Genomic DNA, 56,836 nt, shown 5'->3' with positions numbered 1-56,836 from the left:
CAGACCGTTGTCATCATAATCATCAATCTCTGTCATCCCAGGACTACAAAATCACCACAAACCCTCGCCACCCGCACCAGGCAAGGTGCCAGCGATCAATGGGAAAAACAAACAACCCCGACATCCATTATTTTTGTATTGATATAAACGCCTGTTTTATGTCAGCCTTTATAGAGAAAACAAAACCGAGAGAAAATAATGGCGACCCTGTTGATAATAGACGACCATCCCATGGCGCGGCTGGCTATTCGCATGCTGCTTGAAAAAGATGGTCATCACGTCCTGGCAGAATCCGGCGACGGCTCCGAGGCTTTTAAATTAATTCAAAAACTAACCCCGGAAATTGTCGTGGTGGATTTAGACATCCCGGGACTGAGCGGTGTGGAATTAATAGAGAAATTAAGAATTCATGATTTCTCTGGCCGTTTATTAGTGCTGACCGGGCGCGACGACGAGCATTATTTAAGCCGCTGCATGAACAGCGGTGCGGACGGCTTTGTCGGTAAAGGAAATAATCTGGATGAATTACAGGATGCGGTCCGCGCGGTCGAGCGTGGTTATGGCTATTTTCCGCTACGGCGCCAGACCAGCACCAAAAACGCCAGACCCGCCGGTGAGGTTGAGGCCGTCAAGCGGCTGTCAAACCGCGAGTTACAGGTGCTGCGCTATCTGAGCCGGGGCGTCAAGGTCATGGATATCTCCGAAAAAATGCACATCAGCAACAAGACGGTCAGCACCTATAAAACTCGCCTCATGACCAAGCTGCAGGTCAGTAACACCATGGAGTTGATTGACTTTGCCCGCCGCCACAGCCTGGACTAAGCCGATGTACAACCTGTTGATTCTGCTTCTGGGCCTGATTATTTTTTCCCCGGCGTATGCTGACCGCGCTACAAAGCCGGAACGGCTGCATATTCTAAGCCGTGAAAGCTATCAGCCTAAAGCCTTCACCCTTGATGACAAAGACTGGCGCTGGTTAGGCAATAAACGCGAGCTGCATGTTGCCGTCTGGCAGCCCGAAATCCCCCCGCTTTATCTCTACACCGGCAACAGCCGCTACGAAGGGATGATCGCCGACTACATCCACCTGATAGCGCAATATCTGGGGCTACGCGTCAACGTACAGATGTTTGCGGACCGCGACGCTGCGCTAAGCGCGCTGGCTCAGCATAAAGTGGATATGGTCGCCGATCCTTCTGGCAAAGTGCTGCCGCAGCACGCCAGGCTCGTCCCCTCCAACAATTTTATTAGCGACCATCCGGTGCTGGTACATCGAAAAAGCAGCAACGGCGCCCCCTTTCGCTACCAGCCAGGCATGCGGCTGGCCATCGCCCGCTGGTACGTGGATGACAGCTGGATAGAGCAGAATTTTCCCGGCGTGACCCTCCGCCATTTCGCTACCGACGAACAGGCCATGGCCTCGGTTGCCTTCGAAGAAAATGACTTTTATATCGGCAACCTGGTGACCACGTCTTACCTGCTGGAGCGTAACTACTCGCATTTTCTCGCCTTTCAGCGGGTCTATCCTGAGCGGGAAACCGGCAGCCATTTTGTGCTGCGCAGCGAAGATTTACCGCTGATGCGGGCGGTTAATCGCGCGCTCGACGCCATCCCCCGCATTCAGCATCAGGTTATTCTCCAGCAGTGGAGCGAGCGGGCTAACCTCTGGCGCGTCAGCAAGCAGGTTGAGTTCTCCGGGGCTGAAAAAAAATGGCTGGCGCGGCACCCCTCGGTGAAAGTGTCGGTCAACGCTTTTTACGCGCCCTTCACCATGATCGATGCCAACGGCAATTTTTATGGCGTCACCGACGATATTTTGCGGCTGATTCGGCTGCGTACCGGCCTGCATTTCGAACCGGCCCCGGCGGATTCGGTCAGCGCAATGGAGCAGCAAATTGACGACAAAAAAGCCATGTTCATCGGCGCGGTCAGCCATAGCGAGGAGCGGAATCAGAACCTGTTATTTTCCCGGGCTTACTTCACCTCACCCTTTGTGATGGTTCAGGCCAAAGGTAAAAACTACGCCTCCCCGCTCCCTGCCGGCACGCGCGTTGCCATCGTCAGCAAAAACAGCCTGATCCCGGAGCTGCGACAGCTTAATCCCGACGTGCGCATTATTGAAACCGCCAACGCCAGCATTGCGATGCAGATGGTCGACGACGGCAAAGCCGATATCGCCATTCACTCCCTGTTTGGCGCCAGCTATATGATTGACCGCTATTTTCGCGACCGCCTGAAGATTGGCGGCCACGTGGGCGGCCAGACCGCCGGGATCGCCTTTGCCGTCTCGCGCGATCAGCCTGAACTGCTCAGCATCCTGAATAAGTCGCTGGAGAACATTTCCCCGGCGGATATCAACAGCATCATCAATAAATGGCAAACCCGGCCCGACGTTCGGCTGGATACCTGGGAGCTGTATAAAACCCAGTTTTGGCTGGTATTCAGCGTGGCCGGAGTGTTGATCCTCACCTCGCTGATTTGGGTCTATTACCTGCACAGGGAAGTCAGAGCCCGCCTGCTGGCGCAACAAAAGCTCCAGGCGCAGCTGGAATACAATGAAACCCTGACCCACGCGCTGTCGGAGGAGCGAGAGCGCGCCGAACAGGCTAACCGGGCTAAAAGCACTTTTCTGGCGACGATGAGCCATGAAATTCGTACCCCGGTAAGCGCCATCATTGGGCTGCTTGAGCTGTCCGTAAAAGCCAATGAAAGCTTGCCGGAAGAAGAAGATCCGATCCGCGTCGCCTGGGAATCTGCCCGTACCCTGATGGGGCTTATCGGCGACATCCTGGATATGGCGAGAATTGAGTCCGGCCGTCTTGAGCTTGCGCCTGAATGGGTAAAAACCACCGATCTGCTGCCGCCCGTAGTCCGCGTATTTGAAGGTCTGGCCCGGCAAAAAAGCCTGCGCCTGCGCTGCATTCTTTCCCCGCCGCTGCCTTATCAGGTCTATATCGACCCGCTGCGTTTTCGCCAGGTACTCTCAAACCTGGTGAGCAACGCCATCAAGTTCACCGAGCGGGGCTGTGTCAACGTGGATATCACCGCGCTGGAGAGCCCCCCTGCCGATAGCGTGCTGCTGAGGATAAGCGTCGTGGATACCGGCAAAGGGATTAGTCCCGAGGAGCAGGAAGATATTTTCTCCCCGTGGGTGCAGGCAAAAAATGGCCGAGGGCAAAGCGGCTCAGGGCTTGGGCTGGCTATTTGTGCCCAGCTTGTAGAGATGATGGGGGGCAACATTATGATGAAAAGCCTGCCGGGCCACGGCACCGAAGTCAGCTTTACCGTACCGGTGGCACAAAGCCAGCGTCGGCCGGAACAGGTGGTTCAGAAAAACCAGCCGCAGGCGGTACAGCATTATCCCCTGAGTATTCTGGCGGTGGATGACCACCCGGCCAACCGGCTGCTGCTGCGTAGCCAGCTGGTTCACCTGGGCCACAAAGTTACGGAAGCCCGTGACGGCGAAGAGGCCTGGGCGCTATGGCACGATAACGCCTTCGATGTGGTGATAACCGACTGCAGCATGCCGGGGATGGACGGACCGGCACTGACGCGGCTCATCCGCCAGCATCAATCCGAGCCGGTGATTATCCTTGGGCTGACCGCCAATGCCTGGCCAGAAGAGCGCACCCGCTGCAAGATGGCGGGCATGGACGATTGCCTGTTTAAGCCGTTACAGCTGCCCCAGCTGGAAGCGATTTTAACCAGCGTGATGAAAAGCAAACAGGCAGCCCTGGCGGAGCCCGCAGGCCTTGATAAGCTGGTGAACATCGAGAAGCTTAAGGCGATGAGCAGCCATGACGGCAGCATGCTCGGTGAACTGCTCAGGCTGACGCTGCAAAGCAACGAGGAGGACTTACGCCTGGCAGAAGATCTGTTTAGCCTGCAGGATTGGCCTGAACTCGCCTCCTGCGTGCACCGCATCTCCGGGGCAGTACAAATATGCGGGGCAGAGCGGGCGGAAAGCGCCTGCCGTAACCTGGAGGCCGCCTGCCGTGAAGCCGTCGCCGATGAGGTCGAAATCGAGGATTTGTGGCTGAAGTGTTCCAGCGCTGTGGAAGAGTTTAACCAGGCGATTCATGCCTGGCTAAACGACGAGGAATTTAGTCCATAACCTTCTCTAAATCGATCAGCTCTTCCAGCGTCAGCATATTGCCCTGTGTCACCGCCAGAGCATCGTCCAGCCCTTTATTGTAGAGGGCTGGCGCCATTCTTTTGACCAGCTCATCGAGGAAAAACTCGGATTCGAACTGGCCAATTTGCAGGTCGTGTTTGTCGGCCAGCCAGTCGGTGATGAAGTCGCTCAGCTTGCGGTAATCCTCGGCGGGTAATTCAATCTTTTTCATTACGCCTCCACGTCCGGCACCACCAGCGACTCGCCGATGGCGTAGAACTGACCGCCGGCAATGTAATGCAGGCTGCGCAATTCAGGGGCCGAAGTTTCAAACGACCAGTGGCCGTTCTGGAAAACGCGGTTGTCCGCCCATGCGCCAATAATCTCGCCGATAAACAGATCGTGCGCCTGGTGGTTGTGGGGTTCAGGAATGAGCTTGCAGACCATCCAGGCCGTGCAACCTGCGACAAGCGGCACGCTGTGCCCCGGCGCGCGGAACAGCTCCACGCCGGACTGCTCGAGCTTGTCGGGCATCTCTTTCAGGCTGTGGGTACCCAGAAAATGGGTCATTTTGAGCTGGGCGGCGCAGGGCACCTGGATAACAAAGGTGCCGCTCTCTTCGATAAGCGCGCGGGTGGCGGTGATTTTATCCAGCACCACCATCAGTTTTGAGGGGGTAAAATCCAGCGCACAGGCCCAGGCGGCGGTCATCACGTCGTCTACGCCATTGTGATGGGCAGACACCAGCACCGTTGGGCCGTGATTGATCAGGCGGTATGACTTTTCTAACGGAACTTCAATGATATGTGGGTCCATACTTCGCATCCAGTTTTCATCAGGTTGCCGTCAGTTTGCCTGAACAATTAGCGCATTACTTTTCCTTTTTGTGGCTTAGCTTATGGGGCAGGCAAATCAGCACCAGGCCGACAAAAATAGCCGCCACGCCGATAAGCTTTTCCGGACTAAACTCTTCGTTGAGCCACGGCAGATTAATGGCTGCAAACCACACCAGCACGTAGCTCAGGCTTAAAAGCGGATAAGCCTTGCTGAGCGGAATACGCTTCAGCGCCATATACCAGCAGCCCATGGAGAACGCATAGGCGGCCAGGCCGCAAATCAGCGCCAGCAGTCCGTAGCCGCCAAACAGCACCGACATAGCAAACGCCAGGCTCAGCGAAGCGGGCGGGAACTGAATCATCGCCCATTTCATGCTGAGCTGTGCCCCGCTCACCAGTAATACGCTCATTAACGCCCAGATATACCCCATCAGGCGTGCCCTCCCAGCGCGATGATGCCCAGGATAATCAAAATCACCCCCAGCCAGTGGTGAGCGGAAATTCTCTCTTTCCAGATCCACCGCGCGGCAAGGGTGATAAAGATAAAGTTCAGGCTGAGCATCGGGTAAGCAATGCTCACTTCGACGTGCTGGAGCACCAGCAGCCAGACGAGCATGCCCAGCCCCAGCAGCAAGATGCTAAGCCCGAGCCACAGCATCAGGTGGCGGCGCCCCGCCCCCTGTGCCGCTTGCTTCTGGCACAGCTGCCCGCCGCAGCTAAGCAGGCTGGCCAGAATAATCAGCGCAATATTCATGGCTGAGCGTCGTACTCAAACAGAACAAAGCGTCCGCTGTTTGCCCGATGATCTGGCGTCGGAAGTTTCAGGTCATTAAGATCGCTGTTATTGGATACCAACAGCAGCAGCGAGACTTTGCCCTGCTTGCGGTGTTCCGCCAGCCAGGACTCGAACTGCTCAGAGCCGACGTAGCGATCTTTTACATCCGGATAGTCGAGACCGTAACGCAGTTCGCCCGCCTGACTATAGAGGTTGATATCGCTGCGCTTCATCTCCCACGCAACCCCGGCGGCGATGCCTACGTTGTTGGTGAAGATGTAGCGGCTGTCTTCCAGCTGCGGACGCATTGCGTGAATAAACGCCTGCGGCTGCTTGGAGTTCTCCACCTTCGATGGGATCACCACGCCGACCAGCAGCGCCAGACCCAGCGGGCACAGTGCCGCCCAGTACCAGCGCTTCGCCGTCTGGCTCAGGGTCAGAAGGCCAAACAGCCCCCAGACCGCAAACGCCAGGCACGCCAGAACGACTTTGAGGCTTTCATTGGCGGCATAAACCGGATGTCTTGCCAGCCCCCACGGCGCGAGGAAGAAGGCCACGGTAATCACACAGGCCGAACCGAACGCCAGGTTTATCCAGCCGTTGACGCGCAAAACGGCAGACCCGCTTTTCGCCAGCTCAACCGCATGACGCGCCATCAGGATAGCCAGCGGCGCAAAGCACGGCAGAATATAGGTGGGCAGCTTGCCCTTCGCGATGCTGAAGAACAAGAATGGCATCACTATCCAGCCCAGCAGGTAAAAGGCTCCGCCCTGCTCAGCACGGCCTTTCCAGCCGCTTTTCAGCGCGCCGGGCAACAGCGCCAGCCACGGCAGGCTGCCGGCAATCAGGAACGGAATGTAATACCAGAATGGGGCTTTATGCTGCGCGTCTTTCTCGGCGAAGCGCTGAATATGCTCTACCCAGAAGAAATAGTGCCAGAAGTCAGGTTCCGCTTTAGCGATCGCCACGGCCCAGGGCAGCGTGATCAGCACCGCGCTCAGCACCGCAATCGGCCCGAACAGCAGAACTTCTTTCCAGCGTTTCTGGGCAATCACCCACGGCAGGACTCCAATCACCGGCACCGCCAGCGCCAGGAAGCCTTTGGTCATCACGCCCATGCCGCAGGCCAGGCCCAGCAGAACATAGCCGCCAATCCTGCCGCCGGTGGTTTTGGCCGTACTGGCTAACCAGAAGCTGCACATCGCCGCCGTCATCCACAGGGTGATCATCGGATCGAGAACGGAATAAGTCCCGATGCCGTAGACCAGCAGGCAGGTGAGGAAGATAACCCCCGACAGCACCGCGACCGTTTTGTCACGCCACAGGCGGAACGCCAGCCAGCCGGTCAACAGCGCGCTCAGGGTCACCGAGAAAACGGAGCCAAAACGCACGGCAAAGTTGTTCTGCCCGAAGATAAACTGGCTGATGTTGTTGATCCAATACCCCGCGACAGGCTTTTCGAAATAACGCAGATCGAGGAAATGGGGAACAACCCAGTTGCCGGACTGCAGCATTTCACGGCTGATTTCCGCATAACGCGTTTCATCCGGCTGCCACAGGTGGCGGAACTCCAGCGGTACAAGGTAAAGCAAGGCAAAACAGACCAGAAGGGCCATTCCATATTTTGCTGTTTTCATCGGTTTACGACTCTATAAGTTGTTGGCAACCCAGCCAGCCTTCCCGGCCTGGAATTGTCCCGCGCACAATTTTGCCTTTCGGCAGCGTGGATAAATCGTCCGGCAGAAGCTCGCTGAGCGGGCAGAACTGAATTCCCTCCGCCGCGGCCATTGCCAGCAATTCACTAAAGGAATCTCGCATCACCATCCCTTCGACTTCCGCATGGATGGTGTAAACCGGTGTGCCGCTGTCCTGGTGAATTTTATCCAGGATAAAGCGGTTAAAGCTCTCTTTACTGACCTCAGTCCCAATCACTTCGTCCCAGGTGGGCAACGTCACGGGGATTTGCACCGCCGCCTCCCTGCCGTCAGACAGGACAGGGATAAACGGCGTGGTGCCGCGACAGTCGCTGTTGTACCGGAACGGGAAAGCAGACTTCGCTTTCACCACGCGCTGGTCAGCACGCCAGCCGGCCACCGCCGAACAGCTTACCGGCTGGCCGACAATTTTCTGCAGCGCGTCCAGCCCAAGGCGAATCTGGTGTTCGAGCTTGTCCTGCTCCCAGACGCCCGCCCAGGCCTGCCAGGCATGGTGATCCCAGGCGTGGAGTCCCACTTCATGGTGGTCCGCCGTCGCCGCAATAACCTCAGCGTTGCCCGCGCCAATCTGGCGGCCCGGCCACGCGGTGCCTGCGAGCAGAATATCCCAGCCGTACAGCGATGCCGCGTTAGAACGCAGCATCTTCCACAGGAATTTGGGCTTGATCAGGCGCCACAGGTGGCGCCCCATATTGTCTGGCCCAACGCTGAAGAAAAAGGTTGCCTGAGTCGAGTGTAAACTCAGCGTCTCCAGAAGGTTTGGCACCCCTTCACGGGTGCCTCGCCAGGTGTCGACATCAATACGCAGGCCGACTTTTCTCATGAAGCGGGATCCGTCAGCTCAACGGTTTTCAGGAAGAAGTCCAGCGTTTCGTCGATGGTTTTCTCCATGTGCACTTCAGGCGTCCAGTCCAGCAGGCGCTGCGCGTTGCGGATGCTTGGCTTACGGTGCTCAACGTCCTGGTAGCCTTTGCCGTAGTAGGCGCTGCTTTCCACTTCACGGAAGCCGGCAAACGGCGGGAACTGGCTGCGCAGCGGGTGACGCTCGAAGCTTTCCAGCAGCATTTCTGCCAGCTGTTTGATGCTCGCTTCGTTGTCCGGGCTACCGATGTTGATTATCTGTCCGTCGCAGTTATTGTTTTTGTTTTCAATAATGCGGAACAGCGCTTCGATGCCGTCGCCGATGTCGGTGAAGCAGCGTTTCTGCTTGCCGCCGTCGATAAGCTTGATCGGCGAACCTTCTACCAGGTTAAGGATCAGCTGGGTGATGGCACGGGAGCTACCGATACGCGCGGCGTTCAGGTTGTCCAGACGCGGGCCCATCCAGTTAAACGGACGGAACAGCGTGAAGCGCAACCCTTCTTTTTCGCCGTATGCCCAGATAACGCGGTCAAGCAGCTGCTTGGACACGGAGTAGATCCAGCGCTGTTTGTTGATTGGGCCAACGATCAGCGGGGAGTTATCTTCGTCAAACGAGGCGTCGGTACACATGCCGTACACTTCGGAGGTGGACGGGAAGATAATGCGTTTTTTGTACTTCACGCAGTCGCGGATGATTTTCAGGTTCTCTTCGAAGTCGAGTTCGAAAACGCGCAGCGGGTTACGGGTGTATTCGATTGGGGTAGCAATCGCCACCAGCGGCAGCACCACGTCACATTTCTTAATGTGGTACTCGATCCACTCGGAGTGAATGCTGATGTCGCCTTCAACGAAGTGGAAACGCTCGTTACCGATGAAGCGAGAGATAGCGTCGGAACCGATATCCAGGCCGAAGATCTCGAAGTTGTCATCACGCAGCAGGCGTTCGGTCAGGTGGTTACCGATAAAGCCGTTCACGCCGAGGATAAGCACGCGGGTACGACGCTTAATGGCGGAAACAGGTTTGCTGTTCAGGATTGCACCGCTGACCAGACCCAGGGACTGTGCAAGCTGGGAGCCCTGCATGTACACGCCGTTTTCAGCCTGGCCGGTGACCACTTCCAGAGCGCCGGTGCCGCAGGCAATAACCAGCGGGTTCACGGAGAGAATGGTGCCCGCTTTCGCGCCGTTGTTGCTTTCCAGCACGCGGCTTTTCCAGATAATAAATTTGCTGCCGCCCACGTAGCTGAACGCGCCCGGCCACGGTTCGGTTACCGCACGCACCAGGTTGTTGGCTTCTGCTGCGGTGCCTTCCCAGCTGATTGCGCCATCTTTTGGTGAACGGCCGCCGAAATAGGTGGCTTTAGCTTCGTCCTGCGCGGCCTGCGGGAAGTGACCGGTTTTGATCACCGGCAGGCTTTTCGCCAGCAGGGATTTCGCGGTTTCACACAGTTTGTGATGCAGGGTCAGCGCGGTATCTTCTGCGGCGATTGCCACGCGTTCCTGGGCAACGATGTCGCCGGCGTCTGCGCGTTTCACCATGCGGTGCAGGGTTACGCCGGTTTCGGTTTCACCTTTCACCAGCACCCAGTTCAGCGGTGCGCGGCCGCGGAATTTCGGCAGCAGAGATCCGTGCAGGTTAAACGCGCCTACGGAAGCGCAGTTCAGGACTTCTTCGCTCAGCAGATTGCGGTAGTAGAAGGAGAAAATCACGTCAGGCTGAGCGTCTTTAATGCGGTCAACCCACAGCGGGTGGTTCACATCTTCAGGAGCAAAGACCGGAATACCGAATTCTGCCGCCGTGCGGGCCACAGAACCAAAGAAGTTATTCTCAGCCGCGTTATCCGGGTGAGTATAAATTGCTGCAATGTCATAGCCTGCTTCAACCAGGGCACGAACACCCACACAGCCCATATCGTGATAGGCGAAAACAACTGCTTTCATTATTGATTTTCCTCTGAAGATAAAGCGGTTTCACTGCTAACTACGCGTTGAATAAAGTAACGAGGGCGAGCCCGCACGTCGTTATAGATACGGCCAATGTACTCACCCAGCAGCCCCATACCGATAAACTGGGCGCCAATAAAGGTGAAGAGCACGGCGAAGAGCATGAACACCCCATCCGCCGCCCACTGTGGGCCAAGAGCCAGACGTAACACCACCAGCAGCACGGCCAGCGCGAAGCCAGACAGCGCGATAATGCTGCCCACAACGCTCAGCAAACGCAGCGGCGTGGTGGTCAGGCAGGTGATCAGGTCATACATCAGGTTGATGAGGCGCATAAAGCTGTACTTCGAGTCGCCAAACTGGCGCTCGTCGTGGTGCACCGGGATCTCCACCGCGCGACGGGCAAAGGTGTTTGCCAGGATCGGGATAAAGGTGCTGCGTTCGTGACAGTGCAGCATCGCGTCGATGATGTGGCGGCGGTAGGCGCGCAGCATACAGCCGTAGTCACCCATCGCTTTGCCGGTGGTACGCTGGATCAGGTGGTTGATCATCTTCGAGGCGCGTTTGCGGAACCAGCTGTCCTGGCGGTTCTGGCGCACGGTGCCTACCACGTCATAGCCTTCGTCGGCTTTCTCAACCAGCCGCGGAATTTCTTCCGGCGGGTTTTGCAGGTCGGCATCCAGGGTGACAATCAGGTCGCCGGTGACGTGGCTAAAGCCGGCCATAATCGCCGAGTGCTGGCCATAGTTACGGTTCAATAGCACCGCGACGATGTGGCTACCGGGCTCTTCTGCCGCGCGGGTCAGCATAGCGGCGGAGTCGTCGCTGCTGCCGTCATCGATAAGGAGGATTTCGTAATCGCGGTTCAGCTTTTGGCAAGCTTCCGTGGTACGACGAAGCAGCTCAGGCAGGCTGTCCTGTTCGTTGTACACCGGGATCACAACGGATACTTTTTTGATGGTTTCCGGGGTCGTCATCTTAGAGTCCTGCTATTTCACGTAAGGCGGTAATGACTCGGGAAGTGTCATCGTCGGTCATGGTAGGGAACAGCGGGATCGAGCAAATGCGCTCGCTGTTCCAGTCGCTGTTCGGCAGCTGAAGCTGCGGATAGCGTTCACGGTAATATTTCTGAGTGTGGGCCGCGCGGAAATGCAGGCCGGTGCCGATGCCGCGCTCTTTCAGGGCTTCCATCAGGCCGCTGCGGGAAATGCCGCAGGTGGCTTCGTCTACGCGGATGATAAACAGGTGCCAGGCGTGGCGGTGCTGCCATTCTGGAACGGAAAGCGGCAGGAATGGCGTATCGGCCAGCTCTTTGAGATAGCGTTCGGCAATTTCCTGGCGACGGATATTGATCTGTTCAAGTTTGCCCAGCTGCACCAGCGCGATAGCCGCGTTGATGTCCGCGAGGTTGTATTTGAACCCCGGAGAAATCACCTCCGCCTGCGGCGCGCGGCCGTGGGTCTGGCGGTCAAAGGCGTCGACGCCCAGACCGTGGAATTTCAGGCTACGAATGCGGTTTGCCAACTGGTCGTCGTCGGTGACGATCAGGCCGCCTTCGGCGCAGGTCATGTTCTTGATGGCGTGGAAAGAGAAGATAGCGGTTCCCTGAGAACCTACGTGCTTGCCTTTGTATTCCGTGCCGGCCGCGTGGGCAGCATCTTCAATCACCGGAATACCGTGGCGTTCGCCAATCGCGCGGATAGCGTCGATGTCGGCAGGCGCGCCCGCGTAGTGCACGGGAATAATCGCTTTGGTGCGAGGAGTAATTGCCGCCTCAATGGCTTCTGGCGTGACCATCAGCGTGTCGCGATCGACGTCAATCATCACCGGCTCTGCGCCCAGCAGAACAATCATGTTCAGCGTGGAAACCCACGTCAGTGAGGGTGTGATAACCTCGTCACCGGCCTGCAGCCCAAGGGCCATCAGGGTTACGTGCATCCCGCCCGTCGCGGAACTTACTGCAATCGCATGTTTATTGCCCGTTAACTCGCAAAATGCCTTCTCAAGCGCCTGGTTTTTCGGCCCGGTGGTTATCCAGCCGGATTGCATGACTTCCGTTACCGCTGCAATTTCTTCCGCACCTAACGCTGGACGTGAAAAAGGCAGAAAATCACTCATTACGTGGATTCCTTATTAAATCTCTGAACGCCAAAAGCTGACGGGATAATGAATCAGGCTAATTAAATAAAAGTACAACATTCAGGAAGTACGGCCTGCTTTGCTAAACGACTAATCAATGAAAAGAATTTAACAAAGAAATCTTAGAACAGTATTAAGAAAGTGGGATATAACGAAAAATCGTGAAGTTAAGCATTGCTAGCTGGAAAGCGTTCTTAGAAAGAGGAAAATTGTCACCTAAAAATCACGATTATTGCCTCATTGTTTAATCATGGAATAATTCCGTGTGTGACAATTTATATTTAGCGCCCTTACGGTTGATTAAAAAAAAACCGCCTGAGAAATAGACGGTTTTTAATAATCAACGATGCAATTAACGCTTCGATTTACCCGGTAACGTTTTCATCAGCTCATCCGGGCTGATGGACGCCACCACGCTGCCCGGCAGCGGCATCTTCAGAATATGGTTCTTCATCTTGCCGACGACGTGCATTTCGCACGGGCGGCAGTCGAACTTCAGGGTCAACACTTCATCGCCGTGTACCAGCTGCATCGGGGTAGCCTTCCAGCTCTTAATGTTGCCCTTCGCCTGTTTCGGGCAGAGGTTAAACGCAAACCGCAGGCAGTGCTTGGTGATCATCACCGGTACGTCACCCTTCTCTTCATGTGCTTCATAAGCGGCATCAATCAGCTGCACGCCATAGCGATGATAGAACTCACGCGCCTTATGGTTGTAAACGTTCGCCAGGAAGCTTAAATGGCTGTCCGGGTAGACCGGCGGTGGCACGCTGACCGCTTTACGGCTGCCGCGCTGATAGCTTTGCAGACGCGCTTCGGTCAGCGCCTCGATGGCGTCACGGCGCAGCTGGTTAAGCTGGGCGTTAGGCACGAACAGCGCCTCTTCCAGCAGAATGTTCACCTTACGGGCGGAATACATGGTCTGGCCCAGCTTGGTCAGACCGTCACGCAGGCTGTCGAAGGCTTTCTGCGGGTTATTCGCCACGTCAAACTGGCCCGTAAGCGTTTGGCTGACGCTGACGCCCTCTTCGCTGGTCGCGGTCATCACCAGCTGCTGCTGACTGCCGCTCAGCTCGATATCCACCGCCACGCGGCGTTCGCTGGAGGTCTTCAGCAGCGCCTGCTGCCAGTTGTGGTCCAGATTACGGTTAAGCGGATGGTTCGGACGTACATTTTTCAGCGTTTCCGGCATTTCATTTGGCCAGACGCGATACTGATTTTTCCCGGTTTTTTCTACCGTATTGGCGCGAAAACCGACGATTTCACGCTTGATCAGCACGTTCAGGCCGTCGCCGTTGGTCAACGTGTTAGTGGTGGTAACGTCCAGATGGTCTTTGCTCACTTTCAGCACCTCACCCACCGGCAGGCCCACGAATTTCGGCGAGTCAAACGCGCCGATGTCGATTTTACGCTCGTTAACAAAGTAGTCGGTGCTGCCGCGGTGGAACGTTTTGTCCGGCGACGGAATAAAGTAGTGCGAGGTGACGCCGGCAGAGGCGCGGGTCAGATCGCTGCGCCCGTCCATCAGCTCGTCCAAAAGTTGACGGTAATACGCGGTGATGTTTTTTACATAGCTCATGTCTTTGTAGCGCCCTTCAATTTTGAAGGAACGCACGCCCGCGTCCACCAGCGCCGCCAGGTTGGCGCTCTGGTCGTTGTCTTTCATCGACAGCAGGTGTTTTTCATAAGCCACTACGCGCCCCTGGTCGTCTTTCAGGGTGTAAGGCAGGCGGCAGGCCTGCGAGCAGTCGCCCCGGTTGGCGCTGCGCCCGGTATGCGCGTGGGAAATGTTGCACTGCCCGGAGTACGCCACGCACAGCGCGCCGTGAATAAAGAACTCGATCGTCGCGTCAACGTTCTGATGAATAGCGGCAATTTGCTGCAGGTTCAGCTCGCGCGCCAGCACGATTTGCGAGAAGCCCGCGTCTGACAGAAACTTCGCTTTTTCCGCACTACGAATGTCGCACTGGGTGCTGGCGTGCAGCTCAATCGGCGGCAGGTCCATTTCCAGCACGCCCATATCCTGCACGATAAGCGCGTCAATACCGGCTTCGTACAGGTCGATAATCATCGAGCGCGCGGGCTCCAGCTCGTCGTCGTGCAGGATGGTGTTCAGCGTGACGAAAATCTTCGCCCCATAGCGATGGGCAAACGGCACCAGCTCGGCCAGGTCTTGCAGGCTGTTGCCGGCGTTATGGCGAGCGCCAAAACCAGGCCCGCCGATGTAGACCGCATCCGCGCCATGGAGAATGGCTTCGCGGGCGATGGCGGTATCACGGGCAGGGCTGAGTAATTCAAGTTGATTCGCGTGCAGGCGCATAGTTTGTCGAGTTCTGTAATGGGCGAAAGGCGGCTATTGTAGTCACTTCCCCCGCGCAAAAACAGGGGGATTATGCGGTCGTCGCGGGATAGTGGATCAGCGAGTGAAAATGCGTCTCATCGGCGCCTGAATTGCGGTAGGCGTGGGGGCGATCGCCGTGGAATTTCAGGCCTTCTCCGGCCGTCAAAATCTGCCATTCGCCGTCGACATTCATCTCCAGCGTACCGCTTATCACCACCACATGCTCAATCACGCCCGCGTCGTGCGCCGAAGATTCGCTCAGCGCGCCGGATGCCAGGCGAATAGAAAAATGGTCAAAACGCAGCTGCGGATCGTAAGGAAACAGCGGCACCACCACCATTTCGCTGTGCTGCGGGTCGAAGACCGGACGTACGGGTTCAACGCCGGCTTCCAGAAACACCGAAAACGGCACGTTAAAGCCGGTGGCAATTTTCCACAAGGTCGCCACCGTCGGGCTGGACTCGTTGCGTTCGATTTGCCCGAGCATGGCCTTCGACACGCCGGTCTGCTCCGCCGCAAATGTCAGGCTCCAGCCTCTGGCCTGGCGCAGGCTTTTCAGGGTGTTCGCCAGATGTAGCGCAATGTCCATTTTCTTCCTCCTGTTGACGGCGAAGTATAGCGCCTTGTGCGCTATAACGCACGATGCTATATTCCCCGGACGTTATAACGCACAACGAGTTTATTATGCGCCTTTCTTTGCTGCCGTTTCCCACCGTTCTGGCCGGTTTTGTTGCCGTGCTGGTCGGCTATGCCAGCTCCGCCGCCATTATCTGGCAGGCTGCAGATGCCGCCGGGGCCACGTCCCACCAAATAGCCGGCTGGCTGACGATGCTGGGCATTGCGATGGGCATCAGCACGCTGGGACTGACGCTGTGGTATCGCGCACCGATCCTGACGGCCTGGTCAACGCCGGGAGCCGCGCTGCTGGCCACCAGCCTGCCGGGGCACAGCCTGAGTGAAGCCATTGGCATTTTTATTTTTGCTTCGCTGCTGATCCTGATTTGCGGCGTGACCGGGCTGTTTGCCAGGCTGATGCGCCTGATCCCCCCTACGCTCTCCGCCGCCATGCTGGCCGGGGTTCTGCTCAGGTTTGGCCTGGATACTTTCACCTCGTTACAGGGTCACTTTTTGCTGAGCGGGAGCATGCTGCTTGGCTGGCTGCTGGCGAAGGTCTTTGCCCCGCGCTATGCCGTCGTCGTCGCCATGCTGATCGGCCTGCTGATTTGCCTCGTCACCGGCGAGCTTCACACGGGGAGCGTTCCGGTTTCTGTGGCGGTCCCCGAGTTCACTTCCCCGTCGTTGAGCGTGGCCAGCCTGTTGGGCATCGGCGTGCCTTTTTTCCTGGTAACGATGGCGTCACAAAATGCCCCCGGCATCGCCACGCTGGCGGCCTCCGGCTATAAAGTGCCGGTTTCACCGCTGATTGTCGTGACGGCGTTGATTGCCCTGCTGCTGGCGCCGTTCGGCGTGTTTTCGGTTTGTATCGCCGCCATTACCGCCGCCATTTGCCAGGGGGCAGAAGCCCACCCGGATAAGGACAAGCGCTGGCTTGCTGCCGCCGCTGCGGGCGTGTTTTATTTGATTGCCGGCGTTTTCGGCGGGTCGATTTCAACGCTGCTGACCGCCCTGCCGCTGGCCTGGATCCACACCCTTGCCGGGCTGGCCCTGCTGGGCACGATTGCCGGCAGCCTGCACCAGGCGCTGAATCACGAGCGGGACAGGGACGCGGCTATCGTCACGTTCCTGGTTACTGCCTCGGGGGTGAATCTGCTGGGCGTCAGCTCTGCGTTTTGGGGCGTGATTGCCGGAGGGATTTGCTATACCGCGTTTTCACGCCTTAAGCGCGCGTAGCTGCGACGGCGTGGCGCCAAAGACGCTTTTGAAGCGGTTGCTGAAATGGCTGGGCGAGCTAAATCCGCAGGCCATGGCGATATCCGTTAACGGTAACCGCCCCTGGCGTACCAGCGTTTCTGCCTTCGCCATTCTGCGCTGCATAACGTACTGATGCGGCGCCTGGCCGGTCGACTGCTTGAACATGCGTGCAAAGTGGTACTCGCTGAGATCTGCCAGCCGGGCAAGCTCGCTGAGCGTCAGCGCTTCGCTGAGGTTCTGTTCGATGTATGCCTGCACGTTTCGCAGCACCGCAGGCGCAAGCCCGCCGCGCACCGTCGGCAGCTTCCACTGCACGCTGCTGTAATGCTGCACCAGGTGCGTCAGCAGCAGCGTGGAAGCCGTGCTTAGCGTCAGGTGATTCGCCCGCTGCTGCCAGTCGCTGCTAAGCAAGAAATGGCGATAAAGCTGGGTGATCCGCGCATCATCGGCAAAAGTTTTTTCATCGAGATTGATTGCCGCCGGGCTGCGATCCCAAATCTGCGCGGCAATCTCTTTGAGGTGTTCGTCGGTGCAGTACAGATGCACAAACGAGAAGTCATCCCGCACGTCCCACGTCGATTCACTGTCTTCCGGCATGATACAGAAGCGATCCGGGCCGCCGCCGTTGCGCCAGCCTGAAGCCGTTTTTTGGTAGGTTTCGTACCCTTCGGTAACGTAAAGGCTGAGCGTGTGGTGATCGCAACGCTGGGTAATACAGTCGTTACCGTTTGACCAGGCGGCGAGCTGAACCCCTGAGCCAAGCTGAACGCTGCCGTTCAGGCGGGCTTTGTGCTGCTGCAGGTTTTCAAAGGCGTGATATGGCGTGGTCATAGGGGAAGTTGGCTTCTGGAACATACTGGCTAGTGTAAGGACTGCGTTCGGCCGTCGCCAGCGTCACGGTGAAAAAAAACCGCAAGAATATGTAAGTCTTCCCCCCGGATGAAAGCCGAAAGCAAAGCAAAAACGGATACTCGTGGTCTGATTTTGGCTGATGAGAACAACAATGAACGCTTTGCTTTATATTCTGGTGGTCGTGATTTGGGGGACTACGTGGATTGCCATTTATATGCAACAGGGAGTAGTTTCGGTTCCTGTGTCTATCTTCTGGCGCTTTGCCGTGGCGGCGGTGGTGATGCTGGTTGCCCTTCTGGCGCTGGGTCGCCTGAAGCGCATCGGGCTCAAAGACCACCTGTTTTGCGTGCTGCAGGGCGCGTGTGTGTTCGGTTTCAACTTCTTCTGCTTCTATCACGCCGCCGCGTATATCAGCTCCGGGCTGGAGTCGGTGATTTTCTCGATGGCGGTCTTGTTTAACGCCTTCAACAACCTGCTGTTCTTCCGCAAGAAGCCTTCTCCGCGCGTATTGCCCGCTGCGGCGCTCGGGATTGCCGGGATCGTCGCTCTGTTCTGGCACGATCTGGTTGCGACCCAAATGGCACCTTCGCTGCTCATCGGCATCGGCCTCAGCGCACTCGGCACGTTTGGCTTCTCTTTGGGGAATATGATCAGCGCCCGTCACCAAAGCCGGGGCCTGGAAACGCTGTCGACCAATACCTATGCGATGTTCTACGGCACCGCGATTATGGGCGTGGTGGCGCTGGCGAGCGGCGAGTCGTTTATGCCTGACTTCACCGCGCGCTACATCGGTTCGCTGCTTTACCTTGCGATCTTTGGCTCGGTGATTGCTTTTGGCGCCTATTTCACGCTGGTTGGCCGTATCGGCGCAAGCCAGGCTGCCTACAGCACGCTGCTCTTCCCGCTTGTTGCGCTGACGCTGTCGACGGTTTACGAAGGCTACGTCTGGCACGCGAATGCGGTGCTGGGGCTGGTGATGATTCTGCTGGGCAACCTGGTGATGTTTGCGAAACCCGAGCAGTGGCTGCCGTGGCGTAGAAAACTGGCGTAATAAAAAACCGCAGCTTTTTCAGGGCTGCGGTTTTTGCCTGCATGACCGGCGTTATTTATTCGGCACGTCAAACATCGTGGCGTCGGTGGCTAAATCATCCACCACCTGTTTCAGGGTATCAACGGTGACTTTAGCATTCTCATTGCTCAGCGTTTTCCCCTCCCCCTTACGCACCACGCGCAAAACGGGTTTATTGGTGGACGCGTCAATCAGCTCGCCTTCGAAGTAGAGATCGGTATTCATGGTGCGGTGGCCGGTGGCCATTTGCGTGCCCGCCACCACCATCGCAATCGGGATCACCTCGTAGTACTGCAGGCCTTCTTTACTGCTGTCCACGCCGGTAATCGCCCCACGGAAAATTAAACTGCGTGGGCCAGGCGTCGTCACCAAAGGCTTGCGCTGTTGTGCAGCGGCCTTCAGCTTGGTGTTGGTATAGGCCAGCAGGCCATCCAGCGTTTGCTGGCCAATCTGAGTCGTCGGTTTAGGCGTCGGATAATAAACTACCGGGTTATACACCAGGCTGTCGTAGTTGCTGGGTTTAAAGTTCGGGTCAACCCAGCGCATAACGGTTTTGCCGGTCGCCGATTTTGTTTCCTGCAGACCGGAGTAATCTTTTAGAAATCCAGAGTATTTTTCCGGTGAGGTGGTTTTTGAAGCACACCCCGCCAGCGCTAATAAACCTGCCAGACAAGCCACTTTAAAATACGTTGTGGTACGCATCGTTTGTTCCTGTTAGTTGGTGTAAGCCTTTCAGGTATAGCAAAAAACGACACTTCCTGTGGGGGTAAAGCTGCTTTGATGCAAAAACTCAGATCTGCCGCTCATCTCCTGCGGCGACGACGCCATCGCACAGCAGGTCGATAATCAATAACGCACCATATTGCCCCTCTCCGGGAGAAAGCCAGACGTCTCCGGCCTGCGCCGCGCTGGTGGGATCTTTGGTCACCATGATTATCGCCGCGCCCTGCCGCCTGGCCTGCTGCACCGCCGCAAGCAGCGCGCTGTCCGGCGTTGAGCTGGCGAAGACAATCATCGCCTGCCCCGCATTCAGCATCGAGGCGGTGAAGCTCATCAGCGCCGGGTCATAGCAGACGCTGGCGGGCTGCCCCAGCGTCAGTAAGCGATACTGCAGCAGGCTGGCAAAAGGCGTGTCCGCCGCACCGGCGCTAAAAATATGAATCGCATTGGCTCGCCTGAGCAGCGCCACGGCACGGGTGACGCTCGCCTCAGGCAACGTTTCCAGCTGCTGACTCAGCGACTGCTGGATGCTGCCCAAACGCTGCTGCCAGGCAGCAGACAGCTCGCTGCCCGGTATGGCGGTACTGGCCTGCGCCAGCTTCATGCGTAAATCACGAATATCATCGCAGCCGGCGGCTCTGGCAAAACGGGTGATCGTCGCCGGACTCACGCCCGCCGCCTGCGCCAGCTGGTCAATGGTGGCCGAGGAGGCAAAACCGGGATCGTGCAGAATAGCCTGCGCTACCCTGGACTCCTGCTGGCTGAACTCCGCCAGCTTCTGCCGAATGCGGCTGATAATATCGCCGTCCGTATCCCGCCCGATGGAGTGAGAAAAACGCGCCAGCACGTCTTTAGCCACGCCGCCACGACTGGCCAGAAATTGCAGCGTCTCGTTATCTACCCATGCCGCATCCCCCAGTACCTGAGACGGCGCGGCTAACGCTTCCTGTACCCGGCTGTCGTGCCGCTGGTGGCGAACCTGACCGAGGAAATCATTCATGTCGCTGCAGCCTATGGTGCGGGCAAACTGCTGCAAGGTCGCCTGGCTCACGCCCGCACGGGCGGCCAGCTGCTCCATCGTCGCATCCGGTAGCTGGAAAAAATTCTCAAGAAAAAAGCGTGCCAGCCGGGTCTCCTGCGGAGAAGAGTCCGCTAACCCATGGACCAGGTGATAAACAATATCCATCGCTGAAAGATTCCTTGCGTCTGCGTCACGGGCGAATAAACCATCATAATGCCTTGAAATTATTTTTCAATTACCATTGCCGTCATGCCTCTCACTTTCGCTACAGCAGCCCGACAGCCTCCTGAACCCCCTTTAATATTCGGGAAACCAATAATCCAACGCAGATCACGGTCATGAAAATAATTTTCATACATGCTGAATAAACGCGCTGTTGTTTGAAACACGTTTTCAATTTGAAGGATAAAGGTAATGAAGAAGATCATGTTGTGTTGCGCCGCGGGAATGTCCACCAGCATGCTGGTGCAAAAGATGCGTGCCGAGGCCACAAAGCGCGCGCTGGACGTGCAGATTGACGCCGTCTCCGTCGCAGAAATTGAAAGCCATCTCCAGAGCGCCGACGTGGTGCTGCTTGGCCCTCAGGTGCAGTTTGAGCTGGCCCGTCTGGCCGAGCTTTCTGCCCCGTCGGGTAAGCCGGTGGCGGTTATCGACATGATGGATTACGGCACCATGCGCGGCGACCGCGTGCTGGATAAAGCTCTTACCCTGATGGCCTGATACGCGGGAGAAAACGATGAAAATTACCGTTGTGGGCGGGGGCAGCAGCTATACCCCGGAACTGATTGAAGGCCTGATTCTGCGCCATACCGCCCTGCCGATGACGGAGCTGGCGCTGGTGGACGTGGAAGCCGGCCGCCAGAAGGTTGAGATTATCGCCGCGCTGGCCCGCCGCATGTTCGACAGCAAAGGCCTGGAGCAGGTCAAGGTGTCGGTGCATTACGATCCTGACGCGGCGATTGCGGGCTCCAGCTTTGTGCTGACCCAGCTTCGCGTTGGGCAGCTACCCGCTCGTGCTGCCGATGAACGCCTCGGCCTCAGCCATGAGCTGCTGGGCCAGGAGACAACCGGCGTCGGCGGTTTTGCCAAGGCGTTGCGTACCATTCCGGTGATGCTTGATATTGCGAGGCGCGTCGAACGCCTCGCGCCGAATGCGTGGATTATTAACTTCACCAACCCGGCAGGCATCGTCACCGAGGCCGTGTCCCGCTACAGTGCCGCCAACATCGTTGGTTTGTGCAACGTGCCGGTGACCATGCACCACACCATCGCCGACATGCTCAAACTGCCTTACGACAAAGTCACGCTGCGCTTTGCCGGACTCAACCATATGGTCTGGGTACATGAGGTGATTGCCGATGGCCGTGACGCGACCGCCGAGGTGATTGAAATGCTATGCGACGGCGAGCAGCTTTCAATGAACAACATCAAAGCGATTCCGTGGCCGCCTGCCCTGCTGCGCGCCCTGAAAGCGATTCCTTGCCCGTATCATCGTTACTTCTGGCAAACCCGCACCATGCTGAAGGATGAGCTGGCCGACGCCGCGAACGGAAAAGGCACCCGCGCCGAGCAGGTAATGAAAGTGGAGGCCGAACTGTTTGAGCTGTACGCCAACCCACAGCTCGACAAAAAGCCGGAGCAGCTCAGCCAGCGCGGCGGCTCATTCTATTCTGAAGTCGCTCTTGAGCTTATTGACGCCCTGCACAACAACCTCGGCAAGCAGATGGTGGTGAATACCGCTAACAACGGCGCCATCCAGGGGCTACCGGACGATGCAGTTATCGAAACCAACTGCGTGATAGATGCGCTGGGCGCCCACCCGCTGGCGTTCGGCAAACTTCCTCCCCTGATGAACGGCCTGACGCAGCAGGTGAAAGATTTTGAACGCCTGACGATTGAGGCGGCGGTTCACGGCGATAAGCAGCAGGCGCTCCTGGCGCTGATAGCGAACCCGCTGGTGGCCGACGTGAATATTGCTCAGGCGCTGCTCGACGAAGTGCTTGAGAGTAACAAGGCGTGGCTGCCGCAGTTTAAATAGCGCCGATTACCGGTGGGCGTAGCTATGCCGCCCATCCCATTACAGAAACCAATAACAATAATGCCCGGCCATGCGCCGGGACAGGGGTAACCGTGTCCGCAAAGAAATCGTTTCTTGAAAAATATGTGCTGCCCGTCGCGCTGAAAATCGCCGGGCAAAAGCACGTGCTCTCCGTCCGTGACGGGATCATCCTGAATATGCCATTCATGCTGATTGGCTCATTCTTCCTGATTTTCGCCTATCTGCCGGTGCCGGGTTACCCCCAGCTAATGACCGATTTATTCGGCGCAACGTGGCAAAGCAAGCTGCTTTATCCGGTCAAAGCGACCTATGACATCATGGCGATTATCTCCAGCTTCGGCATCGCCTATCGCCTGGCCGAGAAATACCGCACCCTCGATCCGCTTACCTCTGGGGCTGTGTCGCTGGTGGCCTTTATTATGACGATTCCGCAGAACATTATGTTTACACCGCCGTCCGGTGGGCCTGCCGAGTTTGTGAAAGGCGTGCTGCCGATGGGACAAATCGGCAGCCAGGGACTGTTCGTTGCGATTCTGATTGCGTTGCTTTCGACCGAGATTTACCGCTTTATCAGCAACCGTAATCTGGTTATTCGCATGCCGGAAGGCGTCCCCCCGGCGGTGGCAAAGTCGTTCCTCGCGCTGGTGCCGGGCTTCTGCGTGCTGGCGGTAGTGCTGGCGCTGCGTCTGCTGGTGGAAGCCACGCCGTTTGGCGACATCAACACCATGATTACTGACCTGGTGGGCATCCCAATGAGCCATATCGGCGGCTCACTACCGGGGATGATTGTTTCGGTGATCCTGATTGGCATTCTGTGGACGCTGGGCCTGCACGGCGACACCATCGTGCTGGTGTTTATCCGCCCGGTCTGGCTGACGAACATGTCCGAAAACCTGGCGGCGTTCCAGAATGGCCTGCCTATTCCGCACATCATTACCCAGCAGTTCTACGACCTGTGGATTGCCCCAGGCGGTACCGGCGCGCTGTTAGGTCTGGTTATCTTTATGCTGATCCGCAGCCGCAGCGTGCAGATGAAGCAGCTGGGTAAAATTGCCGCGCCGGGCAGCCTGTTTAACATCAGCGAGCCGATGGTGTTTGGCATTCCGCTGGTGATGAACCCGTACCTGGTGGTGCCGTTTATCCTGACGCCGGTGGTGCTGGTGATTGTGTCCTGGACGGCGATGGCAACCGGCCTGGTTGCGCCCCCTGCCGGGATTGCGCTGCCGTTCACTACGCCAATTATCGTCAGCGGCTATTTAGCGACGGGCGGCCACGTTTCCGGCTCGATTCTGCAGATTGTGAACCTGGCTATCTCGCTGGTGATGTATTACCCGTTCTTCCGGGTCTGGGATAACCTGAAGTTCCGCGAAGAGCAGCAGGCAAATCAGACGGCGGTCAGCGCCCCGGCTGAGGCGGTGAGTGAGAGAAGTACAGTCTGATACTTGTTTTGTCTCAATATGTTATTAGGTGAACACCCAGGACGTTTGACCTCTGCAAATTTGGGTATCGTTCCGTTCACTCGTAGAGCTATTTCCCCTGCACGTTCAGATAACGGTGAACGTGTTCGGGGGATAACGCCATCCCCCGAACAGCCCCGGCGCCCGGCGAGCTCATCGCCGCTGAAGCGGTAAACCCACCGGCTATCACCCAAACATTCGGGGGCGTTCGCGATTCGTTCCCGACGATCGCTCTCTTTCGCTGCTCCCGGCAGCTCAACCCCGCCTGAGTTGGGTCATAACCGGGGGCGATGAGAGCCGGGAACAAGGGCATGGCTTTGGGACTTGTAGCAACTTTTATGTTCAGTGTGGCTATGAGCCTGAAGCGAGGCACGGTTCAGGCTTAAATCGCCTCTGTTTTTTCTCCGACTGGCCAGGGTCCGGACGTCGGGAACGGCCGGAGGCGGAGAGCGTCGGGAACGCATCTCAGCCGACCCAGGACTGGGAGATAAAACGGAGGTCTGCCGCTTTAGCGGTCGATTTATTTGGCCGGGAGTCCGGGGTCTCGGGGGAATGACGGTGACTTCCCCGAGACGTTCACCGGTACGGTGGCTGCATATAAAACAGGACTAGAAGTGAACGGAACTAACAATGAATAGCATAGATATCCGTTAATCCCGGAGCCCTCCCGAATTACTTCTTCACCTCTACCTGATAAAAAATATGCTTCCCGAACGGGTCAATCTCATACCCGGTCACCTCTTTGCGCACCGGCTCGAAAATCGTGGAGTGGGCAATCATCACCGCCGGCATCTGGTCGTGCATCATCTGCTGCGCTTCTTTATATAATTCAACGCGTTTATCGTGATTGCCTTCCGCGCGGGCTTCAAGAATCAGCTTATCAAACGGCTGGTAGCACCATTTGGATGAGTTAGAGCCGCCGTTGGCCGAGGTACAGGTAAACAGTGGCCCAAAGAAGTTATCCGGGTCGCCGGTGGCCGTGGTCCAGCCCATCAGCGCCGCCTGGTGCTCACCGCCCTTCACCCGCTTGAGGTATTCGCCCCACTCGTAGGTGACGATTTTCGCCGTGACGCCAACTTTCGCCCAGTCGGCCTGGATCATTTCTGCCATGCGTTTAGCGTTCGGGTTATACGGCCGCTGAACCGGCATCGCCCACAGGTCGATGCTCATGCCGTTGGCAAAGCCGGCCTCTTTGAGCAGCTCTTTGGCTTTTTCAGGATCGTAATCATAGTCTTTGAGCTTATCGTCCGCGCTCCAGACGCCAGGCGGCAGCAGGTTTTTCGCCTCAATGCCGGTGCCGTGGAACACCGCTTCGATAATGGCCGGTTTATTGATAGCCATCGCCAGCGCCTGGCGCACCTTCACGTTGTCCAGCGGCGGCTTCTGGGTGTTAAACGCGAGGAAGCCGGTATTCAGCCCTGCTTTTTGCATCAGGTTGATGTCTTTGTTTTCCTTCATGCGCGGCAGGTCCGCCGGGTTCGGGAACGGCATCACCTGGCATTCGTTTTTCTCAAGCTTTGCGTAGCGAATAGAGGCATCCGGCGTGATAGAAAAGACCAGGCGGTCAATCTTCGATTTGCCCTGCCAGTACTCAGGGAAAGCGGTGTAAAGAATGCGTGAATCTTTTTGATACTGCTTCAGCTCAAACGGCCCGGTGCCGATAGGGTCGGAATCAACGCGCTCCGGCGTACCGGCCTTCATCATGACGTCCGCATATTCTGAAGAAAGGATCGAGGCAAAATACCAGCCCAAATCGGCGACAAACGGCGCTTCCGGGTGCGCCAGCGTGAAGCGCACGGTGTTGTCATCCACTTTGTCGATGGCGGTAATCAGCTTGCCGAACTCCAGGCTTTCAAAGTTGGAGTAATTGCCGTTGGAGACGTTGTGGTACGGATGTTTTGGGTCTTTCTGACGCATAAACGAGAAAATCACGTCGTCCGCGTTGAAGTCCCTGGTGGGCTTAAAGTATTTGTTGCTCTGGAACTTCACGCCTTTGCGCAGATGGAAGGTATAGACTTTGCCGTCTTCGCTGACGTTCCAGCTTTCCGCCAGGCTGGGCTGCAGCTCGGTGGTACCGACCTTAAAATCCACCAGCCGGTTGTAGACCGGCACCGCGCTGGCATCCACGCTGGTGCCCGAGGTGTAAAGCTGCGGGTTGAAGTTTTCCGGCGAACCTTCGGAGCAATAAACCAACGTGCTGGCCGCCACGCTGGTACTGAGGGAAAGCGCCGCTACGGCAAGTGCAAGCGTTGTAATCTTTGTTTTCATCGCTGTCTTCCTGTGGTGTTTATCCTGACCCTGAATGAATAAAGCTTGTGCAAAGCGCCTTAATAAATAACATTAAATTTACATTGCCAACAAACAACATCGAACAATAAGGAAACACTATGCCTTCGTCGCTCAGCGAGCAGCTCACCCAACGTTTCTTCCGTTATCTGGCGGTCACCAGCCAAAGCGACGCGCGGGTAAATGCCCTGCCCAGCACGCCCGGGCAACATGAAATGGCCAGCATGCTGGCGGAAGAACTGCGTACGCTCGGCCTTGAAGATATCGTTATCGACGAGCACGCCACGGTTACCGCCGTGAAGAGAGGCAATGTGGCCGCCGCGCCGCGCGTGGGCTTTATTACGCACATCGATACCGTTGACGTTGGCCTGTCGCCGGACATTCACCCGCAGATCCTGCGCTTTACCGGGGAAGACCTGTGCCTGAACGCCAAAGAGGACATCTGGCTGCGCACGGCGGAGCACCCGGAAATCAACGCCTGGCCCGGCGAGGAGATAATCTTCAGCGACGGCACCAGCGTGCTGGGCGCGGATAATAAAGCCGCCGTCACGGTGGTGATGACGCTGCTGGAAAACCTGACGGCAGAACATCGCCACGGCGACATCGTTGTGGCCTTCGTCCCGGATGAAGAAATTGGCCTGTGTGGTGCGAAGGCGTTGGATCTGGCTCGTTTTGATGTGGATTTCGCCTGGACCATCGACTGCTGCGAGCTGGGCGAAGTCGTTTATGAAAACTTCAATGCCGCCCATGCGGAGCTGAAGTTTACCGGCGTAACCAGCCACCCAATGTCCTCCAAAGGCGTGCTGGTCAACCCGCTGTTGATGGCAATGGATTACATCAGCCACTTTGACCGCAAGCAGACGCCAGAGCACACCGAAGGCCGTGAAGGCTACGTCTGGTTTAACGGGATCCAGGCCTCACAAAGCGAAGCGCTGCTGAAAGCGAATATTCGCGACTTCGACCTCGCAAGCTTTGAGCGCCGTAAGCAGCAGATTGGCGAAGTTGCGCAAAAAATTGCCGCGCAGCACCCCACCGCGCGCGTGGAGTACAGCCTCAGCGATACCTACAGCAACATCAGTAACGCCATTACCGACGATCGCCGGGCGATTGATTTGATTTTTGCCGCCCTGGATGAGCTGGGCATTGAGCCGAAGGTGATTCCGATGCGCGGCGGCACGGACGGGGCTGCGCTTTCGGCTAAAGGGCTGCTAACGCCGAACTTCTTTACCGGCGCGCACAATTTCCATTCACGGTTTGAGTTTTTACCGCTGCGGGCGTTTGAGGCTTCGTATAACGTGGCGCTGAAGCTTTGTCTGCTGGCGGCGAAGTAATTTCCCCTCACCCTAACCCTCTCCCCAAAGGGGCGAGGGGACCAGAACAGGGAGTTTAACCCTCTCCCCAAAGGGGCGAGGGGGCCAGAACAGGGAGTTTAACCCTCTCCCCAAAGGAGCGAGGGGATTCATACAGAGAACGCTTGAATTCCCCCTCTCCCTTCCAGGGAGAGGGCCGGGGTGAGGGTTAACCTTTACTTCTTCCGCGCCAGCATCGTGGCGAAACGCAGCTTAATACGGTTGCCATTCTCATCGGTCTTATGCAGCTGGCCCACGTCTTCGTTGTACTTCACCAGCTCCCAGCCTGCATAGTAGTCACGCAGCTCGCCCTCTTTAAAGGCGAACGGAAACCCTACCGTGCAAGGGAAGTCTTCGGTATCCATCGCCGCTACGATCAGGTTGTAACCCCCGGGTTTGGTGCAGCGCTGCATATTGGCGATAAGTCCCGGGATCGTGCCGCGCTCAAGGAACATCATCACCACGGTTGAGAGAATAAAATCATACTCCCCGTCAAAGCTCAGCTGGTTAAGGTCAACCTGCGCAGTCACGATGTTTTTCAGCCCTTCGGCCTCAATAATTTCGTTCAGCCGGGCGATGCTCATCGGGTTTTTATCCCACGCGGTGACGTCGAACCCTTTCTGATTCAGGTACAGGCTGTTGCGCCCGCCCCCACAGCCAAGATCCAGCGTTTTACCTGGCGCTACGTACTTCACGGCGTGCAGCACGTCAGAATGGGTGGCGGTCAGGCCATATTTTTCACTGTAGTAGCTTTCAGACTTCTCGGTCATAACAGATCCTTTTTTTCTGGCCTCGCGGTACGCAAAATCAATTTCCCCTGCATGAGCAGGATGAAAGTGCGAGCCAGCAGCAGGCCAATAATCACATTAGTAAAAATAAAGAGCGGTACCGCGATGAGGTGAAACAGGCCGTCGCCGCTGCCCGCGCTCAGGTGCAGCGCGGTGGTCGCCAGCGCGGAAATACCGAATGAGAAGCTCCAGAAGGAGGCGTTAAACGGCTGCGCCAGGTACCAGGGCATTAAGCGCAGCATAAAAATCAGCTGTAGCAGGCCATAGCCAAACAGCATTTTGGCAAAGAAATCCGTCACGCCGCCGTTTACAGCCAGATAAGCGCTGCAGGCCACCAGCGCGGGCGCCAGCTGAATGCCCAGCGAAGTGCGCACCGGCGTCGGAAGCTCCCCGACGCTGCGCATGCGGTGCAGTATCGCCGGCTCGAGACTCAGCCAGGAAAAAACGCCCGCCCCAAGGAACAGGATCCCCAGGTCGTGATAGCCCAGCGCGCCGCAGGCCATCGCGCTAATAAAGTTATTCGCCACGGTCGGCAGATACAGGCCCGGCGTCGTGGCATCCTGCGGGTGCGTCCCCCGCCATAATCCGGCTGATTGCCACGCGGCATAACACAGCTGAACCACGGCGCCAAAGCCAAACATCACCACGGCGAGCGGGCGCAGATAAGGCGCCACGCCGATGGCAACCAGCATGGTTGTCGCCGGGAACAGGCTGACAAAGCTGCTCATCAAGGGATGATGGATTTCCGCAGCAACGCTGTGCGGGTAGCGAACCAGGCGTGTGATAAATGCCAAAGCCAGCAGCAGCCAGATAACACCTGCGAGCGCGACCAGCGCCTCGCCCACGGCCGACGGCACCGGCCAAATGATAGCGGCATAGCGCCAGGCAAATCCCATGCCGATGATGCCCAGCACCATGCCAAAGTAGCCTGCGGGAAGGTTGATAAAGCTACCGGGGGTCGGTTTATTCATTTTGTTTATTTTTTAAAATGTATTTTAAATGCATTTTATGCGATTACGCCGCCGAACGCTATGCCGGTGAATTACCTGCTACGTTTATCAGCAGGACACAGCGAGAAACGGCGATGAAAAAATACCGGTTAACGGAAAATTCACGGCTTCATGATTATCAGCACGACGGCGAACTGCGGCAAGTCCGGCTCTGGCAAATTGAGGCGCTTTGCGATTTTAGCGACGTAGAAACCGGGCAAAGCGGCGGCTGGGTTGAAGAAGAAGCTAATCTGAGCCAGTCGGGAAGCTGCTGGCTTGAGCCTGACGCTTTTGTCTGGGGCGGTGCGAGCGTCGAGGACAACGCGATAATCCTCGGCGAGTCAGAAATTTGCCACCAGGCGAGGGTGAGCGGTCACGCCCGCGTTGAGCATTCTCGTATCAGCGGCGAGTGCCATATCTATGGATTGGCTCGCGTGCTGCATCACAGCGAGGTGATTGCAGTGCTGGGGCTGACCGAAGACGCCGAAATGCGGCTGCAAATCTACGGGAACGCCATGGTCAGCGCCTCCCGCATCATTCATCAGGCGCAGATTTACGGCGATGCGCGGGTGAGTAATGCCTTTGTCGAGCACCGCTCGGCCATTTTCGGCCACGCGATTATCGAAGGAAATGAGGAGAACAACGTGTGGATCTGCGACTGTGCGCAGGTGTCCGACAACGCACGTATTATTGCCGGCAGCGGCGACAGTCAGATCCCTACGATTCGCTATTCTTCACGGGTTTACGGCAACGCCATCATCGAGGGCGACTGCGTGCTGAAGCATCGCGTTCAGGTTTACGGCGACGCGGTGCTCATCGGCGGCCCTGTCCTGATGGACAACAACGTGCAGGTATACGGCCAGGCTAAAGTGACGGGCAACGTGCTAATCGAAAATAACGTGCAGATTTATGACGAGGCAGCGGTGGAAGGTATTGATGGCGAACTCATTCACCTTCGCGGCATGAAGGATATTAACGGCGAGCAGCGCATCACCCGCACGCCGTTTTATGGGGTGTTTTAATCGGCGATACGCCCGTAAATATTCTGGTCGTGGTACTCGCCGTTCAGGAATTCGGCCTGTTTCAGGCAGCCTTCGAGCGTGAAGCCGTTGCGCTGTGCCACCCGGTTGCTGGCCTGGTTAGTGACGATGCATTTGATAACAAACCGGCGCACCGTCCCTGCCTGCGCGTACCTGCTAATTACAGCCTCGATCACGGCAGAAATTATGCCCTGCCCCTGCCTGTCCTCGCTCAGCCAGTAGCCGATGTAGGCCGTTTTTTTGGTCGGTTCTATCTGGTTAAAGGAAAACACGCCCACCAGCTCGCCGCGATGGAGGATCATAAACATCTTCGCGTAGCCCTTATGATGTAAGACATAGTTACCCTGCACCGTTTTGCGCGTGTCGTCCTCGGAAACAACATACTGCGGCCAGTTCATGGCTTTTTGCAGCCAGCTTTTGTTGCGCTGCACCAGCGCGAAAACAGGCTGAACGAACCGCTCGCTAACCGAATGCAGCTCGATTTCATCGTTGACCGTAATCACTTCATCCTGCCATTCCTGATGCTGCTCCACACGCGGCTCCCGTTTTTGCTTAGAGGTGACAGCCATCTTATGTCACTTTTACCAGGAAGTTGACTCCAATTTATACCGACAGAACAGTAATGAATAAAAATTCATTATGGATAAATGCAAAATCAATACTAAAAACCAATACCCCGCTCATTCCTTGCATTAATTTTCATCAAAATATGGAATGCTTCGCGAAAAATGACTTCAAATATTGAAGTCAAAAAACGATATGCTACGATGACATTGCACGTCGAATCATGGAAGGAATCATGGGATATGGACAGGAATACCTAAGAAACAAACATCGTCAAACGCTAATTCAAATTTTCATCAAGCCCGTTCCCTCCGGAGTGAAATGGCAGGATATAGAAAGGCTGGTGCTTGCCCTCGGCGGAGAGGTCAACCCCGGCCGCGGTTCACGTATACGCTTCCAGCTTAACGGCAGCATCGCCCATTTTCATCGCCCCCATCCTTCTCCTGAGACCGATAAAGGGGCCATAGCCAACCTGAAAGAATGGTTTGCGAGTATCGGAGTCACACCATGACCACTGCGGAAGCACTGCCAAACATTATGATCATCAGCGGCCAGCCAGCGTTGATCACCTGGGTTCCCGAAATAAACCTCTTTCGCGGGAAATTTCTCGGCTTAACCGGATACTGTGACTTCGTCGCCGACAGCGCGGCGGGGCTTATTCGTGAGGGTGAAACCGCCTTACAGTACTACCTGGAGGACTGCCATTCTGCGGGTATGGAACCTTTTGAAAAAGAAGAGAAAATGAAGACGTTCACGCTGCGCTATCCTGAATCCTTTGGCGAACGACTGAGTGTTGCTGCGGCCGAGCAGCAAATGTCGGTTAACAGTTACATCATTGATGTACTGACAAAACATTTGAGAAATCGATAAAAAAGCCCCGCGGCTTTTACGCGGCGGGGCTGGGATGATTAACGCATTTCGCGGTCGTCGACGTATTTACGCTTATCCGCCGGCGGCGGGAAGTACTGGTACAGCCAGGTTTCACTGATGGCTTTACCCTGGCAGCGCAGGAACATACGCATCTCGACCGGGTCGGTGGAGTCGTTGGTCGGGTACCAGTCAAACAGAATGCGGTAGCCGTCAAACGGTTCGACGTAGAGGATCTCAACCTGCTTCGCTTCGCCGTTGGAGAGCGTGATCACCGGTTCAATGCCTTTCGGCGCGGCGGCTTTCAGGTCGCCGCCGACAAAATCAATAGCAAAGCGGCGGGACCATTTGTCCGGGAAGTGTTCGCCCGGCGCCCAGCCTTCCGGGAAGCTGCCCATGCCGGTACGGGTGGCGTAAACGCGGGCCAGATCCGTGGTGACAGGCGGCAGGCCGCTCCAGTAGAGACGGTATTTAAACTCGAACTCATCCCCGGCTTTGACCGGTTTTTCCGGCTGCCAGAAGCAGACGATATTGTCGAGGGTTTCGCCGGTGGTCGGGATTTCCATCAGGCCAACGGAGCCTTTGCCCCACTTGTTGCGCGGCTCCACCCACAGGCTTGGGCGCTTGTTGTACCAGCCCATGATGTCCTGGTAGCTGGCAAAATCGTGATCCAGCTGCAGCAGGCCAAAGCCTTTCGGGTTTTCGTCCATGAAAGCGTTGAACTGCAGCTTTTGCGGGTTATTCAACGGGCGGCAAATCCACTCGCCGTTACCGCGCCACATGGCCAGGCGGTCGGAGTCGTGAATTTGCGGGTGAATGGTGTCGCAGGTGCGGCGTTCGTTGGTGCCGCAGGCAAACATACTGGTCATCGGTGCAATACCCAGCTGCTTGACGTCTTTACGGGCGTAAAGGTGGTTGTCCACCTCCATCACCACCCGTTCGGCTTCGCAGTTGATGGTAAATTTGTAGGCACCGGTCACGCTTGGGCTGTCCAGCAGCGCGTAGACCACAAAAGTGGTGTCGGAAGCTTTTGGCGTTTCAAACCAGAACGAGGTGAAGTCCGGGAACTCTTCCGGCGTGTCGGTGAAGGTGTCCACCGCCAGGCCACGTGCGGACAAGCCGTACTGGTAAGTGCTGTCTACGGCGCGGAAGTAGCTGGCACCGAGGAATGACACCACGTCACGGCGCGCCAGTTCAGGCGCCTTAAAGACCTTCAGACCGGCAAAGCCGAGATCGGTCTGGCCTTCGAGCTGTTTGGTGTCCACGCCCGCGTCGTTGTAGTTAAACAATTCCGGACGGAAGTGAATTTCACGCGCCTGGTGGGTGGCAGAGTCCAGAGAAAACATTCTGACGCGGCGGCGGAACCCCATGCCGACGTGGAAGAACTGCACGTCGAGCTGGCGATTATCTATGTTGTTCCACAGCGAATGATTAGCATCATACTGGATGGCGTTGTAAGCCTGAGGCGTCAGGTTAGCAAGCGTGTTCGGCAGCGCTCTCGGCGCGCCTCCCCACGGTTTTTTCGACAGGTCATGCGCCATGCCCTGGAGCACTGCAAAATCGAAGGCAGTGGAGTGCCCGTCCGCAATGCCGGACTCGGCTGCAAAGGCGCTTCGGGAGAACAGCGTGGCAAGGGTCGGCGTGCCGCAGGCAGCGGCGAGAGCCATAGAGGCCTGGATAAAACGTCTGCGATTCATGCCTGAGAAATCGTCCTTATATGTCGATGTGTTTCGTCCCGCCCTCGGGCAGAACAGCGGCAAGAGACTGCTACCTGTACGACCGCACACTCTAGACAAAATTCACAATGAATCCAATGGGCGGTGAAGGCGTTTGAGGGAGGAACGAAGGTTTTTTTTCAGGAAACCAGATATTGCCGAAAAATGGACAATACTCTGGCGAAAAAAGCGCTAAAAATTTTAGCAGGCGGCCCGTCGGCGAGCCGCCAGAAAGGTTACTTCACGCTAACGTCGATGCCCGGGAAGAACTTCTGCGCAAGCCTGGTGACGGTGCCGTCGGCTTTGACTTTATCAATCGCCGCGTCCAGCTCTTTTTTAGTGACAGCGTCACCTTTACGCAGACCAAAGCCGATCCCGCTGCCGAGAATGGTATCGTCGCTTACCGGCTTGCCGATAAAACCAAAGCCTTTGCCCTGCGGCGTGCTCAGGAAGCCCGCCTGACCCGCAGCGGACATCACCAGCGAGGCATCAATGCGGCCGTTCAGCAAATCGGCCCAGGCCATGTTCTGATCTTTATACGACACGACGCTTACGCCCTGCTTCTCCCAATGTTCTTTGGCGTAGGTTTCCTGAATAGAGCCCTGCAGCACGCCGATGGTTTTACCCTTCAGCCCTTCCGCCGTCGCTTGCAGGCCGCTGCCCTCTTTGCCGACCAGCTGAGAAGGAATGCGGTAGATTGGCTGGGTGAAATCAATGCTTTTTTGCCGCTGGGCGGTGATGTTCATCGCCGAGTTGATGGCGTCGAATTTCTTCGCGGCGAGCCCAGGGATCAGCGAGTCAAACGAGGTTTCAACCCAGCTACACTTGAGGCTGGCCGCCTGGCAAATCGCCTTGCCCAGCTCGATATCAAATCCTTCCAGCTCGCCCGCGCTGTTGCGGCTCTCAAACGGAGGATATTCCGCTTCCAGACCATAACGCAGCTCGCCGGCCGCCAGCGCAGAAAACGAAGAGCACAGCCCAAGAAGCAAACTTAGCGCATAAACTTTTTTCATCATGACCTCTATCAGCGTGGCTTAACCCGGCACAGCGCCTGCGCGCCCGCCCGTAATGTGGCTTCATCTTTAGCAAATGAGAGCCGGATAATGTTGTTATCGGTACCGTCGGTATAAAACGCGGAAAGCGGAATCGTCGCCACGCCATAGTCGGTAATCAGCCGCTTCACCATTTCGCTGTCGGACTCATCGCTGAAGTGCCCGAAGCGGGCCAGCAGGAAGAATGACCCGCCGCTCGGCAGCAGTTCAAACGGCGATTCGGCCAGCAGAGACTGCATTAAATCACGCTTGCGCTGATAAAACGCCGCCAGCGAGAGATATGTTTGCGGGTCGCTCATATAGTCAGCAAAGGCGTACTGCATCGGCGTATCGGCAGAGAACATCAGGAACTGATGCACCTTGCAGATTTCATCCATTAACGCCGCTGGCGCCAGGCAGTAACCCACGCGCCAGCCGGTCACGTGGAAGGTTTTGCCGAAGGACGACACAATCACGCTGCGCTCGGCAAGCTGCGGGTGAGTCGCCATGCCGTGATGCTTTTTGCCGTCAAACACGATGTGTTCGTACACTTCATCAGACAGGATAACGATGTCGGTATGACGGGTTAGAGCCGCCAGCATCTCGAGGTCATGGGCGCTGAACACTTGCCCGCTTGGGTTATGCGGCGTGTTGACGATAATCATGCGCGTGCGCGGGGTGATAGCCGCCCGGACTTCATCCCAGTTAATGGTGAAGTCCGGCAGGTTCAGCTTCAGCGCAACCGGCGTGGCGCCCTGCAGGCGAACTATTGGCGCGTAGCTGTCAAAAGAAGGCTCAAAGTAGATAACCTCGTCGCCGGGATGCACCAGCCCGCTGATGGCGGAATAGAGCCCCTCGCTGGCGCTGGCGGTCACCAGCACTTCATCGGCGGGGTTATAGCTTGAGCCGTAAAGGCTCAGCACTTTTTCAGCAATAAGCTGCTTCAGGGAGGCCAGGCCGGTCATCGGGGCGTACTGGTTATGCCCTTCCTGCATCGCTTTGGTGACGCCGGCAATTAATTTCGGGTCGCAGGGAAAGTTTGGCGCGCCCTGAGAAAGGTTTATCGCCTGGTGCTGCGTGGAAAGCTGGCCGATCACCGTGAAAATCGTGGTTCCTACGTCCGGTAATTTTGAACGATGTTGTACCGGGGTTTGCATGGCCATAGCCGCTCCTGAACATTATGCGATGTGCATAACTATTCAATCCGGATGCGATTGCCACGACAATCGAATTGTTGTCATAATAGCCATGCAAAAAATGCATAGCTCAGCGGAGAGCGTTATGACCCGGCGTAATTTCCCCCTTAATACCCTCGATGCTTTCCTGGTCACCGCCAGGCACCTGAACCTCACCAGAGCGGCGAAAGAGCTGTGCCTGACTCAAGGCGCGGTCAGCCGCAAAATTGCCGCGCTGGAACAGTGGTTTGGCTTTGCGCTTTTTGAACGCCACGCGCGTGGGCTGCGTCTTACGCCTCAGGGCAGCGCCCTTCTCCCTGACCTGCAGAGCGCCTTCAACAGGCTGCTGGACGTGGCAGACCGCGCATGCCATAAGCCTGAAATTATCCGGCTCAAGGCCCCCACCTGCGCCATGCGCTGGCTGGTGCCCAGACTCATCCAGCTTGAACAGCGTATGCCGGAAATACAGGTGGCGCTGACCACCACCGTTGAGCACGGCGTCAATTTCAAAAATGAGCCGTTTGACGCCGCAATTGTGTTTGGCCAGCAGGCCAGGAGCGGCACGCTGCTGTTTGAAGAAGCCCTGACCCCGGTCATCAGCCAGGGACTGCTGCCGCAACACGCGAGTGGCTGGGAGCGATTAACCTTTTTGCACCCAACCCGCGATCGTACCGACTGGTCGCTGTGGCTTTCAGATAACCCCGCACCGTGGCAGGCCATGACTAAAAATCAGCACTTCGACACGATGGATCTTGCCATCAGCGCGGCTATTCAGGGGTTTGGCATTGCGATAGCCGACGAAACGCTGGTTGCCGAAGATATTCGGACCGGACGGCTGGTGCGACCGTTTGCCGGTAGCGTGAAAACCGGCGCAGGTTACCGGCTGGCGGTAAAACCCGACAGCGAACATGCCGCCGGGCTCGAGGGGTTTTGCAATGAGCTGCTCAGTCCAGGCTGACGTGGTGTTTCATCACCCGCTTAAACAGCTGCATCCTCATGCGCATAAAGCGATTTTCCACCTTAAATTTCGCCCGCAGGTGCACGCCCAGACGCAGCGTACGATCCCGCCCTTTGGTGCAGGCGGGCCAGTTGACCGGCCCGGGTAGCGATTTGCTGTGCGCTCCGGCACTGCGGGCAAAACTTACCCAGTAGTCACCGACGTGCGCCGCAAACTGCAGGTCCCGTTCATTCACATATTCGCTGGCCGGCGGGGAGAGCTGCAGCGTGTTAAAGACATACGCCACTTCGTTGCCGTGCCAGGTGCCGTTGGCGTAGGTTTCTCGCTCGGCCTCTGCCACGTAGTCAAAATAGTAGCGCCAGCAGGGCTGACCGACGCGCTGCTGCGCCTGCATCACCACAAATCCTGACGTCGTAAACGCCATATCCCGGCATACCTGCCGCCCCAGTTCAGCGTCCCCTTTAACGCCCGGATAAAGCAATTTTATCAGGCCCAGGCCAAAACGCTTTTCCCGACGCAGCAGCTCAACCTGCCCGGCGGGATCTATGCCGAAGTAGCTCAGCACGCTCGCTTCGTCGCTGTTGCTGCCGACCATCAGCGGCATGCGGTGCTGTCGCCCGGCAAAGAAAACATCCAGCATCGGTTCGGGCAGAACGATATCGCCGCTAATGGGCGTCGGGCCGATGTTCAGCGGAGCCTCCAGAGCCCACAGCTCGTCGGCGGGAAGCGAGCGCAGCGCTTCGGCGCTGGCATTTTGCAGCCCAAAATGTTCAGCCACCGCCACCCCACGTCTGAGGGCCTTGCGGCGATCGACGTCCGGCAAGGTATAGGCGCTTTGAACTATGCCTTTGTGGAAAAGCCCGCTGGCTAATGGCGAAGCCAGCAGCGAGAGCACGCTGCGTGCCCCCGCTGATTCGCCAAACAGCGTCACGCTGGCGGCATCACCGCCAAAAGCGGCAATATTTTCTTTCACCCATTTCAGCGCGGCTATCTGATCGAGTAAGGCGAAATTATGAACCGGGCCATCCGGGTTTTCTTCGTCCAGCGCAGGATGCGCAAAAAAGCCCAGGTGCCCGAGGCGATAGTTCACCGTCACTAATACAACGCCGCGCGAGGCCAGCGCCGCGCCATCGTAAGGCGGCAGCGAACCGGCCCCGATGGTGTAACCGCCGCCGTGCAGCCAGACCATGACGGACAGCGGTTTGTCGTCGCGTCGGGCTGGCGTCCAGATATTGAGGTAGAGGCAATCTTCCGAGAACTGGCCGGGATCGCCGCCGCCGACCGCCTTGCAGTACTCCAGGCTTTGCCAACAGGCCGGGGCGAAGGTATCGGCGACGCGAACGCCTGGCCAGCTCTCAGGCGGCTGTGGCGCTCGCCAGCGCAGGTTTTCGGTGGGAGGAGCGGCAAAGGGAATACCGCGATACACCGCAATATCCCCCTGCAGGACGCCGCTCAGTTGACCCTGAGCAACGTTAACAACGTGTTCCATCTGCTGTTCCTTGTAACTGATATCCCAGCAGGGTAACGCGTTTACAGCAAACCGCAACGCCGTTTACTGCGATCTTCCGCCTGTTGATAAAGGCTAAATTCGTCGGTAACCGCCGTGCCGAGCGCCTCTTCGAATTCCTGCCGGCTGGAATGACCGTGCTGCCGGTGCCCGCCGTCGCTGCCCAGGTTCGACTGGAAAATGCCCGCAGCGCTGACCGGCAGGAAGTCTTCATAAACTATCGGCTGCGCGACAAGCCACCCGCGCTCGATAAGCAGCTGTGGATCGTCGCCCGGTTTGATGGACTGGCGGTGCATGTCGCCCACCGGCGTCAGGCGATAGCGAAAATAGGCCAGCCCCTGACGGCGCAGCAGCGCATCGCTGTCCGGGAAGCGGCTGAACACTTCCTGCAGGTGATGCTGATGGCTAAGGTTGTCGGTGCCGTTGCCTGCTTCCAGCAGCAGCTCGTCGTACAGCGCCCGGCCTTTAGGCGTCAGCGCGACGCCACGCTGCTCGATTTCCCCAAAACGCGCGGTGTGCGTACCGTGGTGCTCGCCGGCAAACAAAATAGGCTCTTCCAGCGCTTTAAAGCTGGTCTGGCGAAGCAGAATGGGTCGCTCACGGCGAGGCGGGCCTTCAATAATGGCTTTTGGCGTGATGCCGCGTTCCGGCATCAGGGACTGCACGCGATCGATGTCCAGCGTGCGGGGCGTGAGATGGTTGATGTGGCAGCCACGGAAGCAAACTACGTCGGCAATCAGGCGATGTTCGTCGTGCAGAGCGCGATAGGTGTCGGCATCCACCGTGGCGTGCTGATGCCAGCGGAAGGTTTCCAGCGCTTCGGCCACGAATATATTGGCCTCATCTTCGCTAAAACTGCCCTGCTTATCATGAAGATCCAGCATCTCACGGCAGCGTGGAGTAAAAATGTCACGTTGAGCCAGAATCGCGGCGGCACGCGCCCTGAGTTCCGGGTTATCAATCAGCTCGAGGCGCAGCAGAGAGGTAAACACGCGGAAGGGGTTGCGGGCCAGCGCCTGATCATCAATCGGGCGGAAGGCGGTAGAATGCACCGGCACCCCGGCCTGGGACAGGTCATAGTAGCCCACCGGATGCATGCCCATGACCGCAAAAATCCGCTTTAATACCGCCAGCTCTTCGGCTTTGCCAACGCGAATGGCACCGTGACGTTCCACGCTAAGCCTGGCCAGCTCGTCGGCGTTTTCCAGTTGCTGATGCAGTTCAGGATCGTGTTCCAGCACCGCCAGGTTCACATCGGCCACAAGCTCCAGTAAGGTGCCGTACTGCGGAACTTCTTGCTGGTACATCGCCGACATAGCTTGCGAAAATTTGTCCCGAATCTCATCGGCCGTGAGGGTGTTCGCCATGATGTCATGCCTCCAGTGGATAGTGCTGAAAGCGTAGAGCCTGGTGGATCACTTATCAGGAAGAATTTCCATTTTGTGATCTGCTTTGCAGCGCCTAAAAAGTAATTTTTTCAGCACATTACATAACATCGTGTTATGAAGAATGGCCATCCCCACGAGTATAAATTAACAAAAAATTAACTAAAACAGGCAACGCGCAAATCTGCCGATCGGCGTCACTTTTCAGAGCATTAGCTGCACCCGCACCGGAAAAATCTCCTCTGATTTAAATCTGTTATGCGCTTAGTCATAGCCAAATGTTAATGATATTTTGCAATCAGGTTATCAAAATTCAACACCAAAGCTTGTCAGCGAAGCCGGACTGTTTTTAACATCGGCTATGGAAAAAAACGGTCTCTTCAATCAGCGCATTCGCTTGCGCCATTTGCATACTTTCGTAGCCGTCGCTCAGCAGGGAACCCTGGGTCGCGCGGCTGAAACCCTTAACCTGAGCCAGCCGGCTCTCTCCAAAACCCTCAACGAGCTGGAACAGCTGACCGGTACCCGCCTGTTCGAACGCGGGCGGCTGGGGGCCCAGCTAACCCTGACGGGCGAGCAGTTTTTAACCCATGCGGTAAAAGTGCTTGATGCCCTGAACCATGCCGGACAGTCGTTTATTAGAAAAGAGGACAGGCCTTCTGATGTCGTGCGCATTGGCGCGCTTCCTACTGCGGCCCTGGGCATTTTACCGGCGGTTATCGGAGAGTTTCATAAGCATCAGAGCGACGTCACGCTCCAGGTTGGCACGATGAATAACACCATGCTGCTGGCGGGGCTGAAGTCCGGCGAGCTGGACCTGGGGATTGGGCGAATGTCCGATCCTGAGCTGATGACCGGCCTTAACTATGAACTGCTGTTCCTCGAGTCCCTCAAGCTGGTCGTGCGCCCTAATCACCCGCTGCTGCATGAAAATATTACCCTGAGCCGGGTGATGGAATGGCCTGCGGTGGTTTCACCTCAGGGCACGGTGCCGCGCGACAACGCGGAGTCTTTGCTTGCTTCACAGGGCTGTAAGCTGCCCGCGACCTGCGTTGAGACGCTTTCCGCTTCTCTCTCACGCCAGCTCACCGTGGAGTACAACTACGTCTGGTTTGTGCCGTCAGGTGCGGTGAAGGATGATTTGCGACAGGGCACGCTGACTGCCCTCCCCGTCCCCATTCCGGGCGTCGGAGAGCCTATCGGTATTCTGACGCGCGTGGACACCCCGCTTTCAACGGCCGCACAGATTTTGCTGTCTTCAATTCGTAAATCGATGCCGGCCTGAGAACCGTAGCCGCAATCTCTGCGGCTACGGCCTTAACGGCTGCGTTTGGCGTGTTTTTCCCACGTTTCCAGTTTAGCCTGCTCTGATTTTTTTAAAGCAACATAGCAGGCCCCGCTGCCGCCGTGGTGCGGCATCGCCACGCAAAAAGCCTGAACCTCGTCAAACTCGGCCAGCCAGCGCCCAAGGAAACTGCGCACCACGTTGGCATGGGATTTATCTTCTCGCCCTTTGCCGTGAACGATCAGCAGATTACGCAGGCCATCCTGTTTCGCCTGCATGACGTAGGAAAAGAGCAGTTGTCGACAGCGTTCAACGGGCTGGCGAATCAGATTGAGACTGGCCTGCTGGCCGTATTTTCCGAGCCTGAGCTTGTCCAGCACGCCGTTCTGTAAGCCTTCACGCTTGTACTCAAGCGGCGTGTCGAGGGGGATGATTTCCAAAAAATCGGTGGTGAGAAAGTTGTCGAGCTGGGTGGGATCCGGCTTTGCAGCAACGTTCTCTTTCTGAGGTTTGATCCACTGGCTGTCTGCGCAGTTTTTCAGCGGTTTGACATCCTCCATGGCGTCAAGAAACAGCGATTTGTCGTCAAGGTTCACGGTCAATCCTCCGGTGTTATCTGCGGCTACTATAACCTCGCCCTGCGTAGGGCTCAACGGGGATAATGCCAGGCTTCATTTCGTAAACCCGGCGCATTATTTGCGCCACTGTTTTTTTAAAAAATAAATACTTTGCATTTGCGTTAAAAAAACGTGAATCAAATAACCGCAATAGCAATTATTATTATCTGCATTGGAAAATAATCACCGCCGCAATCAGGCTGCCCGGATGACGCTATTTCGGCTCAACGGTCGGTCAGGAGATAATGGGTTTTCCGATGCCATTGATCGTTATTATCGTTGGATTCTTTTTCTGCCTGCATATTACTCCGCGGCGTTAATCCTTTTGGGGTCTGGCTGCTATCGTTGAACGCATGCTATCTTTTCAGCCTGCAAAGGGGCCGGACATCGGCCTGAACCCGCAATAAAAACGGAGTTATGCCGTGCTGACGATATTGGAAGATAAAATTGACACGCCTGTTGGGCCGCTGTGGATCCTGTGCGATGAGCAGTTCAGGCTTCGGGCCGTGGAGTGGGAAGAACATAGCGATCGCATGGCACAGCTGCTCAACATTCATTATGGTGCGCAAGGTTTTCAACGCGTTAGCAGCCGAAACCCGAATGGACTGAGCGATAAGCTACGCGATTACTTTGCGGGCGACCTGGCGGTAATTGATGCTCTGCCTACGGCCACCGCAGGCACGGATTTCCAGCGTCAGGTTTGGCAAGCTCTGCGTGATATTCCCTGCGGGCGAGTGATGCATTACGGGCAGCTTGCGGAGCAGCTGGGCCGGGCCGGAGCGGCACGCGCTGTCGGCGCCGCTAACGGCTCAAACCCGGTCAGTATCGTGGTGCCCTGCCATCGCGTTATCGGCCGTAACGGGACGATGACTGGCTACGCGGGCGGCGTGGCGCGGAAAGAGTGGCTGCTGCGCCACGAAGGCTATTTATTACTGTAGAAGTTGCCAAAAGTGCGGCTATTTATTCCGAAACGGAGTCGCTGCACTTTAATGTTTTAGTGAATTCAACAAGATGACGGCCTTTTTTTAGCCCCCTACCTTTATTATTGTCCGGATAGCGTTCTGCCAGACTTACCTGATCGCAAAAAAGATGTTAAAATTGACCAATATCAATTACGGTCCGAGCATATCTATGATCCCTGAAAAGCGTATTATTCGACGAATTCAGTCTGGCGGTTGTGCTATCCATTGCCAGGATTGCAGCATCAGCCAATTATGCATCCCCTTCACGCTTAATGAGCATGAACTCGATCAGCTTGATAATATCATCGAGCGTAAAAAGCCGATTCAAAAGGGACAAACCCTGTTTAAAGCGGGTGATGAACTGAAATCGCTGTACGCTATTCGCTCCGGCACCATCAAAAGCTACACCATTACCGAGCAGGGCGATGAGCAAATCACCGGTTTCCACCTGGCGGGTGACCTGGTTGGCTTCGACGCCATCGGCACCGGCCATCACCCGAGCTTCGCTCAGGCGCTGGAAACTTCTATGGTGTGTGAAATCCCGTTTGAGACCCTCGACGATCTGTCCGGTAAAATGCCAAGCCTGCGTCAGCAGATGATGCGCCTGATGAGCGGCGAAATTAAAGGCGACCAGGACATGATTTTGCTGCTGTCGAAAAAGAATGCCGAAGAGCGCCTGGCGGCGTTTATCTACAATCTTTCTCGCCGCTTCGCCCAGCGTGGCTTCTCGCCGCGTGAGTTCCGCCTGACCATGACCCGTGGCGATATCGGTAACTACCTCGGCCTGACGGTGGAAACCATCAGTCGCCTGCTGGGTCGCTTCCAGAAGAGCGGTATGCTGGCGGTGAAAGGCAAGTACATCACCATCGAGAACATCGACCTGTTGTCAGACCTTGCGGGCCAGTCACGTAACGTCGCCTGATAACCCCCTCCTTTGCCGGATCGCCTTTTATTCCATTTATTGATCCGGCAGGGGCTCTCCACCTGTTTCATTCCTTTCTTATGGGTTAATCTTACTTCACAGACTGTGGTTAAGCAGTTGTAAGGAGACCTGTATGGCAAACTACCAAAACATGCTTGTCGCGATTGACCCGAACCAGGACGATCAACCTGCCCTGCGGCGTGCTGTTTATTTGCATCAACGGATTGGCGGCAGGATCAAAGCCTTCCTGCCTATCTATGACTTTTCCTACGAAATGACCACGCTTCTGTCGCCTGATGAACGCACCGCCATGCGCAAAGGGGTTATCAGCCAGCGTACGGCCTGGATTAAACAGCAGGCGCAGTACTACATTGAAGCCGGCATTCCTATTGATATCAAAGTGGTGTGGCACAACCGCCCGTTTGAAGCCATCATCCAGGAAGTGATCGCCGGCGGGCACGACCTGCTGCTGAAAATGGCCCACCAGCACGACAGGCTGGAAGCGGTAATATTCACCCCAACCGACTGGCATCTGCTGCGTAAATGCCCTTGTCCGGTGTGGATGGTGAAAGACCAGCCGTGGCCTGAAGGCGGTAAAGCGCTGGTGGCGGTCAATCTTGCCAGCGAAGAGCTTTACCACAATGCGCTGAATGAAAAGCTGGTGAAGGAAACCCTGAAGCTGGCGGATGATGTCAACCATACCGAAGTCCATTTGATAGGCGCCTACCCGGTCACGCCAATCAACATTGCCATTGAGCTGCCTGATTTTGACCCGAGCGTGTATAACGACGCGATTCGCGGCCAGCACCTTGTCGCCATGAAGGCGCTGCGCCAGAAATACGCCATCGACGAGAAGATGACCCACGTTGAGAAAGGGCTGCCTGAAGAAGTGATCCCGGACATGGCCGAGCATCTGCAGGCCGGGATTGTGGTACTTGGTACGGTGGGCCGCACCGGGCTGTCTGCGGCATTTCTGGGCAATACCGCAGAGCAGGTCATCGACCATCTGCGCTGTGATTTACTGGTCATAAAGCCGGATGATTACCAGACGCCGGTCGAAATGGACGATCCGGAAGACGACTGATGTCGCCAGGCCCTTAAGCAGAAATCCCGCTGAATACCGGCGGGATTTTTATTTGTCGCTCAGGCGTTATCATCGAGGCGAATGATGATGCCCCGCAGGTAATCGAGCACCATTCGCTCACTCTCCGCCAGCGGTTTCCCCTGCAGCAGCACGGCGCCAACATCCATATAGGTTGCGCTATCCTCTATCGTTTTTCTCATCACCCGCAGCCCCTCAAGCGACCAGGGACGATAAACCAGATCGGACAGAATGGTGACGCCCCTTCCCTTGGCCACCAGGCTGCGCACGGTTTCAAAAGACGTGGTGGTAAAAGTAACGTTGGGCTGCCCGCCTTTCGCCTGCCAGTGCTGGCAAATCACGTCCGGGTATTTGTCCGTATCCAGCATGATAAACGGCACGCCTGCGATATCGGCCAGCTTTATCGCGGGCTGGTTCAACAGCGGATGCCCCTGCGAAACCCACAGGCGGCGCTGCGAGCGGATAAATGTCTCAACGTTCAGCCCTGCGTCGTGGATGATATTCGACGTCAGCACCAGGGCAAACGCCAGCATTTTGTCCCGAAGCTGTTGGATAAGCTCAGCGGGATCGTCTTCAACAAAGCGGAGGGTCATCAGCGGGAAGTGCTGTTCAACCTCGCTGATAATTGCCGGCAGCAGGTAGGCGGCAAGCGTCTTCGCAATGCCGATGGTCAGCTCTCCGGCTGCCAGCTCAGGCTGGTACTGCAGGTCTTCTATGGCATGCTGGCTGTCGCTGATGATTTTGCGGGCATGAAGTAAAAAGCGCTCGCCGGACGGCGTGAGCTGCACGCCCCTGGGCTTACGCAGGAAAAGCTGACTGTTCAGGGCCTCTTCCAGATTGCGCATGGCCACCGTCATTGATGACTGCGAAATATGGCAGCGGGTTGCCGCTTTAGAGATCTGTTTCGTCTGTGCTAAGGCGATGAAAAACTCCAGTTGCCGCAGAGTAAACTTCATAGATAAAAACGATACCTTGAAATGGAAAAGATGAATTCGCTTTACACCAGGCGGATGTTTATCCTTTTCCTGTCGACTAAAAAGCGTTACACGCCTTTAAAATCAAGCCATCAGGCGCCTGAGCAGACGTTAATTTACCGAGCTGGCCGCATGCCTCATCGTAATTATAGATAAAAGCGATATCTACACGGCATCCTGCCAGCATCATATGATGGAAATCAATCTATGCCGTATTTATTACTCAGCCTCGCCGCCCTGTTCTGGGGAGGTAACTATGTTGTCGGGCATTTACTGGTGGCTCAGGCCGATCCAATTGTTCTCTCAGAAGCCCGCTGGTTGCTGACCGCGCTGCTGTTAATGGCGCTTTACGGGGCGCAGGTTAAAAAACAGTGGCCGGAGATGATGCAGGCCAGGGGCACGGTCTTTTTTCTGGCGCTTTGTGGCCAGGTGCTGTTTCCGGTGACGTTGTATGTGGGACTGCAGTACACCTCCTCGCTCAACGCCGCCATTTACCTGTCGACCACGCCAGCGCTGGTGCTGCTTATCAATAAGCTAGTGTTCAGGGAGGTCATCTCGCGCCGCAACATTCTGGGCGTTATTTTGAGTTCCGCAGGCGTGATCTATCTGGTAATGCAGGGGGATTTGCTGCATCTCGACACGTTGAAAAACCTGAACCGGGGCGATGCATGGACGATGGGATCGGCGGCAAGCTGGGCGCTCTATTGTGCATTTTTACGGCTTAAGCCCAAAACCATCGGCGGTAATGCCTTTGTCGCCGTCAGCGCCGTGATTGGTGCCCTGGTGCTAATTCCGCTGCTTGTTTTTACGCTTATGCACCAGCCGCAGCCGTTTAAAGGCCAGTATCTGAACACTGGTTTTTTAGCCGGGCTGGGCTACCTGGTTATCTTCCCTTCATGGCTGGCTTATCTGCTTTGGAACAAAGGGATTTTAGCGATTGGCGCAACGCGGGGAGAGATCTATTCGCACCTGATCCCGCTCAGCGGCGGCGCGTTCAGCATTCTGTTTTTGAATGTCACGCTGCACGCTTTTCATTTGATAAGCGCGTTGTTGATTACTGCCGGGATAGCCCTTTGCTCAGGACAGGCAAAAAAAAGCCGCCCTTTCGGACGGCTTTCGCGAGACAGTTGACGCTTAAAGCGCTTTCAGAATCGCTTCGACGCTGGCTTTGGCATCGCCAAACAGCATCTGAGTGTTTTCTTTAAAGAACAGCGGGTTCTGAACGCCTGCGTAGCCGGTATTCATCGAACGTTTAAACACAATGACGTTCTGCGCTTTCCAGACTTCCAGTACCGGCATGCCGGCAATTGGGCTGCGCGGATCGTCCTGGGCGGCAGGGTTAACGGTGTCGTTAGCCCCGATCACCAGCACGGTGTCGGTATCGGTAAAGTCGTCGTTGATTTCGTCCATTTCCAGCACGACATCATAAGGCACGCGGGCTTCCGCCAGCAGTACGTTCATGTGCCCCGGCAAACGACCGGCTACGGGGTGAATACCAAAGCGAACTTTGATCCCACGCGCACGCAGCTTCTCGGTAATTTCCGCGACCGGATACTGTGCCTGAGCCACCGCCATGCCGTAGCCCGGGGTGATGATCACCGAGGTCGAGTTTTTCAGCATCTCAGCGGTTTCTTCCGCGCTGATTTCACGGTGCTCACCGGCTTCTTCTGTTTCACCGCTAGAGGAACCATCGGTGCCAAAGCCACCTGCGATAACGCTGAAGAATGAACGGTTCATTGCCTTACACATGATGTAAGACAGGATGGCACCGGATGAACCAACCAGCGCACCGGTGACGATAAGCAGGTCGTTGCTGAGCATAAAGCCCGCCGCCGCCGCTGCCCAACCGGAGTAGGAGTTAAGCATTGACACCACAACCGGCATGTCTGCCCCACCGATGGAGGCCACCAGATGCCAGCCAAACGCCAGCGCGATAACGGTCATAATCAGTACCGCCAGCACCTGCATGCCGACGCTTTCGGTACGCACGAATACCAGCAACAGCGCAAAGGAAACCACCAGCGCCGCGAGGTTGAGCTTATGGCGGTTTGGCAGCATCAGCGGTTTAGACGAAATTTTACCGCGCAGCTTACCGAAGGCCACGATAGACCCGGTGAAGGTCACCGCCCCGATAAAGATCCCGATGAAGACCTCCGTCAGGTGGATGTTCTCCATGATCGGCTCAAGACCCGGACCGTGATCCAGGTAGCTGTTAAAGCCCACCAGCACCGCCGCCAGGCCCACAAAGCTGTGCAGCACGGCAACCAGCTCAGGCATTTCGGTCATTTCGACCTTTTTCGCCAGGTGAATACCAATCGCGCCACCAATAACCATGGCGATGATAATCCACACCACGTTGCCGGTTTCCGGGCCAAAAATGGTCGCCACCAGCGCAATCGCCATCCCCGCCATACCGAACAGGTTGCCCTGCTTTGAGGTTTCGTGTTTGGACAGGCCAGCCAGGCTAAAAATAAACAGGATCGCGGCAACAATGTATGCAGCTGTAACTAATCCTCCAGACATTTGTTACCCCTTAGTTCTTCCGGAACATTTTCAGCATGCGCTGAGTGACGGTGAAACCACCAAAAATATTGATACTGGCGATCAGTACCGCAATGAAGCTCAGGAAGCTGACCCAGCCGCCGTGACCAATCTGCAGCAGCGCGCCGACGACGATAATCCCTGAAATAGCGTTGGTCACCGACATCAGCGGCGTGTGCAGCGCATGAGAGACGTTCCATACAACGTAATAGCCGACGACGCAGGCCAGAGCAAACACGGTGAAGTGGCCGAGGAACTCTTTTGGCGCAACGCTCGCAAACCAGCCGAACAGAATAATCGCCAGCGCCATCAGGCCGTATTTAAACCACGGCGAGGTGGGTTTTTTCTCTGGCACCGGTTCTGCTGCAGGTTTTGCCTTCGCCTGAGGTTGGGCAGAAACCTGAATCGGAGGTGCAGGCCAGGTGACTTCGCCCTCGCGAATAACCGTCACACCACGTACCACAACGTCATCAAAATCGACGGTAATGTTGCCGTCTTTTTCTTTGCACAGCAGCTTAAGCAGGTTAACGAGGTTGGTACCGTAAAGCTGGGAAGACTGCGTTGGCAGGCGACCTGGCAAATCGGTATAGCCGATGACCTTCACGCCGTTCGCGGTGACGGTGACCTGGTTCGCAACGGTATATTCGCAGTTGCCGCCGTTTTGCGCGGCGAGATCGACGATAACGCTCCCCGCCTGCATGGAGTCCACCATTTCACGGGTGATCAGCTTCGGGGCCGGTTTGCCTGGGATTAACGCGGTGGTGACAATGATGTCGACCTCTTTCGCCTGGGCCGCAAACAGCGCCATTTCCGCGTCAATAAAGGCCTTTGACATCACCTTCGCATAGCCGTCCCCGCTGCCGGCTTCTTCTTTGAAGTCCAGCTCCAGGAATTCGGCGCCCATGCTTTGCACCTGCTCTTTTACTTCCGGGCGGGTATCAAACGCACGCACAATGGCGCCGAGGCTGTTGGCCGCGCCGATGGCAGCGAGCCCCGCAACGCCCGCACCAATCACCATGACTTTGGCAGGCGGTACTTTCCCTGCGGCGGTAATTTGCCCGGTAAAGAAGCGGCCAAATTCATGTGCGGCTTCTACGATGGCACGATAGCCGGCGATGTTCGCCATGGAGCTAAGCGCATCCAAAGATTGCGCGCGCGAAATACGCGGCACAGAGTCCATCGCCATCACGGTGATGTTCCGCGCCGCGAGCTTTTCAAGCAGTTCGGGGTTTTGCGCTGGCCAGATAAAGCTCACCAGCGTTGACCCTTCGCGGGCAAGCTCAATTTCGTTTTCCAGCGGTGCGTTCACTTTAAGAATAATGTCCGACTGCCAGACATCTGCGCTGTCGGTGATGCTCGCACCCGCGCGTTCAAACGCTTCGTCATCAAAGCTTGCCAGTTTTCCGGCATCACTTTCAATGGCGACCGTGAACCCCAATTTTATCAGCTGCTCTACCGTTTTCGGCGTGGCTGCCACGCGGGATTCATTGGTCAACCGCTCTCTTGGTACACCAATACGCATAGTATTCCCTTCCACCTGTTTTTGATGATGGTTTGCCAGACCTTGCCATGGCCAGACGCAAGCATCCGCCCGCACTCTGCCGGCAGATATCTGTTCCATTACCACTTCAACAAAAAATACATCTGTAACAAACTTTTTATAACCTACTGAAAATAACGACTGTGATCTAGATCCGCATCCGGGTATTTGTATTTTTATCGCAAAAATTCAGCTATCGCGTGGCCAGGCAGCTATTTTTATCTCTATTTACGCGCCAGGGCCTGATAATACGCTTAAGCGAAGCGGTAAGACATGATTCTACGCCGCAGCAAAACCCATTTTTTAACAACGCATTAACTAAATAAGTCATAAGCTTTATCAGTTTTACCGGTGAATGCCTCTTTTTTTAACTTAATAACGATTGCTGCCGTCGTTCGTCGTCGGGAAGGCACAAGGCGTGAAAAATGGCGCAGACAAGGACGTTATTTCAAGCCATAATCGGCGACTAATCGGTCTTTATCAGAGAACGCAGTACTAGTACTCATTTTGCGCAAGGCGAAGGATTATTTTTATGAATCTCAAGAACACCCTTCTGGCGTCGGCTCTTATTTCCGTGACTTCGCTGTCCGCTCAGGCGGCGACCGAACTGACCCCAGAGCAGGCGGCCGCACTTAAGCCGTACGATCGTATTACCGTAACGGGCCGTTTTAATGCTATCGGCGACGCTGTTGCTGCCGTTTCTCGCCGCGCAGATGCCATAGGCGCCGCTTCATTCTACGTGCTGGACACCAGCGCAATGGGCGAAAGCGGTAACTCCCGCGTCGTGGCTGACGTTTATAAAAATGATGCCGCTAAAGCCGATGCGCCTAAAAATCGTGTCATCAACGGCTTGATGGAACTGCCGAAGGATCAGGCCTATAAGCTTGAACCTTTTGATACGGTGACCGTTCAGGGCTTCTTCCGTACCCAGCCCGATGTCAACGACGCGATCACTAAAGCCGCGCGTGACAAAGGTGCCGCGTCCTTCTTCATCGTACGCCAGGTTGATACCAACCAGGGCGGCAACCAGCGCGTAACCGCCTTTATTTATAAAGCGGATGCTAAAAAACGTGTTGTTCAGAGCCCGGACCTGCTGCCGGCCAATTCCGAAGCGGGCAAAGCCGCGTTAGCTGCGGGCGGCGCAGCCGCGAAGAACGTGGAAATTCCGGGCGTTGCTTCCTCTGAAACCCCGTCCTCTGACGTTGGCCGTTTCTTCGAAACGCAATCTTCACAGGGTACGCGCTACACCGTAACGTTACCTGACGGCACCAAAGTTCAGGAAGTGAATAAGATTACGGCTGCCCAGATGGTACCGTTTGACAGCATCAAGTTCACCGGCAACTTCAGCAGCATGACCGACGTCTCCTACCAGGTGGCGAAGCGTGCGGCAGCTAAAGGGGCTAAGTTCTACCACGTCACCCGCCAGTGGCAGGAACGTGGCAACAACTTAACCGTTAGCGCTGACCTGTTTAAATAAGATACACCATCAATGCAAGGGCAGCTTACGCTGCCTTTGTTTGAAGGCAAGTAAATCACAGAATGTAATTCATTGTTTTTATTTAAAAAATGTAAGTTTTTTGAAGGGCAATGAATCATCTCAGTCATGAAAGGGCAGCTTACGCTGCCTTTTTTTTTGCACTCAAGTCATTTTATCGCACCACGCGCATTGCAAGCAGTGTGCACACTCCGTAAAATCCCGCGCCTTAGAGCGATCCTCCATTTATATGCGAAAAAGCAAAATAATTATGCGGGATCCTTTCCGACCTCAACAGGATACCTATGGAAAAGAAACTTGGCCTCGCAGCGCTAACCGCGCTGGTATTAAGCTCCATGCTCGGCGCTGGCGTATTCAGCCTGCCGCAGAATATGGCAAGCGTAGCGAGTCCGGCAGCGTTACTGATCGGCTGGGCGATCACTGGCGTTGGTATTCTTTTACTGGCTGTGGCGATGCTGGTACTTACCCGACTGCGCCCCGATCTTGATGGTGGAATATTCACCTACGCGCGCGAAGGCTTTGGCGAGTTAATCGGCTTTTTCTCCGCCTGGGGTTACTGGCTCTGCGCGGTGATAGCCAACGTGTCTTACCTGGTGATTGTCTTCTCGGCGCTGAGTTTCTTTACCGACACGCCGGAACTGCGCCTGTTTGGCGACGGTAATACATGGCAGTCGATCGTCGGTGCCTCCGTGCTGTTATGGATGGTGCACTGGCTGGTTCTGCGAGGCGTACAGACGGCGGCCAGCATCAACCTGGTCGCTACGCTGGCTAAGCTGCTGCCTTTAGGGATGTTCGTGGTGCTGGCGGCCATAGGCTTTAAACTCTCGACCTTCTCCCTCGATTTCACCGGCATCAAGCTTGGCGTTCCCGTTTGGGAGCAGGTGAAAAATACCATGCTTATCACCCTGTGGGTGTTTATCGGCGTGGAAGGTGCGGTTGTGGTATCCGCACGTGCGCGAAATAAAAAGGATGTTGGTAGGGCAACGCTGCTGGCGGTGGTTGCCGCGCTGAGCGTCTATCTGCTGGTCACGCTGCTTTCGCTTGGCGTTGTGGCTCGCCCTGAACTGGCGGCAATGCGTAACCCGTCGATGGCCGGCCTGATGGTTGAAATGATGGGGCCATGGGGCGAAGTCATTATCGCTGCCGGGCTGATTGTCTCGGTATGCGGCGCGTACCTGAGCTGGACGATTATGGCGGCTGAGGTGCCACTTCTGGCGGCGACCCATAAAGCCTTCCCGGGAATGTTCGCTCGACAGAATAAAAATAACGCCCCGTCGGCCTCCCTTTGGCTCACGAATATCAGCGTGCAGGTGTGCCTGGTGCTGATCTGGCTCACCGGGTCTGACTACAACACGCTGCTGACCATTGCTTCAGAAATGATTCTGGTGCCTTATTTCCTGGTCGGTGCTTATCTGCTCAAAATCGCCACTCGTCCGCTGCATAAGGCGATTGGCATCGGGGCCTGTCTTTACGGCCTGTGGCTCCTTTACGCGTCAGGGCCGATGCATCTGCTGCTCTCGGTGGTGCTGTATGCCCCTGGATTATTAGTGTTTCTTTACGCGCGTCATACCCATACGCACGAAAAGTCGCTAAATTTAAAAGAAAGAACCATTATTGGCCTGATGCTGCTGGCAGCATTTCCGGCGACCTGGATGCTGGTGGGCTAATCGACACCCTCCCCGGCCGCGATGTAGATTAGGGGAGCATGACTATTAATCGTCCAATTCTTATCACCGGTGCCGGGCAACGTATTGGCCTGGCGCTGGCTCAGCATTTTCTGGCTAAGTCTCAGCCATTAATCATTAGCTACCGCACGCGGTATTCTGCCGTCGACATGCTCGAACAGGCAGGGGCCGTTTGCCTTCACGCTGATTTTTCGAGCAATGAAGGCATCCTTGAATTCGCCGCAAGAGTGAAGTCGCTTACGCCTTCGCTGCGAGCCCTCATTCATAATGCCAGTGAATGGCAGCCGGAGAGTCGCGACACCGCGCTCGGCGATACATTGCAGGCAATGATGCAGATCCACGTTGCGGCCCCCTACTTGCTTAACCACGAGCTTGAAACATTGCTGCGCGGCCACGGACAGGCGGGGAGCGATATTATTCACCTCACCGATTACGTCGCTGAGCGCGGCAACGATAAGTATATTGCCTACGCCGCCAGCAAAGCCGCACTTGAAAACATGACGCTTTCGTTTGCCTCGAAGCTGGCTCCCGAAGTCAAGGTCAACGCCATCGCGCCGGCGCTAATCATGTTTAACGCCGGAGACGATGCAGACTATCGTCAGCGCTCGCTGAATAAATCGCTAATGAAGATCGCGCCAGGCGAACAAGAGATTGTCAGCCTCGTTGAGTACCTGCTGGCCAGCCGCTATGTCACCGGCAGAAGCCACGCCGTGGACGGTGGACGCCACCTACGCTAACGCTGTTTACCAACCATTAATGGTGTAATCTATTGCATCATTGTATGTTAAATTTTTAACAGCCGACGCGGCGGATTATGAGCAAAATAGTTTACGTGGAAGACGACCCGGAAGTCGGTAGCCTGATTGCCGCCTATCTCGGGAAACACGACATTGACGTTATTGTTGAAACACGCGGCGATCGCGCCGAGGCGGTTATCCAGCAACAGCAGCCGGACCTGGTCCTGCTTGATATTATGCTCCCGGGAAAAGACGGGATGACGCTGTGTCGGGATTTGCGCCCACAGTGGGATGGCCCGATTGTTTTGCTGACCTCATTAGACAGTGATATGAACCATATTCTCTCGCTTGAGATGGGTGCTAATGACTATATTTTGAAAACAACGCCGCCTGCCGTGCTCCTGGCACGGTTGCGACTGCATTTGCGCCAACGCGTTTCAGCCCAACAAACGGCTGACACCACCGCCAGTAACCTCAAGCCGCACAAAGCCATTCGTTTTGGCACGCTTTGTATCGACCCGCTCAACCGCCAGGTAACGCTTGGTGATGAAAACGTCGTGCTGTCGACGGCCGATTTCGATCTGCTGTGGGAACTGGCAACGCACGCGGGCCAGATAATGGACCGTGACGCTCTGTTGAAAAATCTACGTGGCGTGACCTACGATGGGATGGATCGCAGCGTGGACGTGGCCATTTCTCGCCTGCGTAAAAAGCTGCTTGATAACGCCACTGAGCCTTTCCGCATTAAAACCGTACGCAATAAAGGCTATTTGTTTGCGCCCCATGCCTGGGAAAGTGAAGCTTAATGGTAGGTGTACCAGGCGAATAAACCCGCTAACGCGGGTTTTTAGATAAACGCCTACTTCACCGGCGTTTTTATATCCAGGAAAGTAAGCAGATCGACGTTCTCTGTGTTCCTGGCCATCTCGTTCAGTGCGGTGAGGGTAAAGCCATAGGCTTTATCACTGGTGTCATCAACGCTGTATACAAACTGACGTGAGCCATCCTCAGTAGCACAGCTAATACTCCACTCTCCATTCTGTTGTTTATTATTTGAACAACGCTGAGGGCCAAAACTGTAGGAAAGATAGGACTCAAGCCTGTCTTGTGCAGTAGAGACAAACGGAGGAACAGAAGAGTTGAAACCGGAAAGAACAATCACCCCACCAGCCAAAAGAAGTACAGCAGCAGCAGAACCCCATTTTTTTGTCATTGCCAAAATCCCTATGAATTTACATCTAAAAATTATTTACGCATATTAGCCCGTTAAAATAGCACGTAGATTTTAGACAAAGATGAACCTGATACGAGAAAATTCTTAAATACCGACGCGGTTTTCAGAAAAAGTTCATCAGTGCCTGACCAAAAACTCGGGACTGGAGATTGAAAACAATATTATATTGGATTGAATACTGCTTTCGACGTAACGCTGGATATAATGCTGTAATAGCGGCAGGAGAAACCTGAAGCACATACGTATGTCATTAATTTACGGTAATATTTAATGAAAAAGCTGTTCGTGCAGTTTTACCTTCTGCTGTTTGTCTGCTTCCTGGTGATGACCATGCTGGTCGGCCTGGTGTATAAATTCACCGCCGAACGCGCGGGCCGCCAGTCGCTGGATGATTTAATGAAAAGCTCGCTGTACCTGATGCGAAGCGAGCTGCGTGAAATCCCGCCGCGTGACTGGAATAAAACCATCAACGATCTCGACCTGAACCTCTCTTTTAAGCTCAATATCGAGCCGATGAGCAAGTTCAAGCTAGATGACGTTGCCGCCCGTCATCTGCGGGAGGGTGAAATCGTGGCGCTGGATGAGGAGTACACCTTTATCCAACGCATTCCGCGCAGCCACTATGTGCTTGCGGTGGGCCCGATTCCTTACCTGTTTTATCTGCACCAAATGAGGCTGCTGGACATAGGCCTGATTGCCTTTATTGCCATCTCACTCGCCTTCCCGGTGTTTATCTGGATGCGCCCACACTGGCAGGACATGCTGAAGCTTGAAAGTGCCGCGCAGCGCTTTGGTAAAGGGCATCTCGATGAGCACATTCATTTTGATAATGCCTCAAGCTTTGAACGATTAGGCATCGCCTTTAACCAAATGGCCGATAATATTAATGCCCTGATTGCCAGCAAAAAGCAGCTAATCGACGGGATTGCGCATGAGCTCAGAACGCCGCTGGTTCGCCTGCGTTACCGCCTTGAAATGAGCGATAACCTCAGCGCAGAAGAGTCGCAGGCGCTCAATCGTGATATTGGCCAGCTAGAGGCGCTGATTGACGAGCTGCTCACCTATGCACGCCTTGACCGCCCGCAGACCGAACTTCATCTTGCACACGTGAAATTTGCCAGTTGGATGGAAACGCACATTGCCGACGTACAGCTCATCCACCGTCAGCGTCAGATAGCCCTCGAGACAGATACCGTCACCGCTATCGACTATGGGGCGCTGGATCTTCGCCTGATGGAGCGAGTCACCGACAACCTGATCAACAACGCCCTGCGCTACAGCCAGCAGCAGCTGCGCATCAGCCTGTGGCGTGAAGGTGATATTGCGAATCTGCAGGTTGAAGATGACGGCCCGGGTATTCCGGAAGAAGAACGCGCCCGCGTATTCGAGCCTTTTGTTCGCCTCGACCCGAGCCGTGATCGCGCCACCGGTGGCTGCGGCCTTGGCCTGGCGATAGTGCACTCCATCGCCGTTGCCATGGGCGGGCAAGTCACTATTGATAGCAGCCCGCTGGGCGGCGCCAGCTTCCGTTTTTCGTGGCCGGTCAACACCACTTACCTCTCCTGACTCTCTGGCCCGAACATCTGTCGGGCCCGTTTTTCCCTGCTGAACACAAACGACGCTATTGCTGAAGTGTGCACCTGTTGCTACAGTTCTTTAGTATGTTGTAACTAAAGAGAGCCCTCATGCCACGCTACGATATTATTGAACGATTGACGTCCACCTGCCGCGAGCTGGAACAACAGCTGATTGTGCTGCGTGAACAGCTCGGGCAATTCAGGCTGTTGAGCGGGAGAGTTTTTACGCTGCCCACGATTGAAAAAAGCAAAGAACACGATCCGCTCTCGGCTATAGAAGTGACGCAACGCGTGGGCCAGGAAGCGCACCAGGCTGCCGTCGCCCACTTTACGCGGCTGTTTATCCAGCAGCAGTCGGAAAAAACCAGCACCAAGGCCGCCGTGCGTTTGCCTGGTGCGCTCTGCTATTCAGTGACCGAAGATCAATTCCAACAAACCAGCGTGCTTCTGGAACATATCAACCAGCTAAAGTACTCCCTGGAGCACATTATCAGCGTCGAGTCTGAGCTGCCCTCTGCCCAGCGTTTTGAGTGGGTGCACCGCCACATTCCCGGCCTGCTTACCCTGAACGCCTACCGCGCTATCACCCTGCTTGAAACGCCGGATACCGTGCGCTTCGGCTGGGCCAATAAGCAGATAGTCAAAAACCTTAGCCGCCAGCAGGTGCTGGAGATGCTTGAGAAAAGCCTTAACGCCGGGCGGGCCGTGCCGCCATGGACGAAAGAGCAGTGGGCTGAAC

52 protein-coding genes (1 of these 52 running past the window's edge) are annotated in these 56,836 nt (G+C 56.0%); 23 read left to right on the top strand and 29 right to left on the bottom strand.

Annotated features, from left to right (window positions below; all coding sequences use genetic code 11):
• The first annotated feature begins 198 nt into the window (after nt 1–198).
• Entirely contained in the window at nt 199–822 is a 624-nt protein-coding gene (locus ACE38U_RS14515) for a response regulator (RefSeq protein WP_038473035.1), read from the top strand.
• On the top strand, nt 791–4,114 hold the full coding sequence (locus ACE38U_RS14510) for an ATP-binding protein (RefSeq protein ID WP_235212917.1): 3,324 nt from the start codon (nt 791–793) through the stop codon (nt 4,112–4,114). The genes ACE38U_RS14515 and ACE38U_RS14510 overlap by 32 nt, the downstream gene beginning before the upstream one ends.
• Here ACE38U_RS14510 and ACE38U_RS14505 read toward each other — a convergent pair.
• The 11 genes from ACE38U_RS14505 to ACE38U_RS14455 form a co-directional block, all read right to left on the bottom strand.
• Nucleotides 4,104–4,346, bottom strand: coding sequence for a DUF2164 domain-containing protein (locus tag ACE38U_RS14505; protein WP_038473037.1), 243 nt, complete (start codon nt 4,344–4,346; stop codon nt 4,104–4,106). The genes ACE38U_RS14510 and ACE38U_RS14505 overlap by 11 nt on opposite strands.
• The gene (locus ACE38U_RS14500; RefSeq protein ID WP_375529997.1) at nt 4,346–4,930 is read right to left on the bottom strand and encodes a flavin reductase family protein; all 585 of its coding nucleotides are present in this window, start codon (nt 4,928–4,930) and stop codon (nt 4,346–4,348) included. The genes ACE38U_RS14505 and ACE38U_RS14500 overlap by 1 nt, the downstream gene beginning before the upstream one ends.
• Nucleotides 4,931–4,985: 55 nt before the next feature.
• The gene (arnF, locus tag ACE38U_RS14495) at nt 4,986–5,381 is read right to left on the bottom strand and encodes a 4-amino-4-deoxy-L-arabinose-phosphoundecaprenol flippase subunit ArnF (RefSeq protein WP_176982922.1); all 396 of its coding nucleotides are present in this window, start codon (nt 5,379–5,381) and stop codon (nt 4,986–4,988) included.
• Nucleotides 5,381–5,704, bottom strand: coding sequence for a 4-amino-4-deoxy-L-arabinose-phosphoundecaprenol flippase subunit ArnE (arnE, locus tag ACE38U_RS14490; RefSeq protein WP_038473041.1), 324 nt, complete (start codon nt 5,702–5,704; stop codon nt 5,381–5,383). The genes arnF and arnE overlap by 1 nt, the downstream gene beginning before the upstream one ends.
• Nucleotides 5,701–7,362 (bottom strand): lipid IV(A) 4-amino-4-deoxy-L-arabinosyltransferase, encoded by a 1,662-nt coding sequence (arnT, locus tag ACE38U_RS14485; RefSeq protein ID WP_375529996.1) that lies wholly within the window; start codon nt 7,360–7,362, stop codon nt 5,701–5,703. The genes arnE and arnT overlap by 4 nt, the downstream gene beginning before the upstream one ends.
• A gap of 4 nt (nt 7,363–7,366) precedes the next feature.
• Entirely contained in the window at nt 7,367–8,263 is an 897-nt protein-coding gene (gene arnD / locus ACE38U_RS14480; RefSeq protein WP_038473044.1) for a 4-deoxy-4-formamido-L-arabinose-phosphoundecaprenol deformylase, read from the bottom strand.
• On the bottom strand, nt 8,260–10,242 hold the full coding sequence (gene arnA, locus ACE38U_RS14475) for a bifunctional UDP-4-amino-4-deoxy-L-arabinose formyltransferase/UDP-glucuronic acid oxidase ArnA (RefSeq protein WP_375529995.1): 1,983 nt from the start codon (nt 10,240–10,242) through the stop codon (nt 8,260–8,262). The genes arnD and arnA overlap by 4 nt, the downstream gene beginning before the upstream one ends.
• Complete coding sequence (gene arnC, locus ACE38U_RS14470) at nt 10,242–11,222, bottom strand: undecaprenyl-phosphate 4-deoxy-4-formamido-L-arabinose transferase (RefSeq protein ID WP_038473046.1); 981 nt, start codon at nt 11,220–11,222, stop codon at nt 10,242–10,244. The genes arnA and arnC overlap by 1 nt, the downstream gene beginning before the upstream one ends.
• 1 nt (nt 11,223) lies before the next feature.
• On the bottom strand, nt 11,224–12,363 hold the full coding sequence (gene arnB, locus ACE38U_RS14465) for a UDP-4-amino-4-deoxy-L-arabinose aminotransferase (RefSeq protein ID WP_038473048.1): 1,140 nt from the start codon (nt 12,361–12,363) through the stop codon (nt 11,224–11,226).
• A 373-nt stretch (nt 12,364–12,736) separates the two neighbouring features.
• Nucleotides 12,737–14,701 (bottom strand): peptidase U32 family protein, encoded by a 1,965-nt coding sequence (locus ACE38U_RS14460; RefSeq protein ID WP_038473050.1) that lies wholly within the window; start codon nt 14,699–14,701, stop codon nt 12,737–12,739.
• A 70-nt stretch (nt 14,702–14,771) separates the two neighbouring features.
• The gene (locus ACE38U_RS14455) at nt 14,772–15,311 is read right to left on the bottom strand and encodes a helix-turn-helix domain-containing protein (RefSeq protein ID WP_154185929.1); all 540 of its coding nucleotides are present in this window, start codon (nt 15,309–15,311) and stop codon (nt 14,772–14,774) included.
• A 95-nt stretch (nt 15,312–15,406) separates the two neighbouring features.
• Here ACE38U_RS14455 and ACE38U_RS14450 point away from each other — a divergent pair, with 95 nt between their 5' ends.
• Nucleotides 15,407–16,573: a benzoate/H(+) symporter BenE family transporter gene (locus tag ACE38U_RS14450; RefSeq protein WP_038482691.1), complete on the top strand. Its 1,167-nt coding sequence runs from the start codon at nt 15,407–15,409 to the stop codon at nt 16,571–16,573.
• Here ACE38U_RS14450 and ACE38U_RS14445 read toward each other — a convergent pair.
• Entirely contained in the window at nt 16,553–17,425 is an 873-nt protein-coding gene (locus ACE38U_RS14445; RefSeq protein WP_176982926.1) for a helix-turn-helix domain-containing protein, read from the bottom strand. The two genes, ACE38U_RS14450 and ACE38U_RS14445, sit on opposite strands and share 21 nt — an antisense overlap.
• 172 nt (nt 17,426–17,597) lie before the next feature.
• On the opposite strand from ACE38U_RS14445, the gene ACE38U_RS14440 reads away from it, so the two are divergent.
• Entirely contained in the window at nt 17,598–18,497 is a 900-nt protein-coding gene (locus tag ACE38U_RS14440; RefSeq protein WP_375529994.1) for a DMT family transporter, read from the top strand.
• Between the two features lie 51 nt (nt 18,498–18,548).
• On the opposite strand, the gene ACE38U_RS14435 is transcribed toward ACE38U_RS14440, so the two are convergent.
• The 3 genes from ACE38U_RS14435 to ACE38U_RS14425 form a co-directional block, all read right to left on the bottom strand.
• Complete coding sequence (locus tag ACE38U_RS14435; RefSeq protein WP_038473056.1) at nt 18,549–19,217, bottom strand: DUF3313 domain-containing protein; 669 nt, start codon at nt 19,215–19,217, stop codon at nt 18,549–18,551.
• Between the two features lie 88 nt (nt 19,218–19,305).
• Nucleotides 19,306–20,421, bottom strand: a complete 1,116-nt coding sequence (locus ACE38U_RS14430; RefSeq protein ID WP_375529993.1) for a MurR/RpiR family transcriptional regulator — start codon at nt 20,419–20,421, stop codon at nt 19,306–19,308.
• 59 nt (nt 20,422–20,480) lie between these two features.
• Nucleotides 20,481–20,684, bottom strand: coding sequence for a hypothetical protein (locus ACE38U_RS14425; RefSeq protein WP_375529992.1), 204 nt, complete (start codon nt 20,682–20,684; stop codon nt 20,481–20,483).
• Between ACE38U_RS14425 and ACE38U_RS14420 the strand changes: the two genes are divergently transcribed.
• The 3 genes from ACE38U_RS14420 (at nt 20,671) to celB (ending at nt 23,754) form a co-directional block, all read left to right on the top strand.
• Nucleotides 20,671–20,976: a PTS sugar transporter subunit IIB gene (locus tag ACE38U_RS14420; protein ID WP_038473059.1), complete on the top strand. Its 306-nt coding sequence runs from the start codon at nt 20,671–20,673 to the stop codon at nt 20,974–20,976. The genes ACE38U_RS14425 and ACE38U_RS14420 overlap by 14 nt on opposite strands.
• Nucleotides 20,977–20,992: 16 nt before the next feature.
• Nucleotides 20,993–22,294: a 6-phospho-beta-glucosidase gene (locus ACE38U_RS14415; protein WP_375529991.1), complete on the top strand. Its 1,302-nt coding sequence runs from the start codon at nt 20,993–20,995 to the stop codon at nt 22,292–22,294.
• Nucleotides 22,295–22,386: 92 nt separating this feature from the next.
• A complete protein-coding gene (gene celB, locus ACE38U_RS14410; RefSeq protein WP_038473062.1) occupies nt 22,387–23,754 on the top strand; it encodes a PTS cellobiose transporter subunit IIC in 1,368 nt (455 codons plus the stop codon).
• Nucleotides 23,755–24,444: 690 nt separating this feature from the next.
• On the opposite strand, the gene ACE38U_RS14405 is transcribed toward celB, so the two are convergent.
• Entirely contained in the window at nt 24,445–26,040 is a 1,596-nt protein-coding gene (locus ACE38U_RS14405) for an ABC transporter substrate-binding protein (RefSeq protein ID WP_375529990.1), read from the bottom strand.
• Between the two features lie 119 nt (nt 26,041–26,159).
• Between ACE38U_RS14405 and pepT the strand changes: the two genes are divergently transcribed.
• Complete coding sequence (gene pepT / locus ACE38U_RS14400; protein ID WP_038473067.1) at nt 26,160–27,389, top strand: peptidase T; 1,230 nt, start codon at nt 26,160–26,162, stop codon at nt 27,387–27,389.
• Nucleotides 27,390–27,583: 194 nt separating this feature from the next.
• On the opposite strand, the gene tehB is transcribed toward pepT, so the two are convergent.
• Both tehB and tehA read right to left on the bottom strand, forming a co-directional pair.
• A complete protein-coding gene (gene tehB / locus ACE38U_RS14395; protein WP_038473069.1) occupies nt 27,584–28,177 on the bottom strand; it encodes a tellurite resistance methyltransferase TehB in 594 nt (197 codons plus the stop codon).
• Nucleotides 28,174–29,166, bottom strand: coding sequence for a dicarboxylate transporter/tellurite-resistance protein TehA (gene tehA / locus ACE38U_RS14390; protein WP_375529989.1), 993 nt, complete (start codon nt 29,164–29,166; stop codon nt 28,174–28,176). The genes tehB and tehA overlap by 4 nt, the downstream gene beginning before the upstream one ends.
• 113 nt (nt 29,167–29,279) lie before the next feature.
• Here tehA and ydcK point away from each other — a divergent pair, with 113 nt between their 5' ends.
• Complete coding sequence (gene ydcK, locus ACE38U_RS14385) at nt 29,280–30,206, top strand: YdcK family protein (RefSeq protein WP_038482697.1); 927 nt, start codon at nt 29,280–29,282, stop codon at nt 30,204–30,206.
• On the opposite strand, the gene rimL is transcribed toward ydcK, so the two are convergent.
• Nucleotides 30,203–30,793 (bottom strand): 50S ribosomal protein L7/L12-serine acetyltransferase, encoded by a 591-nt coding sequence (rimL, locus tag ACE38U_RS14380; RefSeq protein ID WP_375529988.1) that lies wholly within the window; start codon nt 30,791–30,793, stop codon nt 30,203–30,205. The two genes, ydcK and rimL, sit on opposite strands and share 4 nt — an antisense overlap.
• A 230-nt stretch (nt 30,794–31,023) precedes the next feature.
• Here rimL and ACE38U_RS14375 point away from each other — a divergent pair, with 230 nt between their 5' ends.
• A complete protein-coding gene (locus ACE38U_RS14375; protein ID WP_375529987.1) occupies nt 31,024–31,299 on the top strand; it encodes a type II toxin-antitoxin system HicA family toxin in 276 nt (91 codons plus the stop codon).
• Nucleotides 31,296–31,658, top strand: a complete 363-nt coding sequence (locus tag ACE38U_RS14370) for a type II toxin-antitoxin system HicB family antitoxin (protein ID WP_375529986.1) — start codon at nt 31,296–31,298, stop codon at nt 31,656–31,658. The genes ACE38U_RS14375 and ACE38U_RS14370 overlap by 4 nt, the downstream gene beginning before the upstream one ends.
• Before the next feature lie 38 nt (nt 31,659–31,696).
• On the opposite strand, the gene ACE38U_RS14365 is transcribed toward ACE38U_RS14370, so the two are convergent.
• The 3 genes from ACE38U_RS14365 to ACE38U_RS14355 form a co-directional block, all read right to left on the bottom strand.
• Complete coding sequence (locus ACE38U_RS14365; protein ID WP_038473077.1) at nt 31,697–33,352, bottom strand: glucan biosynthesis protein D; 1,656 nt, start codon at nt 33,350–33,352, stop codon at nt 31,697–31,699.
• A gap of 254 nt (nt 33,353–33,606) precedes the next feature.
• Nucleotides 33,607–34,383, bottom strand: coding sequence for a transporter substrate-binding domain-containing protein (locus tag ACE38U_RS14360; protein ID WP_038482700.1), 777 nt, complete (start codon nt 34,381–34,383; stop codon nt 33,607–33,609).
• 11 nt (nt 34,384–34,394) lie between these two features.
• Entirely contained in the window at nt 34,395–35,564 is a 1,170-nt protein-coding gene (locus ACE38U_RS14355) for a pyridoxal phosphate-dependent aminotransferase (RefSeq protein WP_375529985.1), read from the bottom strand.
• 118 nt (nt 35,565–35,682) lie between these two features.
• Here ACE38U_RS14355 and ACE38U_RS14350 point away from each other — a divergent pair, with 118 nt between their 5' ends.
• Nucleotides 35,683–36,534, top strand: a complete 852-nt coding sequence (locus ACE38U_RS14350; protein WP_375529984.1) for a LysR family transcriptional regulator — start codon at nt 35,683–35,685, stop codon at nt 36,532–36,534.
• Here ACE38U_RS14350 and ACE38U_RS14345 read toward each other — a convergent pair.
• Nucleotides 36,521–38,023 (bottom strand): carboxylesterase/lipase family protein, encoded by a 1,503-nt coding sequence (locus ACE38U_RS14345; RefSeq protein WP_375529983.1) that lies wholly within the window; start codon nt 38,021–38,023, stop codon nt 36,521–36,523. The two genes, ACE38U_RS14350 and ACE38U_RS14345, sit on opposite strands and share 14 nt — an antisense overlap.
• Nucleotides 38,024–38,064: 41 nt before the next feature.
• Nucleotides 38,065–39,408, bottom strand: a complete 1,344-nt coding sequence (gene hglS / locus ACE38U_RS14340) for a 2-oxoadipate dioxygenase/decarboxylase HglS (RefSeq protein WP_038473084.1) — start codon at nt 39,406–39,408, stop codon at nt 38,065–38,067.
• Between the two features lie 379 nt (nt 39,409–39,787).
• Between hglS and ACE38U_RS14335 the strand changes: the two genes are divergently transcribed.
• The gene (locus tag ACE38U_RS14335) at nt 39,788–40,711 is read left to right on the top strand and encodes a LysR substrate-binding domain-containing protein (protein ID WP_038473086.1); all 924 of its coding nucleotides are present in this window, start codon (nt 39,788–39,790) and stop codon (nt 40,709–40,711) included.
• 32 nt (nt 40,712–40,743) lie between these two features.
• On the opposite strand, the gene smrA is transcribed toward ACE38U_RS14335, so the two are convergent.
• Nucleotides 40,744–41,307 (bottom strand): DNA endonuclease SmrA, encoded by a 564-nt coding sequence (gene smrA, locus ACE38U_RS14330; protein WP_038473088.1) that lies wholly within the window; start codon nt 41,305–41,307, stop codon nt 40,744–40,746.
• 443 nt (nt 41,308–41,750) lie between these two features.
• Between smrA and ogt the strand changes: the two genes are divergently transcribed.
• The 3 genes from ogt (at nt 41,751) to uspE (ending at nt 44,296) form a co-directional block, all read left to right on the top strand.
• Nucleotides 41,751–42,266 (top strand): methylated-DNA--[protein]-cysteine S-methyltransferase, encoded by a 516-nt coding sequence (gene ogt, locus ACE38U_RS14325; protein ID WP_038473089.1) that lies wholly within the window; start codon nt 41,751–41,753, stop codon nt 42,264–42,266.
• A gap of 193 nt (nt 42,267–42,459) precedes the next feature.
• Nucleotides 42,460–43,212: a fumarate/nitrate reduction transcriptional regulator Fnr gene (gene fnr, locus ACE38U_RS14320; protein WP_038482703.1), complete on the top strand. Its 753-nt coding sequence runs from the start codon at nt 42,460–42,462 to the stop codon at nt 43,210–43,212.
• A gap of 133 nt (nt 43,213–43,345) precedes the next feature.
• Nucleotides 43,346–44,296: a universal stress protein UspE gene (uspE, locus tag ACE38U_RS14315; RefSeq protein ID WP_038473091.1), complete on the top strand. Its 951-nt coding sequence runs from the start codon at nt 43,346–43,348 to the stop codon at nt 44,294–44,296.
• Nucleotides 44,297–44,355: 59 nt separating this feature from the next.
• On the opposite strand, the gene ACE38U_RS14310 is transcribed toward uspE, so the two are convergent.
• Nucleotides 44,356–45,270, bottom strand: a complete 915-nt coding sequence (locus ACE38U_RS14310) for a LysR family transcriptional regulator (RefSeq protein WP_038473092.1) — start codon at nt 45,268–45,270, stop codon at nt 44,356–44,358.
• Nucleotides 45,271–45,495: 225 nt separating this feature from the next.
• On the opposite strand from ACE38U_RS14310, the gene ACE38U_RS14305 reads away from it, so the two are divergent.
• Complete coding sequence (locus ACE38U_RS14305; protein ID WP_375529982.1) at nt 45,496–46,419, top strand: DMT family transporter; 924 nt, start codon at nt 45,496–45,498, stop codon at nt 46,417–46,419.
• A 3-nt stretch (nt 46,420–46,422) separates the two neighbouring features.
• Here the strand turns inward: ACE38U_RS14305 and pntB are convergent, their stop codons facing one another.
• Together pntB and pntA are read right to left on the bottom strand one after the other, a co-directional pair.
• Nucleotides 46,423–47,811 (bottom strand): Re/Si-specific NAD(P)(+) transhydrogenase subunit beta, encoded by a 1,389-nt coding sequence (gene pntB, locus ACE38U_RS14300; RefSeq protein ID WP_038473095.1) that lies wholly within the window; start codon nt 47,809–47,811, stop codon nt 46,423–46,425.
• A gap of 10 nt (nt 47,812–47,821) precedes the next feature.
• Nucleotides 47,822–49,351 carry a Re/Si-specific NAD(P)(+) transhydrogenase subunit alpha gene (gene pntA, locus ACE38U_RS14295; protein WP_176981668.1) on the bottom strand — a complete coding sequence of 510 codons (1,530 nt, stop codon included), beginning with the start codon at nt 49,349–49,351 and terminating at the stop codon, nt 47,822–47,824.
• Between the two features lie 550 nt (nt 49,352–49,901).
• Between pntA and ydgH the strand changes: the two genes are divergently transcribed.
• From ydgH to rstA, 4 genes are all read left to right on the top strand, one after another.
• Nucleotides 49,902–50,846 (top strand): DUF1471 family protein YdgH, encoded by a 945-nt coding sequence (gene ydgH, locus ACE38U_RS14290; RefSeq protein WP_038473098.1) that lies wholly within the window; start codon nt 49,902–49,904, stop codon nt 50,844–50,846.
• A 302-nt stretch (nt 50,847–51,148) separates the two neighbouring features.
• On the top strand, nt 51,149–52,531 hold the full coding sequence (locus ACE38U_RS14285; RefSeq protein WP_038473100.1) for an amino acid permease: 1,383 nt from the start codon (nt 51,149–51,151) through the stop codon (nt 52,529–52,531).
• A 38-nt stretch (nt 52,532–52,569) separates the two neighbouring features.
• Nucleotides 52,570–53,286, top strand: coding sequence for a dihydromonapterin reductase (folM, locus tag ACE38U_RS14280; RefSeq protein ID WP_375529981.1), 717 nt, complete (start codon nt 52,570–52,572; stop codon nt 53,284–53,286).
• Nucleotides 53,287–53,363: 77 nt separating this feature from the next.
• Nucleotides 53,364–54,092 carry a two-component system response regulator RstA gene (rstA, locus tag ACE38U_RS14275; protein WP_038473103.1) on the top strand — a complete coding sequence of 243 codons (729 nt, stop codon included), beginning with the start codon at nt 53,364–53,366 and terminating at the stop codon, nt 54,090–54,092.
• Between the two features lie 53 nt (nt 54,093–54,145).
• On the opposite strand, the gene ACE38U_RS14270 is transcribed toward rstA, so the two are convergent.
• The gene (locus ACE38U_RS14270) at nt 54,146–54,499 is read right to left on the bottom strand and encodes a hypothetical protein (RefSeq protein WP_038473105.1); all 354 of its coding nucleotides are present in this window, start codon (nt 54,497–54,499) and stop codon (nt 54,146–54,148) included.
• A gap of 291 nt (nt 54,500–54,790) precedes the next feature.
• On the opposite strand from ACE38U_RS14270, the gene rstB reads away from it, so the two are divergent.
• Both rstB and tus read left to right on the top strand, forming a co-directional pair.
• Nucleotides 54,791–56,086, top strand: coding sequence for a two-component system sensor histidine kinase RstB (gene rstB, locus ACE38U_RS14265; protein ID WP_375529980.1), 1,296 nt, complete (start codon nt 54,791–54,793; stop codon nt 56,084–56,086).
• Between the two features lie 119 nt (nt 56,087–56,205).
• Nucleotides 56,206–56,836, top strand: partial view of a DNA replication terminus site-binding protein gene (gene tus / locus ACE38U_RS14260; protein ID WP_038473108.1) — the 5' portion only. The gene runs 299 nt beyond the window's last position; 631 of the gene's 930 nt are visible here — the first part of the coding sequence; it begins with the start codon at nt 56,206–56,208; its stop codon lies beyond the right edge, outside the window.

The sequence above is a fragment of the Cedecea selenatireducens genome (assembly GCF_042138895.1).
GTDB lineage: Bacteria > Pseudomonadota > Gammaproteobacteria > Enterobacterales > Enterobacteriaceae > Cedecea > Cedecea selenatireducens.
This window is presented reverse-complemented; position numbering and strand designations above follow the sequence as displayed.

Coding starts and splice junctions, on each gene's coding strand:
- ACE38U_RS14515 (WP_038473035.1), top strand. CDS start 199: ATGGCGACCCTGTTGATAATAGACGACCATCCCATGGCGCGGCTGGCT.
- ACE38U_RS14505 (WP_038473037.1), bottom strand. CDS start 4,346: ATGAAAAAGATTGAATTACCCGCCGAGGATTACCGCAAGCTGAGCGAC.
- ACE38U_RS14500 (WP_375529997.1), bottom strand. CDS start 4,930: ATGGACCCACATATCATTGAAGTTCCGTTAGAAAAGTCATACCGCCTG.
- arnF (WP_176982922.1), bottom strand. CDS start 5,381: ATGGGGTATATCTGGGCGTTAATGAGCGTATTACTGGTGAGCGGGGCA.
- arnE (WP_038473041.1), bottom strand. CDS start 5,704: ATGAATATTGCGCTGATTATTCTGGCCAGCCTGCTTAGCTGCGGCGGG.
- arnT (WP_375529996.1), bottom strand. CDS start 7,362: ATGAAAACAGCAAAATATGGAATGGCCCTTCTGGTCTGTTTTGCCTTG.
- arnD (WP_038473044.1), bottom strand. CDS start 8,263: ATGAGAAAAGTCGGCCTGCGTATTGATGTCGACACCTGGCGAGGCACC.
- arnA (WP_375529995.1), bottom strand. CDS start 10,242: ATGAAAGCAGTTGTTTTCGCCTATCACGATATGGGCTGTGTGGGTGTT.
- arnC (WP_038473046.1), bottom strand. CDS start 11,222: ATGACGACCCCGGAAACCATCAAAAAAGTATCCGTTGTGATCCCGGTG.
- arnB (WP_038473048.1), bottom strand. CDS start 12,363: ATGAGTGATTTTCTGCCTTTTTCACGTCCAGCGTTAGGTGCGGAAGAA.
- ACE38U_RS14460 (WP_038473050.1), bottom strand. CDS start 14,701: ATGCGCCTGCACGCGAATCAACTTGAATTACTCAGCCCTGCCCGTGAT.
- ACE38U_RS14455 (WP_154185929.1), bottom strand. CDS start 15,311: ATGGACATTGCGCTACATCTGGCGAACACCCTGAAAAGCCTGCGCCAG.
- ACE38U_RS14450 (WP_038482691.1), top strand. CDS start 15,407: ATGCGCCTTTCTTTGCTGCCGTTTCCCACCGTTCTGGCCGGTTTTGTT.
- ACE38U_RS14445 (WP_176982926.1), bottom strand. CDS start 17,425: ATGACCACGCCATATCACGCCTTTGAAAACCTGCAGCAGCACAAAGCC.
- ACE38U_RS14440 (WP_375529994.1), top strand. CDS start 17,598: ATGAACGCTTTGCTTTATATTCTGGTGGTCGTGATTTGGGGGACTACG.
- ACE38U_RS14435 (WP_038473056.1), bottom strand. CDS start 19,217: ATGCGTACCACAACGTATTTTAAAGTGGCTTGTCTGGCAGGTTTATTA.
- ACE38U_RS14430 (WP_375529993.1), bottom strand. CDS start 20,421: ATGGATATTGTTTATCACCTGGTCCATGGGTTAGCGGACTCTTCTCCG.
- ACE38U_RS14420 (WP_038473059.1), top strand. CDS start 20,671: ATGAAGAAGATCATGTTGTGTTGCGCCGCGGGAATGTCCACCAGCATG.
- ACE38U_RS14425 (WP_375529992.1), bottom strand. CDS start 20,684: ATGATCTTCTTCATTACCTTTATCCTTCAAATTGAAAACGTGTTTCAA.
- ACE38U_RS14415 (WP_375529991.1), top strand. CDS start 20,993: ATGAAAATTACCGTTGTGGGCGGGGGCAGCAGCTATACCCCGGAACTG.
- ACE38U_RS14405 (WP_375529990.1), bottom strand. CDS start 26,040: ATGAAAACAAAGATTACAACGCTTGCACTTGCCGTAGCGGCGCTTTCC.
- pepT (WP_038473067.1), top strand. CDS start 26,160: ATGCCTTCGTCGCTCAGCGAGCAGCTCACCCAACGTTTCTTCCGTTAT.
- tehB (WP_038473069.1), bottom strand. CDS start 28,177: ATGACCGAGAAGTCTGAAAGCTACTACAGTGAAAAATATGGCCTGACC.
- tehA (WP_375529989.1), bottom strand. CDS start 29,166: ATGAATAAACCGACCCCCGGTAGCTTTATCAACCTTCCCGCAGGCTAC.
- ydcK (WP_038482697.1), top strand. CDS start 29,280: ATGAAAAAATACCGGTTAACGGAAAATTCACGGCTTCATGATTATCAG.
- rimL (WP_375529988.1), bottom strand. CDS start 30,793: ATGGCTGTCACCTCTAAGCAAAAACGGGAGCCGCGTGTGGAGCAGCAT.
- ACE38U_RS14375 (WP_375529987.1), top strand. CDS start 31,024: ATGGGATATGGACAGGAATACCTAAGAAACAAACATCGTCAAACGCTA.
- ACE38U_RS14370 (WP_375529986.1), top strand. CDS start 31,296: ATGACCACTGCGGAAGCACTGCCAAACATTATGATCATCAGCGGCCAG.
- ACE38U_RS14365 (WP_038473077.1), bottom strand. CDS start 33,352: ATGAATCGCAGACGTTTTATCCAGGCCTCTATGGCTCTCGCCGCTGCC.
- ACE38U_RS14360 (WP_038482700.1), bottom strand. CDS start 34,383: ATGAAAAAAGTTTATGCGCTAAGTTTGCTTCTTGGGCTGTGCTCTTCG.
- ACE38U_RS14355 (WP_375529985.1), bottom strand. CDS start 35,564: ATGGCCATGCAAACCCCGGTACAACATCGTTCAAAATTACCGGACGTA.
- ACE38U_RS14350 (WP_375529984.1), top strand. CDS start 35,683: ATGACCCGGCGTAATTTCCCCCTTAATACCCTCGATGCTTTCCTGGTC.
- ACE38U_RS14345 (WP_375529983.1), bottom strand. CDS start 38,023: ATGGAACACGTTGTTAACGTTGCTCAGGGTCAACTGAGCGGCGTCCTG.
- hglS (WP_038473084.1), bottom strand. CDS start 39,408: ATGGCGAACACCCTCACGGCCGATGAGATTCGGGACAAATTTTCGCAA.
- ACE38U_RS14335 (WP_038473086.1), top strand. CDS start 39,788: ATGGAAAAAAACGGTCTCTTCAATCAGCGCATTCGCTTGCGCCATTTG.
- fnr (WP_038482703.1), top strand. CDS start 42,460: ATGATCCCTGAAAAGCGTATTATTCGACGAATTCAGTCTGGCGGTTGT.
- uspE (WP_038473091.1), top strand. CDS start 43,346: ATGGCAAACTACCAAAACATGCTTGTCGCGATTGACCCGAACCAGGAC.
- ACE38U_RS14310 (WP_038473092.1), bottom strand. CDS start 45,270: ATGAAGTTTACTCTGCGGCAACTGGAGTTTTTCATCGCCTTAGCACAG.
- ACE38U_RS14305 (WP_375529982.1), top strand. CDS start 45,496: ATGCCGTATTTATTACTCAGCCTCGCCGCCCTGTTCTGGGGAGGTAAC.
- pntB (WP_038473095.1), bottom strand. CDS start 47,811: ATGTCTGGAGGATTAGTTACAGCTGCATACATTGTTGCCGCGATCCTG.
- pntA (WP_176981668.1), bottom strand. CDS start 49,351: ATGCGTATTGGTGTACCAAGAGAGCGGTTGACCAATGAATCCCGCGTG.
- ydgH (WP_038473098.1), top strand. CDS start 49,902: ATGAATCTCAAGAACACCCTTCTGGCGTCGGCTCTTATTTCCGTGACT.
- ACE38U_RS14285 (WP_038473100.1), top strand. CDS start 51,149: ATGGAAAAGAAACTTGGCCTCGCAGCGCTAACCGCGCTGGTATTAAGC.
- folM (WP_375529981.1), top strand. CDS start 52,570: ATGACTATTAATCGTCCAATTCTTATCACCGGTGCCGGGCAACGTATT.
- rstA (WP_038473103.1), top strand. CDS start 53,364: ATGAGCAAAATAGTTTACGTGGAAGACGACCCGGAAGTCGGTAGCCTG.
- ACE38U_RS14270 (WP_038473105.1), bottom strand. CDS start 54,499: ATGACAAAAAAATGGGGTTCTGCTGCTGCTGTACTTCTTTTGGCTGGT.
- rstB (WP_375529980.1), top strand. CDS start 54,791: ATGAAAAAGCTGTTCGTGCAGTTTTACCTTCTGCTGTTTGTCTGCTTC.